Annotated in this window: 42 protein-coding genes, 1 pseudogene and 1 riboswitch (2 of these 44 running past the window's edge); of the genes and pseudogenes, 21 read left to right on the plus strand and 22 right to left on the minus strand. The window is 71.6% G+C overall.

The window, feature by feature from the left end; genetic code table 11:
* Together CFP65_RS27990 and CFP65_RS27995 are read left to right on the plus strand one after the other, a co-directional pair.
* Window positions 1-63, plus strand: partial view of an alpha/beta fold hydrolase gene (locus tag CFP65_RS27990; RefSeq protein ID WP_104818784.1) — the 3' end only. Its footprint begins 699 nt before the window's first position; 63 of the gene's 762 nt are visible here — the last part of the coding sequence; its start codon lies off the left edge, out of view; it ends in the stop codon at window positions 61-63.
* Window positions 50-514 (plus strand): MarR family winged helix-turn-helix transcriptional regulator, encoded by a 465-nt coding sequence (locus CFP65_RS27995; RefSeq protein ID WP_254552607.1) that lies wholly within the window; start codon window positions 50-52, stop codon window positions 512-514. The genes CFP65_RS27990 and CFP65_RS27995 overlap by 14 nt, the downstream gene beginning before the upstream one ends.
* Window positions 515-551: 37 nt before the next feature.
* Here the strand turns inward: CFP65_RS27995 and cobC are convergent, their stop codons facing one another.
* A complete protein-coding gene (gene cobC, locus CFP65_RS28000; protein WP_305778263.1) occupies window positions 552-2,147 on the minus strand; it encodes an Rv2231c family pyridoxal phosphate-dependent protein CobC in 1,596 nt (531 codons plus the stop codon).
* A gap of 352 nt (window positions 2,148-2,499) precedes the next feature.
* Here cobC and CFP65_RS28005 point away from each other — a divergent pair, with 352 nt between their 5' ends.
* The 8 genes from CFP65_RS28005 to CFP65_RS28040 all read left to right on the plus strand — a co-directional run bounded on the left by CFP65_RS28005 (window position 2,500) and on the right by CFP65_RS28040 (window position 11,035).
* Complete coding sequence (locus tag CFP65_RS28005) at window positions 2,500-3,378, plus strand: alkaline phosphatase family protein (protein WP_104818785.1); 879 nt, start codon at window positions 2,500-2,502, stop codon at window positions 3,376-3,378.
* 5 nt (window positions 3,379-3,383) lie between these two features.
* Entirely contained in the window at window positions 3,384-4,670 is a 1,287-nt protein-coding gene (locus tag CFP65_RS28010; RefSeq protein ID WP_104818786.1) for an MFS transporter, read from the plus strand.
* A complete protein-coding gene (locus CFP65_RS28015; RefSeq protein ID WP_104818787.1) occupies window positions 4,667-5,698 on the plus strand; it encodes a PD40 domain-containing protein in 1,032 nt (343 codons plus the stop codon). The genes CFP65_RS28010 and CFP65_RS28015 overlap by 4 nt, the downstream gene beginning before the upstream one ends.
* Window positions 5,699-5,893: 195 nt before the next feature.
* On the plus strand, window positions 5,894-7,063 hold the full coding sequence (locus tag CFP65_RS28020) for a branched-chain amino acid ABC transporter substrate-binding protein (protein ID WP_104818788.1): 1,170 nt from the start codon (window positions 5,894-5,896) through the stop codon (window positions 7,061-7,063).
* Window positions 7,064-7,088: 25 nt separating this feature from the next.
* Window positions 7,089-8,009 (plus strand): branched-chain amino acid ABC transporter permease, encoded by a 921-nt coding sequence (locus tag CFP65_RS28025; protein ID WP_104818789.1) that lies wholly within the window; start codon window positions 7,089-7,091, stop codon window positions 8,007-8,009.
* A 109-nt stretch (window positions 8,010-8,118) separates the two neighbouring features.
* Complete coding sequence (locus CFP65_RS28030) at window positions 8,119-9,432, plus strand: branched-chain amino acid ABC transporter permease (RefSeq protein ID WP_104818790.1); 1,314 nt, start codon at window positions 8,119-8,121, stop codon at window positions 9,430-9,432.
* On the plus strand, window positions 9,429-10,259 hold the full coding sequence (locus CFP65_RS28035) for an ABC transporter ATP-binding protein (protein ID WP_254552608.1): 831 nt from the start codon (window positions 9,429-9,431) through the stop codon (window positions 10,257-10,259). The genes CFP65_RS28030 and CFP65_RS28035 overlap by 4 nt, the downstream gene beginning before the upstream one ends.
* Before the next feature lie 32 nt (window positions 10,260-10,291).
* Entirely contained in the window at window positions 10,292-11,035 is a 744-nt protein-coding gene (locus tag CFP65_RS28040; RefSeq protein ID WP_104821182.1) for an ABC transporter ATP-binding protein, read from the plus strand.
* Window positions 11,036-11,236: 201 nt separating this feature from the next.
* Here CFP65_RS28040 and CFP65_RS39250 read toward each other — a convergent pair whose 3' ends face one another.
* Window positions 11,237-11,530 (minus strand): hypothetical protein, encoded by a 294-nt coding sequence (locus CFP65_RS39250; protein ID WP_158702382.1) that lies wholly within the window; start codon window positions 11,528-11,530, stop codon window positions 11,237-11,239.
* Between the two features lie 159 nt (window positions 11,531-11,689).
* Window positions 11,690-15,607: a LamG domain-containing protein gene (locus CFP65_RS41865; protein WP_104818792.1), complete on the minus strand. Its 3,918-nt coding sequence runs from the start codon at window positions 15,605-15,607 to the stop codon at window positions 11,690-11,692.
* 346 nt (window positions 15,608-15,953) lie between these two features.
* Here CFP65_RS41865 and CFP65_RS28050 point away from each other — a divergent pair, with 346 nt between their 5' ends.
* Window positions 15,954-23,099, plus strand: coding sequence for a polymorphic toxin-type HINT domain-containing protein (locus CFP65_RS28050; RefSeq protein ID WP_158702383.1), 7,146 nt, complete (start codon window positions 15,954-15,956; stop codon window positions 23,097-23,099).
* A gap of 4 nt (window positions 23,100-23,103) precedes the next feature.
* The gene (locus CFP65_RS39255) at window positions 23,104-23,421 is read left to right on the plus strand and encodes a hypothetical protein (RefSeq protein WP_158702384.1); all 318 of its coding nucleotides are present in this window, start codon (window positions 23,104-23,106) and stop codon (window positions 23,419-23,421) included.
* A 39-nt stretch (window positions 23,422-23,460) separates the two neighbouring features.
* Here CFP65_RS39255 and CFP65_RS41260 read toward each other — a convergent pair.
* The 6 genes and pseudogenes from CFP65_RS41260 to CFP65_RS28085 all read right to left on the minus strand — a co-directional run.
* A pseudogene (locus tag CFP65_RS41260) lies at window positions 23,461-24,061 on the minus strand (transposase); the annotation flags it as partial.
* A gap of 14 nt (window positions 24,062-24,075) precedes the next feature.
* Entirely contained in the window at window positions 24,076-25,431 is a 1,356-nt protein-coding gene (locus CFP65_RS28065; protein WP_104818795.1) for a cobyrinate a,c-diamide synthase, read from the minus strand.
* Window positions 25,432-25,461: 30 nt separating this feature from the next.
* Window positions 25,462-26,067, minus strand: a complete 606-nt coding sequence (cobO, locus tag CFP65_RS28070) for a cob(I)yrinic acid a,c-diamide adenosyltransferase (protein ID WP_104818796.1) — start codon at window positions 26,065-26,067, stop codon at window positions 25,462-25,464.
* Between the two features lie 3 nt (window positions 26,068-26,070).
* On the minus strand, window positions 26,071-28,209 hold the full coding sequence (locus tag CFP65_RS28075) for a putative cobaltochelatase (RefSeq protein WP_104818797.1): 2,139 nt from the start codon (window positions 28,207-28,209) through the stop codon (window positions 26,071-26,073).
* The gene (locus tag CFP65_RS28080) at window positions 28,206-29,735 is read right to left on the minus strand and encodes a cobyric acid synthase (protein WP_104818798.1); all 1,530 of its coding nucleotides are present in this window, start codon (window positions 29,733-29,735) and stop codon (window positions 28,206-28,208) included. The genes CFP65_RS28075 and CFP65_RS28080 overlap by 4 nt, the downstream gene beginning before the upstream one ends.
* On the minus strand, window positions 29,732-30,754 hold the full coding sequence (locus CFP65_RS28085; RefSeq protein WP_104818799.1) for a cobalamin biosynthesis protein: 1,023 nt from the start codon (window positions 30,752-30,754) through the stop codon (window positions 29,732-29,734). Before CFP65_RS28085 ends, CFP65_RS28080 begins: the two co-directional genes overlap by 4 nt.
* 79 nt (window positions 30,755-30,833) lie before the next feature.
* Window positions 30,834-30,980: riboswitch (cobalamin riboswitch) on the minus strand.
* 204 nt (window positions 30,981-31,184) lie between these two features.
* On the opposite strand from CFP65_RS28085, the gene CFP65_RS28090 reads away from it, so the two are divergent.
* The 3 genes from CFP65_RS28090 (at window position 31,185) to CFP65_RS28100 (ending at window position 34,899) form a co-directional block, all read left to right on the plus strand.
* The gene (locus CFP65_RS28090; RefSeq protein WP_158702386.1) at window positions 31,185-31,850 is read left to right on the plus strand and encodes a helix-turn-helix transcriptional regulator; all 666 of its coding nucleotides are present in this window, start codon (window positions 31,185-31,187) and stop codon (window positions 31,848-31,850) included.
* A 180-nt stretch (window positions 31,851-32,030) separates the two neighbouring features.
* Entirely contained in the window at window positions 32,031-33,152 is a 1,122-nt protein-coding gene (locus CFP65_RS28095; RefSeq protein WP_104818801.1) for a S9 family peptidase, read from the plus strand.
* A 241-nt stretch (window positions 33,153-33,393) separates the two neighbouring features.
* The gene (locus CFP65_RS28100) at window positions 33,394-34,899 is read left to right on the plus strand and encodes a hypothetical protein (protein ID WP_254552609.1); all 1,506 of its coding nucleotides are present in this window, start codon (window positions 33,394-33,396) and stop codon (window positions 34,897-34,899) included.
* Window positions 34,900-35,052: 153 nt separating this feature from the next.
* Here the strand turns inward: CFP65_RS28100 and CFP65_RS28105 are convergent, their stop codons facing one another.
* From CFP65_RS28105 to CFP65_RS28140, 8 genes are all read right to left on the minus strand, one after another.
* Window positions 35,053-35,934 carry a CDP-alcohol phosphatidyltransferase family protein gene (locus CFP65_RS28105; RefSeq protein ID WP_174805578.1) on the minus strand — a complete coding sequence of 294 codons (882 nt, stop codon included), beginning with the start codon at window positions 35,932-35,934 and terminating at the stop codon, window positions 35,053-35,055.
* On the minus strand, window positions 35,921-36,586 hold the full coding sequence (locus CFP65_RS28110; RefSeq protein ID WP_104818803.1) for a phosphatidylserine decarboxylase: 666 nt from the start codon (window positions 36,584-36,586) through the stop codon (window positions 35,921-35,923). Before CFP65_RS28110 ends, CFP65_RS28105 begins: the two co-directional genes overlap by 14 nt.
* 515 nt (window positions 36,587-37,101) lie before the next feature.
* Entirely contained in the window at window positions 37,102-38,304 is a 1,203-nt protein-coding gene (locus CFP65_RS28115) for an acyl-CoA dehydrogenase family protein (RefSeq protein WP_104818804.1), read from the minus strand.
* Between the two features lie 124 nt (window positions 38,305-38,428).
* Complete coding sequence (locus CFP65_RS28120) at window positions 38,429-38,926, minus strand: MaoC family dehydratase (RefSeq protein WP_104818805.1); 498 nt, start codon at window positions 38,924-38,926, stop codon at window positions 38,429-38,431.
* Window positions 38,927-38,929: 3 nt separating this feature from the next.
* Window positions 38,930-39,892 carry a CoA ester lyase gene (locus CFP65_RS28125; RefSeq protein ID WP_104818806.1) on the minus strand — a complete coding sequence of 321 codons (963 nt, stop codon included), beginning with the start codon at window positions 39,890-39,892 and terminating at the stop codon, window positions 38,930-38,932.
* A 24-nt stretch (window positions 39,893-39,916) separates the two neighbouring features.
* The gene (locus tag CFP65_RS28130) at window positions 39,917-41,944 is read right to left on the minus strand and encodes a protein meaA (protein ID WP_104818807.1); all 2,028 of its coding nucleotides are present in this window, start codon (window positions 41,942-41,944) and stop codon (window positions 39,917-39,919) included.
* Between the two features lies 1 nt (window position 41,945).
* The gene (ccrA, locus tag CFP65_RS28135) at window positions 41,946-43,283 is read right to left on the minus strand and encodes a crotonyl-CoA carboxylase/reductase (protein WP_104818808.1); all 1,338 of its coding nucleotides are present in this window, start codon (window positions 43,281-43,283) and stop codon (window positions 41,946-41,948) included.
* Window positions 43,284-43,622: 339 nt separating this feature from the next.
* Window positions 43,623-44,531 carry a TetR family transcriptional regulator gene (locus tag CFP65_RS28140; RefSeq protein WP_104821184.1) on the minus strand — a complete coding sequence of 303 codons (909 nt, stop codon included), beginning with the start codon at window positions 44,529-44,531 and terminating at the stop codon, window positions 43,623-43,625.
* Here CFP65_RS28140 and CFP65_RS41870 point away from each other — a divergent pair.
* On the plus strand, window positions 44,530-44,658 hold the full coding sequence (locus tag CFP65_RS41870; protein WP_256387285.1) for a hypothetical protein: 129 nt from the start codon (window positions 44,530-44,532) through the stop codon (window positions 44,656-44,658). The genes CFP65_RS28140 and CFP65_RS41870 overlap by 2 nt on opposite strands.
* Window positions 44,659-44,698: 40 nt before the next feature.
* On the opposite strand, the gene CFP65_RS28145 is transcribed toward CFP65_RS41870, so the two are convergent.
* Complete coding sequence (locus tag CFP65_RS28145; RefSeq protein WP_104818809.1) at window positions 44,699-46,474, minus strand: 3-hydroxyacyl-CoA dehydrogenase family protein; 1,776 nt, start codon at window positions 46,472-46,474, stop codon at window positions 44,699-44,701.
* A gap of 489 nt (window positions 46,475-46,963) precedes the next feature.
* Here CFP65_RS28145 and lanKC point away from each other — a divergent pair, with 489 nt between their 5' ends.
* The 5 genes from lanKC (at window position 46,964) to CFP65_RS28170 (ending at window position 53,918) form a co-directional block, all read left to right on the plus strand.
* A complete protein-coding gene (gene lanKC, locus CFP65_RS28150) occupies window positions 46,964-49,525 on the plus strand; it encodes a class III lanthionine synthetase LanKC (RefSeq protein WP_104818810.1) in 2,562 nt (853 codons plus the stop codon).
* Between the two features lie 93 nt (window positions 49,526-49,618).
* Entirely contained in the window at window positions 49,619-49,741 is a 123-nt protein-coding gene (locus CFP65_RS40260) for a class III lanthipeptide (protein ID WP_217368190.1), read from the plus strand.
* A gap of 263 nt (window positions 49,742-50,004) precedes the next feature.
* Window positions 50,005-51,819: an ABC transporter ATP-binding protein gene (locus CFP65_RS28160; RefSeq protein ID WP_104818812.1), complete on the plus strand. Its 1,815-nt coding sequence runs from the start codon at window positions 50,005-50,007 to the stop codon at window positions 51,817-51,819.
* A 96-nt stretch (window positions 51,820-51,915) separates the two neighbouring features.
* Window positions 51,916-53,004: a sensor histidine kinase gene (locus CFP65_RS28165; protein WP_104818813.1), complete on the plus strand. Its 1,089-nt coding sequence runs from the start codon at window positions 51,916-51,918 to the stop codon at window positions 53,002-53,004.
* A 287-nt stretch (window positions 53,005-53,291) separates the two neighbouring features.
* Window positions 53,292-53,918, plus strand: coding sequence for a response regulator transcription factor (locus tag CFP65_RS28170; RefSeq protein WP_254552610.1), 627 nt, complete (start codon window positions 53,292-53,294; stop codon window positions 53,916-53,918).
* A gap of 359 nt (window positions 53,919-54,277) precedes the next feature.
* On the opposite strand, the gene CFP65_RS39260 is transcribed toward CFP65_RS28170, so the two are convergent.
* The 4 genes from CFP65_RS39260 to CFP65_RS28185 form a co-directional block, all read right to left on the minus strand.
* Window positions 54,278-54,784, minus strand: a complete 507-nt coding sequence (locus CFP65_RS39260; protein WP_158702387.1) for a hypothetical protein — start codon at window positions 54,782-54,784, stop codon at window positions 54,278-54,280.
* Window positions 54,781-55,230 carry an IS3 family transposase gene (locus CFP65_RS28175; protein WP_158702388.1) on the minus strand — a complete coding sequence of 150 codons (450 nt, stop codon included), beginning with the start codon at window positions 55,228-55,230 and terminating at the stop codon, window positions 54,781-54,783. The genes CFP65_RS39260 and CFP65_RS28175 overlap by 4 nt, the downstream gene beginning before the upstream one ends.
* Window positions 55,231-55,390: 160 nt before the next feature.
* On the minus strand, window positions 55,391-57,181 hold the full coding sequence (locus tag CFP65_RS28180; RefSeq protein WP_104818815.1) for a methyltransferase: 1,791 nt from the start codon (window positions 57,179-57,181) through the stop codon (window positions 55,391-55,393).
* 60 nt (window positions 57,182-57,241) lie between these two features.
* A protein-coding gene (locus CFP65_RS28185; protein WP_254552611.1) for a 4-hydroxybenzoate 3-monooxygenase crosses the window boundary here: on the minus strand, window positions 57,242-57,671 show its final stretch. Its footprint extends 752 nt past the window's final position; 430 of the gene's 1,182 nt are visible here — the last part of the coding sequence; its start codon lies beyond the right edge, outside the window; it ends in the stop codon at window positions 57,242-57,244.

Here is a 57,671-nt window from a genome sequence, read left to right on the forward strand (position 1 = left end):
GCGGTCCAGGACTTCCTCGGCGCCCTGCCGGACACCCAGCCCCGGGCGGGTGCCGGTGCGTAAGGCGGAGCACCTGCGGTTCGCGATCCTGGCGGCCCAGCGCGAAGGGAACCGGCTGCTGATCCAGGCCCTCAAGCCCCATGGCATCACCCCGTCGCAGGCCGAGGTGCTGCGCCTGCTCCAGCAGCACGGCACCCTGAGCCTCAGCGGGCTCGGTCAGCTCCTGGCCTGCGAGAGCGGTACCAACCCCAGCCGGCTGGTCGAACGCGTCGTGGCGGCCGGGCTGGTCGAGCGCCGCACCGACGCCGAGGACCGCCGGTACCTTCAACTCCGGCTCACCCCCGAGGGCCGGCGCCTGGCCGCCGCGGTCGCCGAGATCGAGGAGGCGCTCTACTCGGCGATGGACGCCGCCGCCGAGGGCCTGGACACCGAGGCGATGCTCGCCTTCCTGCACCGCTTCATCGATCCCCTCCCCTCGGGCGAGGCCCTCAACAAGCGCCTCACCCTCGGCTGAGCCCACCAGGACGCCGGCCTCCGGTGGGCTCGGCGGCTCAGAGGGCGCGGGCAAGGGCGTCCAGGAACCGGTCCGTGGTGGCCGGGGCGCGGACGGCGATGCGCAGCCAGTCGGGGCCGAGGCCGGGGAAGGTGTCGCCCCGGCGGACGGCGAAGCCGAGTTCGCGCAGGCGGGCCCGGACGGCTGTCGCGTCCGGGAGTTCGACCAGGACGAAGGAGGCGGCCGGGGTGCCGTGCACCCGGACGGTCGGGAAGGCCGCCAGGCCCTTGAGCAGGTGGTCGCGGTGCTCGCCGGTCAGCACGGCGGCCTCCTCCGCCTCGGCGAGGGCGGCGGGGGCGCTGCAGGCGATCGCGGCGGTCAGGGCCGGGGTGGAGACCGGCCAGAGGGGTTGGGCGGCGGCGAGCCGGGCGATCAGTTCGGCCGGGCCGAGCACGTAGCCGATCCGCAGACCGGCCAGCCCCCAGGTCTTGGTGAGGCTGCGCAACACCACGACCTGGCCGGGGAGTTCGCGCAGTGCGGCGAGCGTCTCGGGCTCCCCGGGCAGGGTGTCCATGAAGGCCTCGTCGACCACCAGCGTGCGGCCGGGCCGGGCCAGGGCGGCTAGATCGGCGGCGGGGTGGGCGATCGAGGTCGGGTTGGTGGGGTTGCCGATCACCACCAGGTCGGCGGCCTCCGGCACGGCGCCCGGCGTCAGCCGGAAGCCGTCCGCGGCGGCGAGCAGGGCGCGGTGCACGGGGTGTCCGGCGTCACGCAGCGCCGCCTCCGGTTCGGTGAACTGCGGGTGCACCACGACGGCGTACCGGGGCGCGAGGGTACGGGCCAGCAGCACGAACGCCTCGGCAGCCCCGGAGGTGAGCAGCACCTCGGCCACCGGCCGCCCGTGCCGTGCCGCCACCGCCGCCCGGGCCTCGACCCCGTCCGGGTAGGCGGCCAGCTCGGTGAGCGTCTCCGCCAGCCGCGCCCGCAGCCACTCCGGCGGTGTGCCGGTCCGGACGTTGACCGCCAGGTCGACCAACTCCGCACCCTCGTACCGCACTTCGGCATCACCGTGGTGGCGCAGGTCCGGTTCGCCGACGAGGTCTGCCGACTGCGGTGCGGCCTCGGGTCGGTCGGGTCGGTCGGATCGGCCGGGGTGGGGGCTGGCGGCGGTCACGGTGGGGGCTCCTGCGGGGTGGGGGCGGTGGTCGGGGTGGGGGCGGGCGATCGCCACGGTGGCCCGGGCGGAGGCGCGTTTGGGGAGGAGCAGGGAGCCGCCGGTCAGCAGGGCGGCGGCCTCGGCCACGCCGGGGGTGCCGACGGCGGCGCGGACGGCGGGGGAGGGGTGCGGCACCGGTACGGCGGCGAGGGCCTCGGCGGAGTGCCCGAACAGCGGTACGCTCAGGGCGGTGGCGGCGGCCCGGACCCCGGGCTCAGTCAACTTTCCTACCAGAGTCGCCAGTTGCAGCACGTCTGCCCGCCCGAGACCCAGCTCGCTGAGTGCCGCGTCCACCAGCCCGAGCAGCTCGCCCGCCTCGACCCCGCGCCGCGCCCCGACCCCGACGACGACACCGCCACCACCCGCCCCGGTGGTCCCGCCGACACCGGCAGCACGATCGACACCGGCAGTAGCTCCCACCGCTTCGGGCGTGGCCACTGCGCCACCCCCTCGTACGATCCGGCCTGGTCATCGGCCCGGAAATACCACCACGCGCCCGGGTGGCCGGTCAATCGCGGGGTCGGTCCGGTATGTCCGTGTACCGCCAAACTGCCAGCAGGCGTTCGCCAGTTCTTCACCTCGGAGCGGCAGCCCGCGCCAGCGCCCGGCTCCTATCGTTACGGCCGCTCCGCAGCTCGACGCTCGACCCGCTCAGCCCGTCCGACCCGCCCAACCCGCTCGACGCTCAGCCCGCTCGACGCTCAGCCCGCTCGACCCGCTCAGCCCGTCCGACCCGCTCAACCTGCCGCACCTTCGCCGTCCCCGCCCTTCCCCGCCCCGGAGGAACGTCATGACGAAGCCCGCCCGCTCCCGCCGCAAGCTCACCGCGATCGCGGCCTCGGTCGGCCTGGCCGCCGCCTCGCTGGGCATCTGGGCCGCCACCAGCAGCACCGCCCAGGCCGCCACGCTGCCGACGCCCGACCACGTCGTGGTGGTCGTGATGGAGAACCACGCGTACTCGCAGGTGATCGGCAGCTCCAGCGCGCCGTACATCAACTCGCTCAAGGCCGGCGGTGCCAACCTCACCAACTCCTTCGGCATCACCCACCCGAGCGAGCCGAACTACTACGCGCTCTTCTCCGGCTCCACCCAGGGCCGCACCGACGACAGCTGTGTGAGCGTCGGCTCGATGACCGCCCCGAACCTGGCCTCCGAGCTGCTCGCGGCCGGCAAGACCTGGGCCAGCTACAACGAGTCGCTGCCGAGCCAGGGTTCGACCACCTGCAGCAGCGGCAAGTACGCCCAGAAGCACAACCCGTGGTTCGGCTTCGGCAACGTGCCCACCTCCTCGGCCTACACCTTCGCGCAGTTCCCGACCGACTACACCACGCTGCCCAAGGTCTCCTTCGTGGTGCCGAACCTGTGCAGCGACATGCACGACTGCTCGGTCTCCACCGGTGACACCTGGATCAAGAACAACCTGGGCGCGTACGCCACCTGGGCGCAGACCCACAACAGCATCCTGGTCGTCACCTTCGACGAGGACAACAGCCTCTCGGGCAACAAGATCCCGACCGTGTACTACGGTCAGCACGTGGCCGCCGGCAGCAGCAGTGCCACCACCTACAACCACTACAACACGCTGCGCACCCTCGAGGACCTGGCCGGCCTGACCAGCCACGCGGGCAACGCCGCCACCGCCTCCGACGTCTCCGGCATCTGGAACTGACGCCCGTGTACCTCGCGGAGTCTCGTGCCGCCAAGGCTCCCGCCGCCGCCCCGGGCAAGAGCCCGGGGCGGGGCGGGGCCGCCGTGCCCGGCACCGTGCTCGCCCTGGGCGCGGTCAGCCTGATCACCGACATCTCCTCCGAGATGGTCACCGCCGTGCTGCCGCTGTACGTGGTGACCGGGCTCGGGCTCTCCCCGCTCGGCTTCGGCGTGCTGGACGGCATCAACAACGGGGTCGGTTCGCTGGTGCGGCTGCTCGGCGGGCACTTCGCCGACCGGGGCGGCCGGGGTCACAAGACCGTGGCCGCGCTCGGCTACGGGCTCTCCGCGCTCTGCAAACCGCTGCTGCTGCTCGTGCACAGCATCACCCTGATCGGCGGCGTGCTCGCCGTCGACCGCACCGGCAAGGGCCTGCGCACGGCCCCCCGGGACGCGATGATCTCGCTGGCCACCGCGCCCGAGCACCGGGGCCGCGCCTTCGGCGTGCACCGCGCGATGGACACCACCGGCGCCCTGCTCGGCCCGCTGCTCGCCTTCGCCCTGCTGCGCCTGACCGTGGACGGTTACGACGCCGTGTTCACCGTCAGCGGCTGCATCGCGGTGATCGGTGTGCTGGTGCTGCTGCTCTTCGTCCCGACCCCCGCCGCTGCGCCGAGGAGCGAGGAACCCCGCACCGCCCCACCGAAGTTGACCGAGAGCCTGGCCCTGCTCAAGCTGCCCGCGCTGCGCCGGCTCACCCTGTGCGCGATGCTGCTCGGCCTGACCACCGTCAGCGACTCGTTCCTCTACCTGCTGCTACAGCGCCAACTCGACCTGCCCACAAGGATGTTCCCGCTGCTGCCGCTCGGCACCGCCGCCGCCTTCCTGCTGCTGGCCTACCCGCTGGGCGTGGTGGCCGACCGGATCGGCCGCCGCACCCTCTTCCTGCTCGGCCATGCGGTCCTGCTGCTCGCGTACACCGCGGTGCTGCTCTCCACCGGTTCGGGCGCGGCCGTCGCGGTCGGCGTGCTGCTGCTGCACGGGCTGTTCTACGCCGCCACCGACGGGGTGCTGGCCGCAGCCGCGGCGGACGTCACGCCCGCCGACCAGGTCGGCGCCGGGCTGGCCCTGGTCGGCACCGGGCAGGCGCTGGCCCGGTTCGCCTGCTCACTGCTGTTCGGCGCGGCCTGGAGCGTCTGGGGCGGCCACACCACCCTCGCGGTCACCGCCGCGGCGATGACCGCCGGCGCCGTGACGGCCGGCTTCGTCCTGCGCACCGCCACCCCCACCGGAACCGCTGGAGCCGCCAAGTGAACCGTGCCCACCGGCTGTTGATCCTGCTGGTCGCCGTGCTGCTGCTCGGCGGCGTCGGCACCGGCGCGGTGCTGTACGCGGCGGACCGCTCCGGCAAGAAGGACCAGGAGCAGCCCGGGGGGCCGGCCGTGCGGCCGGGCACGGTGACCCTGGAGGCATCCAGCGGGCGGGAGTTGGTCTTCCGCAACATGGCCTGGGGGCCGCACCGGGACGAGGTGGTGAGCGTCCCGGCCGGGCAGCCGGACGGGCCGCGGACGGCCTCCGGCGTCAAGTGCCTGCGGTTCCACGCGGCGGCGGGCTACGGGATCTGCCTGCAGGCGGTGCACCACGGTGCGCTGGAGGACAGCTACCGGGCGGTGGTGCTGGACTCGAAGCTGCACGAGCTGCACGGCTACCCGGCGGTCGGCATCCCGACCCGTGACCGGGTCTCGCCCTCGGGGCACCACGTGGCCTGGACGGTGTTCGTCAGCGGCGACTCCTACGGCGGCACCGACTTCTCGACCCGGACGGCCATCGCCGACACCCGCGACTGGCACGTGGACGACAACCTGGAGACGTACGCGATCGTCAAGGACGGCCGCCCGTACCGGGCGAGCGACGTCAACGTCTGGGGCGTGACCTTCTCCGCCGCCGACGACAACCTGTTCTACGCCACGGTGGCCACCGGTGGCCGCACCTACCTGGTGAGGGGCGACATCGCCGGCCGCACGCTGACCACCCTGCACGAGAACGTGGAGTGCCCCTCGCTCTCGCCCGACGGCACGAAGATCGCGTACAAGCGCCGGGTGCCTGGCCTGCCGAGCGACGCCCAGTGGCGGCTGTACGTGCTCGATCTGCGCACCATGACCGAGACCGCCACCGCCGAGCAGCGCCAGATCGACGACCAGACGGTCTGGGCCGACGGTTCGACGCTGGTCTACGCCCTGCCCGGCGACTTCGGCGCCGACCTGTGGACCGTGCCGGCCGACGGCAGTGGCAGTGCGCAGGTGCTCCTCAAGGCGGGCCTCGCCCCCGCGTACCTGGGCTGAGGCGAGTACGTGATCACGCTCCGCCATCGCACGAGGTGACAGTGTCCGCCGAGGTGACAAAGCGTGGTGATTGAGCTCTCCCGGGCGTTCCGGGGCTGACTAGAGTCGCGGCGACTGCCGAGTGCCGCAGCGTGCGACCGACGCTGCCGCACCGGATTCTGACGTCGACTCAACGATGCCCCAGGGGGAAATCCCGTGCTGCGCAAGCGACTTCTCCAGACCGCCGCCCCGCTCGTGGTGGGTGTGCTCGCCCTCGCCGGCTGCTCAAAGGGCGGGGACGAAGCCTCCGCCGACGGCAAGAAGGTCTTCAAGATCGCGTACGAGGGCCCGCTCACCGGTGAGAGCGCCGCGCTCGGCGCCCACATGGAGAACGGCGTCAAGCTGGCGATCCAGCAGGCCAACGCCAAGGGCGACCTGCCGTTCACCCTCCAGTACGTGCCCGGCGACGACACCGGCACCGCCGACCAGGCCCCGGCCGCCGCCCAGAAGATCATCGACGACGACCAGGTGATCGCCACCATCGGCCCTGCCTTCTCCGCGCCCACCAAGGCCGTCGGCCAGCTCTACTCGCAGGCCAACCTGCTCGCGCTGACCTCCTCGGCCAGCAGCCCCTCGCTCACCACCCTCGGCTTCACCTCCTTCCTGCGCGGCATCCCGAACGACAACGCGCAGGGCGGCGGCATGGCCGTCTACTACGCCAAGAAGGTCAAGGCCAAGAAGGTCTTCCTGGTCGACGACAAGACCGAGTACGGCGTGGGCCTGTCCGGCGTGGCCGAGGCCGACCTCAAGAAGGACGGCGTGCAGGTCGTCCGCGAGAGCGTGCCGCAGAAGACCCCGGACTACACCGCCGTGGCCACCGAGGCGAAGAACTCCGGCGCCGACGCGCTGATCTACGCCGGCTTCTACGCCGACGCCGCGCCCTTCGCCAAGAAGCTCAAGGAGGCCGGCTTCACCGGCCCGAAGATCGCCTCCGACGGCACCAACGACAAGAAGTTCGTCGAGCTGGCCGGCGACGCCTCCGAGGGCTGGCTGCTCACCTGCCCGTGCGTGGACCCGACCGTCGACCCGGACATCAAGAAGTTCACCGAGGACTACCGCGCCGCCTTCAAGGTCGACCCGGGCACCTACTCGGCCGAGTCCTTCGACGCCGCCAACCTGGTGATCGAGCAGCTCAAGGCGCTCGGCACCGGCGCCACCCGCGAGGCGTTGCTGGCCGCCGTCAAGAAGGCCGACTACAAGGGCCTGACCAAGCGCTACCACTTCGACGACAAGGGCGAGTTCCCCGACAAGGCCGCGTTCCTGTACCAGGTGAAGGACGGCAAGATCGTCTACCAGGGCGACGTCAACACCCTCGCCAACGGCTGACGGAGGGAAGGGAAGGAGTCGCACGATGTCGCTGAACCAATTCTGGGACTACCTCGTCCCCGGGGTGGCGCTCGGCGCCCTGTACGCGGTGATCGCGATCGGCTACACCCTGGTCTACGGGGTGCTCCAGCTGATCAACTTCGCCCACAGCGAGGTCTTCATGCTCGGCGGCTTCGGCAGCCTGATCGTGCTGACCTCGATCACCCCCGCCCACCCCTCCGCCCTGGTCTCGGTGCTGCTGGTGATCGTCGGCCTGGTGGTCTCCGCCCTGGTCGGCGGCGCCACCGCCTTCGGGCTGGAGAAGGTGGCCTACCGGCCGCTGCGGCGGCGCGGGGCGCCCAAGCTGATCTTCCTGATCAGCGCCATCGGCGCCTCCTTCTTCCTCTACAACCTGGCGGGCAAGCTCTTCGGCCGCGACCCGCTGCCGATGCCCCACCTGTACGACAACAACGTGGTGCTGCACCTCTTCGGCGCCCGGGTCACCATCACCCAACTCCTGCTGCTCGGCTGCGCGTTGGTGATGATGGTGGCGCTCGACCTGCTGGTCAACCGGACCCGCCTCGGGGCCGGCATCCGGGCCCTGGCCCAGGACGCCGAGACGGCCTCGCTGATGGGCGTGGACACCGACCGGGTGATCTCCCGCACCTTCCTGATCGGCGGGCTGATGGGCGGGGTGGCCGGCTTCCTGTTCGGCCTCAACACCCAGGTCTCCTTCACCATGGGCTTCAACCCCGGCATCACCGCCTTCGCCGCCGCCGTGCTCGGGGGGGTCGGCTCGATCCGCGGCGCGATGCTCGGCGGCCTGCTGCTCGGCCTGGTGGAGAGCTTCGACGTGCCGGTCTTCGGCGAGGAGTGGCGCTACGCCGCCGCCTTCGTGGTGCTGGTCGCCGTCCTGATGTTCCGCCCCACGGGCATCCTCGGCGTCAAGCTCGGGAGGGCCGCCTGATGCGGCAGGCACCCCCGCGCCACCCCGCCCCGACGCCCCGTCACCCGGAGCCGGCGCCGCGCCACCCCGCCCCGCTCCCGCGCAACCCCGCACCGGCCAGGAGGTCCCGATGAGCGCCGTCCTGCACGAGCGCCCCAAGGCGGTGGCCTCCGCGGCCTCCGTCGCCCGGCTGCGCCGCACCCGCTGGCACCAGCAGCCCCGCTGGCGCCGCTTGGGCGCCCTGCTCGCCCTCGGCGTGCTGCTCACCCTGATGACCGGCGAGCAGGGCAGCGGCAAGGACCTGCTCTACTCCGTCCGCACCAGCCTCACCGGCGGCCGGCTCTGGGCCTTCCTCGGCCTGGCCGTGGCCGCCTGGCTGCTGGCCGAACTCGGCGCCCCCGTCCGGGCCGCGCTGCGCCGGGCCGTCCGCCCGGTCGGCCAGGCCCGCGACTGGGTCGGCGAGCGCCGGGGCGTCCGGCTCGGCGGCGCCCTGGTGGCGCTTGCCCTGCTGATCTTCGTCCCGCTCACCCTCAGCAAGGCCACCAACCAGGTGCTGGTCGACTGGGTCGGCATCTACGTGCTGCTCGCCCTCGGCCTCAACGTGGTGATCGGCTGGGCCGGGCTGCTCGACCTCGGCTTCGTCGCCTTCTTCGCCATCGGCGGCTACAGCGCGGCTTTCTGGACCGGCCACCTGCCGATCCAGCCGCCCTTCCACCTCAACCCCTTCCTGGTCATCCCGGTCGCGATGGCCACCTGCCTGGTGGCCGGCGTGCTGCTCGGCGGCCCGACGCTGCGCCTGCGCGGCGACTACCTGGCCATCGTCACGCTCGGCTTCCACGAGGTGATCTACCTGGTCGCCAAGAACGCCGACGGCCTCACCCACGGCTCGATCGGCGTCTTCGGCATCCCGCACTTCTCGATCTCGCTCGGGCCGATCCAGTACCGCTGGAAGCTGGACCCGCTGGACTACTGGTGGCTGCTGCTCGGCCTGATCGTGCTGATCGTCCTGGTGCTGCGCCGGCTGGAGTACTCCAAGGTCGGCCGCACCTGGATCGCCATCCGTGAGGACGAGGTGGCCGCCGCCGCGCACGGGGTCAACACCGTCAAGTACAAGCTGATGGCCTTCGCGATCGGCGCCTCCACCTCCGGCGCGGCCGGAGTGGTCTACGCGAGCAAGGTCGGCTTCATCAACCCCGAGAACTTCCCGCTGCTCTACTCGGTGCTGGTGCTCGCCTACGTCATCTTCGGCGGCATGGGCTCCATCCCGGGCGTACTGATGGGCGCCGGGCTGCTGGCCTGGCTGCCGCACGCGCTCAAGGACGTGGTCGACCAGAAGGACCGCTTCATGTACCTGGGCGCGCTGCTCGTGGTCATGATGATCTACCGCCCGCAGGGCCTGCTGCCCGCCAAGCGGCGCAGCGCCGCATCCGGAGGTGCCAAGTGACCACCGCTGCACCGGCATCGGACGCTCCCGTCCTGGAGGCCGAGGCGCTGACCCTGCGGTTCGGCGGCCTCACCTCGCTCTCCGAGGTCTCGCTGGCCATGCGGGCCGGCGAGGTGCTGGCCGTGATCGGCCCGAACGGCGCCGGCAAGACCTCGCTGTTCAACTCGCTCACGGGCGTCTACCAGCCCCAGGAGGGCCGGGTCCGCTTCCGCGCGGAGGACGGCACCGAGCACCAACTACTCGGCCGCAAGCCCCACTTGGTCAACCGCTTGGGCGTCGCCCGGACCTTCCAGAACATCCGCCTGTTCGGCGCCCTCAGCGCACTGGAGAACGTCCAGGTGGCCGCCCAGTCCCGCCAGCGCACCGGCCCGGTCGGCATCGCCCTCGGCCTCCCGCACGCCCGCCGGGCCGAGCGGGTCAGCGCCCGACGCGCCCGCGAACTCCTGGAGTTCGTCGGCCTAGGGGCCCAGCTGAACGAGCCGGCCGGCTCGCTCTCCTACGGTGCCCAGCGCCGTCTGGAGATCGCCCGGGCGCTGGCCACCGACCCCCGGGTCGTCCTGCTGGACGAGCCGGCGGCCGGCACCAACCCGACCGAGAAGCTCGAACTCACCGACCTGATCCGGCAGATCAACCGGGAGCTGGGCGTCGGGGTGCTCCTGATCGAGCACGACATGCGGCTGGTGATGTCCGTCGCCGACCGCGTGGTGGTGCTCAACTTCGGCAAGGTGATCGCCGAAGGCACCCCCGCCGAGATCCAGCGCGATCCGGCCGTCATCGCGGCCTACCTCGGCGCCGAGGCGGCCCACACCGAGGGGAGCCAGCTGTGACCACCACCGTAGACACCCAAGCTGCCGGGGCCGTGGAAGCGCAGGCCGCCCCGGCCCAGGCCACCGCCGCCCCGGCCCTGCTCGAACTGGCCGACCTGCACGTCGGCTACGGCGCGATCGCCGCCCTCAAGGGCATCGACCTCGCCGTCCACCAGGGCGAGGTGGTCGCCCTGCTCGGCGCCAACGGCGCCGGCAAGTCCACCACCCTGCGCACGATCTCGGGCCTGCTGCGCCCGGTCTCCGGCGAGGTCCGCTTCGCCGGTGAGCGGATCGACGGCGTCCCCGCCCACCAGGTGGTCGGCCTCGGCATCGGCCACTCGCCCGAGGGCCGCCGGGTCTTCGCCGACATGACCGTCCTGGAGAACCTCCAGATGGGCGCCTACCGCTTCGGCAAGGCCGACCCGGCCGACCTCGACCGCGTCTTCGCCCTCTTCCCCCGCCTCAAGGAACGCCACCGCCAGGCCGCCGGCACCCTCTCCGGCGGCGAACAGCAGATGCTCGCCATCGCCCGAGCCCTGATGGGCCGCCCCGAGCTCCTCCTCCTGGACGAGCCCTCCATGGGCCTGGCCCCGATCATCGTGGCCCAACTCTTCGACATCATCCGCGAGATCAACACCCAGGGCACCACCGTCCTCCTGGTCGAACAGAACGCCGCCCAGGCCCTCGCCCTGGCCCACCGCGCCTACGTCCTGGAGACCGGCACCATCACGGTCGAAGGGCCGGCCGCGGACCTGTTGACGGACCCGCGCATCCGCGAGGCCTACTTGGGTGGGTAACCACCAGGGGCGCGGGGGACCACTGGTGGTCTTTGAAGGCCTGTGATCGCTCCTCGTCGAGGTTCTCATGGTTGGTGCTGCCGAACGGTCGATAGGCTGTTCGGCAGCACCAACATCGTTGGCTAGCCCTTCCTCGAGCGCGACGAATGGCTGCGCCCTGCAGGCGTTGGCACCTTAGCTCCGTTCATCGGCCGTAGTTCGTCACTTCGTCATGCCCGTGTACAGCCCGGCGATCACGAGGTAGACGAGCACTGTTGCCAGGGCGACCCCGACCATTACCAACGACTCGACCACCCGAGAGAGCGGGCGCTTGCGGCGGGCCACCTCGCGGTTGACCAGAAGTCCGATGACGCCGACTCCGCCTCCGATGGCACCACCGATTGCTCCGCATGCCAGCGGGAGAAGGATGAGCACCTTCTGTCGAGGCGTCAGTCCTGCAAGCCAGTTGGTCCGTGCGAGTGGAGGTTGCTGGGATGAGAAGGGCTTTCTGTTCACTTGACTCTCTCCACGTGCCGTTGTGGTTGGGGGCGGTTCTCGCGGATCCCGGAGGGACCCGGGCGGCCGTCGTCGGAAAGCGGAGGCTCCTGACTCGTCCACCTGGCACCGACAGGTTGTTGCGGGGAGGACCCGGCCGGGCCTTTGCCGCGCGCTCGGTCAGCTGTTGTAGAGGGCCTTCGCCTGCTCGGGTGTGAGGGCGTAGGGGTAGGTGCGGACGTTGCTGACGGCGCCGTTGACGTTGCCGTAGGAGCTGTTGTCCGGGTTGGCGGCGGCGCCGATGGACAGGCCGTACGGCGCGGCCCAGACGGTCTTGTTGTAGGCGGAGCCGGCGTACGCGCCGTTGACGTAGAGCGTCATGGCGTCGGTGTCGGCGTTGTAGGTGGCCGTCAGCTGCGTCCAGTTGCCGGAAGCGGGGGCGTCGACCGAGACCCATCGGGTGCCGGTGGCGTTGTCATCGGTGGTGGTGCTGAACTGCCAGCTCTTCGCGGAGGCCGCGTAGCTGAGGTAGTACGCCTGGTGGTTGGTGCCGCCTTGGGCGAGGAGGACCTGGTCCGTCGATGGGGTGCCGTTGTACTTGACCCAGGCGGAGACGGTGTAGCTCTGGCTGGAGTCGACGGCGCTGGATGTGGTGCGCAGGTATCCGTTTCCGCTGAAGGAGGCGGCGCTGTTGGCACCGTTGTTGTGGTCGGTGGTCCAGCCGACGGTGTTGTAGACGGTGGCGGGGTTGACGGTGCTGGCGTCGGCGGTGGTGCCGGCGAGCTGCCACTGGTCGGCGGCGATGGCGGTGGTACCGACGGTCAGGGGGCCCTTGAAGTCGTAGCCAGGGCCGTCGCTGGTGCTGATGGGTCCGCCGGTCCAGATCTGGATGGCGCCGGAGGCGGTGATGCCCCACAGGGCGGCGTGGCCGTTGCCGGAGAGGTCGCCGTCGGAGCCCATGGTGACCCAAGTGCCGTTGTTGCCGGAGCCGATCTTGTTGTTGGCATCCAGCGTGGTGATGGTGTCGTAGGTGACCGACTTGCCTGCCGGGTCGGTTGCGGTGTCCTTTCCGAGGACGAAGGTGTAGCCGCGCAGGTCACCTCCGCCGGGGTTGCGCGCCCACAGGCCGGGGCGGCCCTGGCCGGCCCAGTCGCCGGGGGAGATCAGCTCCCATCCCTTCCAGCCGGTGGCGGACAGGTTGTGCGGGGCTCCGAGGCTGCTTCCACCCAGGACGGGGTAGTACCAGAGGGCGCCGTCGCCGTCGGGAGACGTCTCGACAGTGAACAGGCCGGTCTTGTTCTTGAACTGCTTGGAGATGTCGTTGTCCGTGGTGGTGGGGTCCCCGACGGCGGCGATCTGCAGGGTGGTGGACCAGTCGGTGGCGTTGTACCCGGCGCAGGTGGAGGAGATGGCGGTGTCGCACGCGGGCTTGCGGACATCGTAGGACTTGCCGAATGCGCCGGTGCCGGGGTTCTGGTAGACCCAGAGCGTGGGTGCGTTGTCCTTGTGGACGATGAGGTCGTCGACGTTAAGGCCGCCGGTCAGGGTGCCGCGGTGGGTGATGTGGTAGTTGGCCCAGGAGTCGTGGTCGGGGGAGTTGGCGGCGGTGGCGGCCAGCGAGGTCGCGGGGGAGGTGGCGGCCGAGTTGCCGGGGACGGTGTAGGCGCGGAGGTTGCCGGCCTTGTCGGCGGCCACGATGTCGGGGACGGCGTCGCCGGTGACGTCACCGAACACCGGGGGCTTCCCGTTGGGGTTCCATGGTGCGTAGAAGGAGTACTGGGCGACGGGGGAGAGGTTCCCGGCGTTGTCCTTGGCCTGGACGAAGACGATGTTGGTGCCCCAGTGCGGCGGGGTCACGGTGATCTTGGTGGGCGGTGTGGCGCCGCAGGTGCTCTGGGCGCGCTGGAGCTCCGGGTCCCAGCTCCAGTAAACGCAGATCACGCCGGAGGAGGCCAGGCCCGAACTCGCCGGAGGGTCGGTGAGGATGAGCGGGATGTCGCCGGGGTTGCCGGCGTAGATCTGCGGGGTCTGGCCGCTGTCGGACGGGGGGAACTGCTTGGTGGGGTCGGCGACCGTCGGCGGGAAGTCGACCCGCGGCGGTGAGGTGTCGACCTTGAAGAAGCAGCTGGGAGTGGCGGCGGACCAGGGGGCGAGGCTGTCGGTGGCCGCCGCGGACCAGCCGTAGGTGTGGCCATCGGTGATCTTGCTGGAGCCGTCGGGGTTCGTCGCCCTCACGGTGAACGAGGCGGTGCCGTTGTTGGGGGTCAGCCCGGAGAGGCCGGAATCGATGTCCGTGACCCCGCCCTTGGCGTTGTAGTCCCAGATGTGGGTCCAGCTGTAGAGCTGGTCCTGGACGGGGCTGGAGACGGTGGTGCGCAGGCTGACGGCGCCCTGCTGCGTACTGCCGGCGCCGAGCCAGGCGGCGGTGGCGGGGCTTCCACCGCAGGCCTGGTTGGTCTGCTGCGGGATGAGCGTCTTCGGCGCGGGGTAGGCGTTCGGGTTGGTGGGGACGTTGGGGACGCGGTCGTACCAGACGGAGAGCGTGGGCTGGGGGGTGACGCGTTTGAAGGCGTTCTGGTTGGTCTCGCTGCCGTAGAGGCCGAAGGTCAGGTTGGGGTAGGTGGGGGCGTAGGTCTGGAAGGTGCCGGTGACGTCGTAGTCGAACGGCACGTTGCCGTAGCAGCCGTCTCGGCCGGAGCCGCCGATCACCTTGGTGCCGAGGCTGTTGCCGAGCTGGCCGGGTTGGTAGCCCCAGGTGGTCTGGGCGTTGATGCCGCCGGTGAGGTAGAGGTCGACGCCGTAGGTGTTCGTGCAGTTCCAGTCGGCGGAGACGTACTCCTGGAAGGTGATCGTCGCGGAGTGGATCACCGTGCCGTTGAGCGCGTGGGTGTCGAACTGGAAGAAGCTGCGGTAGGCGGAGGAGGGTTTGCAGCTGCCGCCGTTGTTGCCGTAGTCGCCGCAGACGCCGACGCCTGGGTAGTCGGAGTCGCTTGAGCCGGTGCGGTTGTAGTTGGACGTTCCGGGTTCACCGGACTGCACCCAGGTCCAGGCGTTGGCGCTGGTGGTGGGGGCGGGTTTCCAGGCCGGGTCGATGAAGTACGGGGCGGTGCCGTGGGTGAGCAGGTTCTGGTCGGGCGTCAGGTCGATGCCGTTGGAGTCGGCTCTGGCCGGCATGGCGGCGCTCAGGGCGACCGTGCCGGGACCGGCAGGCGTGCTGGCGGTACTGGCCTTGGCAGGTTGGTCGGCCGGGGTAGTGGTGGTGTCCCGGGGGGAGAGCGCGCGAGAGGTGCTGATGCCGACTGAAGAGGTGGTGGTGCTTGTGCTGTCCCACATCAGGGGGGTGGGAGCGAGGAAGCGGGGTTTGCCGTCGGCGGCGGTGGCGGTGAGGTTGCCGGCCTGGTCACCGGCCAGGGTGACGCCTTCGGTGGTGGCGCCGAAGTGCAGGTTCCTCAGCAGCGGATCGGTCGTGGCGGCCTGGGTCTTGACGACCAGGATGGTGGTCAGGCCACCGGCCTTGGTCGCGGTGACCTTGAGGTCGATATCGGGAGCGACGCCCGGGTAGGTGACGCTGTCACCGCTGACCGTGGGGGTGGTCAGCGGGAACGGGGCGGTGAGCGACAGCTTCTTGCCGTCGGCGCTGGCCATCGTGGCCAGCGGGCCCTCGCCGCCCTTGGAGAGCACGAGTTGACCGGCTGAGGACTTGGGGGAGAACGTCCCGTCCTGGTTGGCGGCGAGGTTGGCGTCCAGGGACTGCCAGGTTCCGCTGCGCTTGGTGCGCTGCTGGTCGGGGTGGGCCGTCATAGCGAAGTGGCCGTCAGGGGTGGCTGAAGTCTCGGTGTACTCGGTGGTCAGCGAGTCGACCGGGACGTTCTTGCCGGTGGCCTTGGCCTCGGCGAAGGCCCTGTCGCTCTCGGTGGCGGGAGGGCGCTCGGCGGCCATCCTGGCAGTGGCTGCGTCGAGTGCGGCCTCGGAGACCGGATCGGGGCCGGTGTCGGCGAGCGCGACCGGCGTGGCCAGGACGGTGGCGGCCAGGGCGAGGGCCAGGGTCGGTGTCAGGAAGCGGCGGGGTAAGCCGCCACCGGAGCGGTGTCTGTTCAAGAGAGGTCCCCCCGGACATATGAGCTTTGCTCATGCAACGGATGAATGGCCACCGGAACGGTCGTGGGTGAGAGGGCGGAGCGCAACTTCATCGCCAGGCGAACTGTCCATGTTGGTATGGACAGAGAGGGTTTGCCGAGCGAGTGATCTCCTTCACATCATCGAGTCTGCTCATCTTCCTTGACCTGATTGCAAGTGGAGGAAATAAGCTGTCCGGCTTCTGATTGATGACTCGTGGAGACGGCTTCAGCCTGATCCGAGTTGGGGGTTATGAGTGTTAGGTTTCCGAAATGGTCGCGCCGCATCGGGGGGTGGGCGATCAATGAGACGAAGGCTTGCTGGGGCCATGGCCGCAGCAGTGGTCGGCTCTCTTCTGATGCCGGTCACGGTCGCCGCGGCGGCCGGTCCGGACTATTCGCGGAAGTGGTCTCCGCCCAATACGGCCCTGCCGCAGACCGCCTCGGTCAAGGGCCACGACGTCGCCCCGGCGGCCCCGGCGAAGCCCGCGCACGAGGTCCCGCCGACCTGGCAGGCACCCAAGCCGGCCACCGCGCCGAAGCACGGCCGCGCCTCGGTGCGCCTTGGCGCCGCCCCGGCAGTGCACCCGCTCGCCAAGGGCCAGCAGGCCGAGGCCGGCACCGAACTCCCCGCCTCCGGACTCCCGGTGACGCTCGCCCCGCTCGCCGGATCACCGGCCGGCGGACAGCAGGTCGAGGTCGAGGTCGCCGACCAGAAGACCGCGACGGCGGCCGGCGTCCCAGGCGTCCTGGTCTCGCTCACCCCCGCCGTCGGCTCGGCCACCGGACCGGTCCGGCTCGGAGTCGACCTCGGCCGCGACGGCGCCGGCTTCGGCGCCGACTGGGCTTCCCGCGCCCAACTGGTCACGCTCCCGGGCTGCGCCCTGACGACACCTCAGGCCAAGGGCTGCCTCAAGCAGACCCCGCTCGCCTCGCACTACGACCGCGTCAACCAGCAGCTCGTCGCCGACGTGACGATCGCGCCGAACACCGCCGTCGCGAAGTCCGCGCCAGCGGCCGGTGCGCTTGCGTCCGCTGCTGTGGCGGCGGCTCCGGCGACCGTGGTCGCCGCCGTGTCCGGAACCTCCAGCGGCGCGGGCACGTACTCGGCGACCCCGATGAACCCCTCGCAGGCGTGGACGGCCGGCGGTTCCTCCGGCGCGTTCACGTACTCGTACCCGATCCAGTTACCCCCGGCGCTTGGCGGCGGCGCTCCGTCGGTCGCGCTCTCGTACGACTCCTCATCGGTGGACGGCAAGACCTCCTCCACCAACTCCCAGGCCTCCTGGATCGGTGACGGCTGGGACTACAATCCTGGCTTCGTCGAACGCTCCTACAAACCCTGCTCCGACAGTGGCATCACCAACTCCGGCGACAGTTGCTGGGCCGGCGCGAACCTCTCGCTCTCCCTGGCCGGCCACTCTGGTGAACTCGTCCCCAACGACGACCCGTCCTGCCAGGCCAACGCCCCTGGCACCACCGAGCAGTCCAACTGCACCTGGCGGCTCAAGGACGACGACGCCACCAAGGTCCAGTTCCTGACCGGCGCCACCAACGGCACCTGGAACGGCTCGTACATCAAGGTCACCGACACCACCGGCACGGCGTACTACTTCGGCCTCGACCACCTGCCCGACGCGTCCGGCAACCCCACTGCCAAGGGTCCGGACAGCGGCTCGGCGTGGACGGTGCCGGTCTACTCGCCTAACCCGGGCGACCCCTGCTACGACAGCAGCAAGGGCCAGGGCTCCTGGTGCCAGAGCGCCTGGCGCTGGAACCTCGACTACGTGGTCGACCCGCACGGCAACCTGACCACTTACACCTACACCCCCGAGACCAACTACTACGCCCGGGGCGGTGCCCAGAACAACGGCACAGGCACCAACACCCAGTACACCCGGGCCGGCGTCCTCGCCACCATCGGCTACGGCCAGTTCTTGAGCGACCAGCTCGCCGCCAACGGCGCGTACAACCCGGCGGCGAAGATCGTCTTCGCCTCTGTGGAACGATGCGTCACCTCGGACGCGGCGTGCGACCCGGCCAACCGCACCGCGGCGAACGCGGCCAACTGGCCGGACGTCCCGATAGACCAGCAGTGCGCTGCCACCGGCACCTGCACCGTCTACGGGCCGACCTTCTGGACCAGTAAGTGGCTCAAGTCCGTAACCACCCAGGTCCGGGTCAACAGCACCTACCAGGACGTCGACTCGTACGCCCTGAACCACTCGTTCGTCGATGTGCAGAACGCCACCGAGAACACCAAGGTGCCGTGGCTTGACTCCGTCCAGCGCACGGCCATCGACACCCAGGCCTCGTCTACCCAAGTTCCCCTCCCTCCTGTGCAGTTCACCTCGATGCTGCTGCGCAACCGCGTCGACGGCACCAACCTGGTCCCTGCCCGCCCGGCCTTCAGTAGGCCGCGCATCCAGCTGATCACCACTGAGACTGGTGGCACCATCGGCGTGGACTACTGGCCGGCGGACTGCTCCCGGGTCAACAACTCGATGCCGGCCTCCGCCGACACCGACACCCGGTCCTGCTTCAACGTCAAATGGCACCCGCCGACGGAGCAGAAGGGCGACGCCCCGATCGACGACTGGTTCCTGCGCTACCCCGTCCGAACCGTCACCACTGACGCCGCCACCATCGGCTCGGTCTCCGTCACCAAGGCATACACGTACGGCAAGGCCGCCTGGCACCGCAACGACTCCCCACTGACCAAGGACGCGGACCGCACCTGGGACCAGTTCCGCGGCTACGCCAGCGTCACCACCGTCACCGGCAGCGGCCAGGACGGCGACCGGTCGCAGACCAGCACCAGCTACTACCAAGGCATGAACGGTGACGTCACCTCGTCCGGCACCCGAAGCGTGAAGGCCGCAGGCCCGATGAGCGGCCAGGTGACGGACTCCGACTGGCTCGCCGGCCAGACCCTGGAGTCGGACACCTACACCCAGGAGAACGGCGGCATAATCTCCTACACCGTCAACACCTCCTCTGGTGAGACCACCACGGCGACCCACAACCGAGGCTCGCTGCCGGCGCTGGTCGCCCGCTACAGCGCCAGCACCTTCACCACGGTCGCCAAGGAACACAAGGCCGACGGCACCTGGCGCTCCACCGCCAAGACCACGACCACCGACCCCGCCCACGGCAATACCGTCACCAGTGTGCTGGACACGGCCGACGGCCTACCCGACATCTGCACCCGCACCAGCTACGCCGCCGGAAGCGACCCGCAGGTCCTCGCCCTGCCCTCCCAGGTGCTCAAGGTCTCCGGAACCAGCGCGTGCACCGCGGCAGCTACCGCCGGCAACACGGTGAGCTGGACCAACAGCTACTACGACAACTTGAGTTACGGAAAGCTTGGCGCCGCCCACGACGTCACTGCCACGGTGTCCGCCGACCACTTCGACGCCGGCGGCAACCCGCAGTTCACCACCGTGCTCGCCGGATACGACGGCTACGGCCGCCAGACCAGCAGCACCAACCAGAACACCACCGACAGTGCACACCCCGGTGGCGCGACCGTCACCACCGCCTTCACCGGCAAGACCGGCGAACTGCCCACCGGCACGTCCGTCACCACCCCGGCCCCGGCCGGCGCGAGCGACACCGCGACCGGCCGCACCACCACCACGGTCCTGGACAGCGCCCGGGCGCTCCCGCTCTCGGTGACCGACCCCAACGGCCGGACCACCACCACCGCCTACGACGCGATGGGACGCCTGACGAGCGTCTGGCTCCCGGGCCGGGCGACCACCGCCAGCGCCAGCAGGACCTTCCAGTACTCCGTCCCCGGCAAGGTCAACGGCACCGTTGTCCCCCCGACCACCACGTCCCAGACCCTGCGCGCCAATGGGACGTACGCCACCAGCGTCCAGATCATGGACGGCCTCGGCCGCACGGTGCAGACCCAGTCCGACCCGGCGACCTCGTTCTACACCGGCCGTCTGATCACCGACACGGTGCTCGACTCCCAGGGCCGGACCATCCGCTCCAACGCGGCCTGGTACAACAAGGACGCCCGACCCGGCACGACGCTGTACCAGACCACGACCCAGCAGGTCCCCGCCCAGACCCACACCGTCTACGACGGCCTCGGGCGCCCGGTGACCACGGAGTTCGTCGCCTACGGCGTGGCGCAGAACAGCACCACCACCGCCTACCCCGGCGCGGACCGCACCGACGTCACCCCGCCCAGCGGCGCCACGGCGACCTCGACGGTCACCGACGCCCGGGGCCGGACCAGCCAGCTGTGGCAGTACAAGACCGCCACCGTCACCGGCAACGCCTCCGACGCGGACGTCACCACGTACACCTACACCCCGGACGGCAAGCCGGCCACGCAGAAGGACGCCGCGGGCAACACCTGGACCCATGGCTACGACTTGTTCGGTCGTGAGCTCACCTCGACCGACCCGGACACCGGTACGTCCACCAAGACGTACGACACGGCGGGCCGGCTGGCCACGACCACGGATGCGCGCAAGCAGACTCTGGCCTACACCTACGACCTGCTCGGCCGGATGACCGGCAGCTACGTGGGTTCGGTCAGCGCGGCCAACCAGCGCACCGGCTTCACCTACGACACCGTCGTCAAGGGCCAGCCTGGCGCGTCGATCCGGTACGACAGCGGCAACGCGTACACCAGCGAGGTGACGGCCTACAACACGGCCTACCAGCCCACGACCACCAAGCTGACCATCCCCGGCTCTGAAGTCGGCCAGAGCGGCACGCCGTTCACCTACACCCGCATCTCCGTCTACGACCCAATCACCGGCGCCCTGACCGCCGAGAACCGCGACGCCATCGGCGACATCCCGTCCGAGACGCTCACGTACACGTACGAGAAATACGGGCTCCTCCTGTCCTACGGCGCGTACAACGGCGCCACCTACGACCTGTCCGACGACTACGACGCCTACGGGCGCAGCACGCGTACCACGGTCAACCCGTGGGGCACCCAGATCGTCCTGACCAACACCTACGACGAGTCGACGGGCCGCCCGTTGACGCAGTTCGTCGACAAGCAGACCGCTGCCACCGGCGCGGTCCAGCAGGTCACCTACGCCTACAACCAGGCCGGCAAGCTCACGGGCGTCCGCAGCATTCCGGATGCTGTGCCGTCCAACGCCGACCTCCAGTGCTACGGCTACGACTACCTCGGTCGTCTGACGACCGCCTGGACGGACACCGGCACCCTGACGATGGCCCCACAGCCGTCCGTCGGCGGCCAAGGCGCCTGCACCGACTCCACGCCCACCAGCGGAGCCCAGGCCCCGAAGAAGACCACCGTCGGAGGCCCCGCCCCGTACTGGCAGACTTACGGCTACGACCTGACCGGCAACCGCAAGAGCCTGGTCCAGCACGACCCCTCAGGTGACACCACCAAGGACACCACCGTCACCCAGACCTTCAACACGAGCGCGAACGCCCCGATCACCACCCCCAACCCCGACAGCGGCACGGGTGGCCCGCACGCCCTCATGTCCACCTCGACCCAGACCGGCACCGGCTCGGCCGCGGTCAGCACCACCCAGTACGACGCGTCCGGCAACACGACCCTGATCACCGACCCGGCCGAGCTCACCACGCTCACCTGGGACCCGGAGAACCGGCTCGCGGTGGTCGACAAGCGGACCCAGGTGAGCAACACCCACTACCTCTACGACGCAGCGGGCAACCAGCTGATCCGCCGCTACCACGGCAAGAACACCGTCTTCCTCGGCGGAGACGAGCTCGTCTACGACCCCAACGCCACCACCAAGCTCACCGGCACCCGCTACTACCAGATGCCCGGCGGCCTCACCCTGGTCCGCCAGGGAAGTCAGTCCACCTTCCAGATCAGCGACGCCCGGGGCACCGGTACCCTCTCCCTGGACGGCACGACCCTGACGGAGTCCCGCCGCCCGGTCGACCCGTTCGGCAACCCCCGCGGCACCCAGCCTGGTGCCTGGGCAGGCGACCGCGGCTACGTCGGCGGCACCAAGGACGACATCGGCGGCTACACCAACCTCGGAGCCCGCGAGTACGACACCGCCCACGGACGATTCATCACCCCCGACCCGCTGCTGAACTCCGGGGACCCGCAGCAGTGGAACGGCTACGCCTACAGCAACAACGACCCCGTCAACCAGTCGGATCCCAGCGGTCTGATGAGCAACGCCAACTCGGCGGGAGGCGACGGCACTCCCGGTCCTGAGACCGACCCGGGACCCGACATCTGGTCCCACCCCGACACCGGGCCTGCGCCGCAGCACCACTCCTGCGGCTTCGGCTGCAACATCAGCAAGGGGCTGAAGACGGTCCAGCACGTTGCGACCAAGTACCCGATCATCAAGCAGGTCGCTTCGGCGGCGACTTCCGGTGTCACTTACGCCGGATGCTGGGGCGCGGCAACCTTTGCGACTCCGGAAACCGGCGGAGCGAGTCTGGTGGCCGCTGGCATGGCCTGCGGCGGCCTGGCCGGAGCAGCGGGCGCGGCCGTGGACAACTCCCTCACAGAGGGAGCCGACCATTCACTCAGCGGTCAGATCGACGCAGCAGCCGACGGCGTGATCACGGGAGCAGCAGTCGGCGGGACCGGAGCAGCAGCAGGTGTGGCTGCCCAGGGCGTAAGCAACCTCAACATGAAGGCCGCCCTGGCGACCGTCAGTGACTTCCTCGGTGGCGGAAGCTGCAAGACGGCCCCGAACAGCTTTGTGGCCGGGACCCTGGTCGTACTGGCTGACGGTTCCACTGTCCCGATTGACCAGGTGCATGTTGGTAACGTCGTCATGGCTACCGATCCGGAGACCGGCACGACTCTGGCAGAGCCTGTCACGGCCACGATCTCGCACAACGATGACGTGGACTTCACCGAGCTGACCGTCAGCGTTGACGATCCAAACGGTCATAGCTACAGCTCGTCCATCACGTCCACGGCCAACCATCCTTACTGGGACGCCACCACGGGGGAGTGGACTGAAGCGCAAGCCCTGCGCGTCGGTGACGAACTCCGCCGGCTCGACGGCACCCCCGTTACCATCACAGCCGAGCGGTCATATACCACCGCCCCGCGCACGGCATACAACCTCACCGTGGAAACCCTCCACACGTACTACGTGCTGGCGGGGAACGCGCCAGTGCTCGTACATAATTCAATGTGCACATCGCTCCCCTCGGCAAGTTCGGACAAATTCGTCGTCCTGGGGAGGAGATTGGACACAAAAATTGCACACGATTGGCCAGATCATGAGGTTCTCGTGATGAAAGGATGGGATCTCGATAAGAATGACGAGTTTATTCGGGGGGTAATCAAGAAGAGGCAGACGGTGTATCTCGCTACGCCGATAACTGACAGGAGTTTGAGTAATGCGACTGGAGAGTCGGTCTACGCTCGGGAGATAAATCAGCTTCTGAGTGCTGGCTACACGTTCTCCAGTAAGGGATCCGAAGCATATGACTATATGACTCCTCCGGCATTGAGATGACAGAATGGAAGGCTATTCGATGATTCCATCGGAATGGATCAAGGAAATAATTGAACGCGAGCTCGACGCGAGTTCATCCAGCAGGCTCACTGAAGCGATTTCAGGTATCGATGCATCGGTCTTTGAGTCTCAGGACTTGGATCGAATTGTGGCGGCAATGGTGATTCTCCTCCGGGAGGGGGTGGATCTTGAGGTGATTATTGATGAGGCGGTGAGCGACTGGAGAGATTTGCTGGTAGATGCTGGCCTCGGGGGTGGTGACTGGCCGACCGTAATTGCCGACAGATTTGGCCCGCACCCTGGGTCGCAAATCCATGGATAGCACAAAGGGCGTGAGATTTTAGCTCGATTAGCGCGCCTCGTCGAACCCTGGTGGCCGTCCGCCTCGCGATCCTCTGCGTAGGCGGTCGGCCTGGCTGTCGGCTTTCTCCGGGATCGTGTGTCGGATGCCGCGCCGCCGCAGGTACTGACGGCAAGGACCGTTGCTGTAGGCCTTGTCGGCCGCGACGCTGTCGGGCTTCTTGCGGGGCCGGCCCGACCCGAGCCGGGGGACCCGAGCCTTCTCCGGCACGCGCACGAACTGGGTGCAGTCGGCCCGCTGTCCCGGCGTGACGATCAGGGACAACGGACGGCAGAAGCCATCCGCGCTCAGGTGGATTTGCTGGTGAAGCCGCCGCGCGAGCGGCCCAGGCCCTCACCTCCCGCACCACCTCCACCAGCCGGCCGACGAGGCTCTGCCACGGAGTCTCGTCCTGGTGTTCCAACGGCTCGTCCCCCTTTGAGTCGGCAAGGACCGGCGGCGGGTCGGTTCGGGCGCCGACCGCGTGCTGGTGGGCGCGTACGATGGTGGAGTCCACCGAGATGTCCCAGTCGATCTCGCCCGCCGCGTCGGCTGCGGCCTGGACCTGCTGCAGCAGTCGTTCCCAGGTGCCGTCCACCGACCACAGTCGGTGGCGCTCATAATCAGCGCTTCGGGTCAATGATGAATCCGCCCCACGAAATGTGCCGCCAGCTCCGGGGCGCCGGCCCAGTGCAGGTGCAGGTAGGAGGCGTGGACCGAACCCTGCACGAAGCCCTCCGTTCGCGCAGCGCCGTCCGGGCCGCGCCAACCCCAGGCGGGGTGCTCCCCGGCGCCGGGCTCGACCACTGTCCGGTGGAATTCATGCCCTCGCACCCGCGTACCGGCCGGAGCCAGGACGGAATCGCCGAGTGCCACCGCCTCGCGGTAGCCGAGCGTCAGCCGACTCGTCATCCGGGCGGAGCCGCCGAGCACGCCGCACATCGGCGCCCCGTCCAACTCCCGCCCCAGATACAGCAACCCGGCGCACTCGGCGCTGATCGGGGCACCGGAAGCCGCCAGCGCCGCGATCTCCGCCCGCAGCGCGGCATTCCCACTCAACTCCGCCACGTACATCTCGGGGAACCCGCCCCCGATCACCAACCCTCGCGTCCCGGCAGGCAGTTGTTCGTCGTGCAGCGGATCGAACGGCACCACCTCCGCCCCCGCCGCCGCCAACAGCTCGGCATTCTCCGCGTACGAGAACGAGAACGCCGCCCCTGCGGCGAGCGCCACCCGGGGCCGACCGGAGACCGGCGAGACCTCCTCCGCCGCCGACCACACCGGACCGCCCAAAGAAGGCGCGCTCCGCGCCAGCGCCATCACCGCGTCCAAGTCCACCGAGGCGGCGACGAGTTCGCCCATGTCCCGGACGGCGGAGACCGCCTCCGCCGACCGCTCCACGGCCGGCACCAACCCCAGGTGCCGAGAAGGCGTCGCAACGGACGAAGCCCGCCGCACGGCGCCGAGCACCGGCACGCCCGACCCCTCCTCCAACGCCTCGCGCAGCAGTTGCTCGTGGCGGTCCGAGGCGACGCGGTTCAGGATCACGCCGGCCAGCCGCACCTCCGGATCCCAGGAGGCGAAACCGTGCACCAGGGCGGCCACCGACCGCGACTGTGACGAAGCGTCGACGACCAGCACCACCGGTGCCTTCAGCAGCTTCGCCACATGCGCCGTCGAGGCCAACTCGCCCCGCCCGGCGGCCCCGTCGAAGAGGCCCATCACGCCCTCGACGATCGCCACGTCGGCGCCCGCCGCGCCGTGCCGGAAGAGCGGGGCGACCCGGTCGGGCCCGCACATGAAGGCGTCCAGGTTGCGGCCGGGGCGGCCGGCGGCCAGGCCGTGGTAGCCGGGGTCGATGTAGTCGGGGCCGACCTTGTGCGGGGAGACCCGCAGGCCGCGCGCGGTGAGCGCGGCCATCAGGCCGGTGGCGATGGTGGTCTTGCCGGCGCCCGAGGAGGGCGCGGCGATGACGAGGCGGGGGATGTTCAACGGGGCTTCCGTGTCCTCAGGTGGTCCGGTCTACCACTCGATGCCGCGCTGGCCCTTGCGGCCGGCGTCCATGGGGTGCTTGACCTTGGTCATCTCGGTGACCAGGTCGGCCACTTCGAGCAGCGGCTCCTTGGCGTAGCGGCCGGTGATCACCACGTGCTGGCTGCCGGGGCGGTCCCGCAGCACGGAGACCACCTCCTCGACGTCCACCCAGCCCCAGTGCATCGGGTAGGTGAACTCGTCCAGCACGTAGAAGCGGTAGGTCTCGGCGGCCAGGTCGCGCTTGACCTGCTCCCAGCCCTCCTTGGCGGCCTCCTCGCTGGAGATCTCCGCCTCGGTGGAGCGCTGCACCCAGGACCAGCCCTCGCCCATCTTGTGCCAGGCCACGCTGCCGCCCTCGCCGGAGGCGCCGAGCACCTTGAGCGCGTTCTCCTCGCCGACCTTCCACTTGGCCGACTTCACGAACTGGAACACCCCGACCGACCAGCCCTGGTTCCAGGCCCGCAGGGCCATGCCGAAGGCGGCGGTGGACTTGCCCTTGCCGGGGCCGGTGTGCACGGCGGTGATCGGCAGGGTGCGGCGCTGACGGGTGGTCAGGCCGTCGTCGGGTACGGACTCGGGTACGCCCTTGGGCATGGCTCAGGCAGCCTTTCGATCGAAGCGGTCGGAACGGTTCACAGCTCGGTGCGCGTGCACCAGCGCTGCCACGCCCTCGGCGCGCAGCTCGTCCAAGGTGACTGCGGTGCCGCCGAGTTGACCGGCCAGCACCCGGGCCAGGCCGAGCCGCACCGGACCGGCCTCGCAGTCCAGCACCACACTGGCCACGCCCTGGGCGCCCAGCAGCCCGGCGGCCTGCCCGGCCCGGGCCAGCGCGTCCCGCCCGCCGGTGGCCCGGCCGTCGGTGACCACCACCAGCAGCGGACGGCGATGCGGATCCCGCATCCGCTCGACCCGCAGCACCTCGTGGGCCCGTAGCAGGCCGGCGGCCAGCGGGGTGCGGCCACCGGTGGGCAGCTGCTCCAGCCGGGCGGCGCCCACCTCCACCGAGGAGGTCGGCGGCAGCGCCAGCTCGGCGGCGGCACCCCGGAAGGTGATCATGCCGATCTTGTCCCGGCGCTGGTACGCGTCCATCAGCAGCGAGAGCACGGCTCCCTTGACGGCCGTCATCCGCTGCCGGGCCGCCATCGAACCGGAGGCGTCCACCACGAACAGCACCAGATTGGACTCCCGCCCCTGGCGCACCTGCTCGCGGAAGTCGTCCTTGCGCAGCACCAGGGCGCGCGAGGCCCGCCCGCGCGCCACCTGGTGCGGGGCGGCGGCGCGCAGCGTCGCGCTCAGGTGCAGCCGGGCCAGCAGGCCCTGCGGCCGCCGGGCCCGGATGGTGTGCCCGCCGTCGGTCTCGGCGGGGGAGCGGCGCCCCTGGGCGCCCTTCCCCGTCCCGGGCACCTTGAACAGCCGGGTCCGGTACGGCTCCCCGGCCGCCGCCACCGGCCCCCCGGCCGGAGCGGACCCCGGTGCCGGGGCCTCGGACGCACCAGGAGCACCGCCGGAAGCGGCATCCGACGGAGCCTCGGGCGCAGCCGGCGGAGTCTCGGGCGCGGGAGCCCCGCCGCCCCCGCCGTCCCCGCCGCCCGAGGGGCCGTCAGGCCCGTCCGACGGTCCCTCGGGACCGGGGTCGTCATCCCCCGGCCCCGTACCGTCAAAAGGGTCGCTGCCCTCCGGAGCCGAGTCCTCCGCAGAGTCCGCCTCGGCCTGCTCGGCCTGCTCGGCCTGCTCGGCCAGCGTCCGGTCCAGCTGCTCCTCGTCGAGCCCCGGCGCGTCGAAGGGGTTCCGCCGCCGCCGGTGCGGCAGGGCCAGCTGCGCGGCCTTGCGGACATCCTCCTCCAGCACCTCCACCCGGCCCTCCCAGGCGGCCAGCGCGACGGCCGTGCGGGCCATCACGATGTCGGCCCGCAGGCCGTCCACCTCGAAGGCGGCGCAGACGGCGGTGATCTGCCGCAGCGCCCGGTCGGTCAGCTCCACCTGCGGCAGCAGCGCCCGCGCGGTGGTGATCCGCTCGGCCAGCGCCTCCTCCTCGGCCGCGTACGCAGCCGCGAACGAAGCGGGGTCGGCGTCGTACGCGAGCCGGCGCCGGACCACCTCGGCGCGCTCGCCGGGCTCCCGGGTGGCGGCGATCTCGACGGTGAGGCCGAAGCGGTCGAGCAGCTGCGGGCGCAGCTCGCCCTCCTCGGGGTTCATGGTGCCGACCAGCAGGAAGCGGGCGGCGTGCCGCACCGAGACGCCCTCGCGTTCCACGTAGGAGCGGCCCATCGCGGCGGCGTCGAGCAGCAGGTCCACCACGTGGTCCTGGAGCAGGTTGACCTCGTCGATGTAGAGCACGCCCCGGTGCGCCTTGGCCAGCAGGCCGGGCTCGTAGGCCTTGACGCCCTCGGCCAGCGCCCGCTCCAGGTCGAGCGAGCCGACGATCCGGTCCTCGGTGACACCGACCGGCAGCTCCACCAGGTGGGCGGGGCGGTCCACGCCGGTGGCCGAGGCGTGCGGGCCGTCCGGGCACTGCGGGTCGGCGCCGGCCGGGTCGCAGGCGAACCGGCAGCCGGCCACGGTCGCTATCGACGGGAGCAGGCCGGCCAGGGCCCGCACCATGGTCGACTTGGCGGTGCCCTTCTCGCCGCGCACCAGCACCCCGCCGACGGCGGGGGAGACCGCGTTGAGCAGCAGCCCGAGCCGCAGGTCGGCCATGCCGACGATCGCGGTGAACGGGTATCGGACGTCAGTCATTCGGCACTCCTGAGGCTCTCCTGGGGCCGGGGCGCGCCCGGCGGTACGAACGGCAGACCCTCGGCGGGCACCCCGCCCTCGATCAGCTTCCACAGCGCGTCGGTGTCGGCGTGCTCCTCGATCAGGTCGCCGAGGCGGTCCAGGCGCTCCTCCCGGGCGGCGGCGAAGCAGGTGTCCGGCGCGGGCACGAAGGCCCGGCCGGCCAACTCGGCCACCTCGCGCAGGAAGGCGCGGCGGAAGCCGTCGTTCTCCAGCGCGCCGTGCCAGGTGGTGCCCCAGACCGCCCCCTCCCGGCAGCCGTCGAGGAACGCCTCCCCGCCGAGAACCGCCACCACCCCGTGGTGGATCTCGTAGCCCTCCACCCGCTCGCCGTACGCCTCGCCGACCGGCCGGGCCAGCACCTTTTCCCGGCCGAACTCGACCCGGGTCGGCAGCAGCCCGAGCCCGGGCACCCGGCCGGCCCTGGACTCGACCTCGTCCACGATCTCCCGGCCCAGCATCTGGTACCCGCCGCAGACCCCGAGCACCGGCCGCCCCTCGGCGGCCCGGGCCAGGATCGGGGCCTCCAGCCCGCGCTCGCGCAGCCAGGCCAGGTCGGCCACGGTGGCCCGTGAGCCCGGCAGGATCACCAGGTCGGCGTCGGCCAGCTCCTCGGGCCGGGTGGCCCAGCGCAGCAGCACGCCCGGCTCCTGGGCCAGGGCGTCCAGGTCGGTGAAGTTGGAGAGCCGCGGCAGCCGCACCACGGCCACCCGCAGCACGTCGGCGCCGTACGGGCCCTGGACGGACCCCCGGTCGACCACGGTGGTCAGGTCGAGCGAGTCCTCGGCGTCCAGCCAGAGCCCCGAGAGCATCGGCAGGGTGCCCAGCACCGGACGGCCGGTCAGCTGGTGCAGCATGTCGAGCCCGGGGGCGAGCAGCCGCGCGTCGCCGCGGAACTTGTTCACGAACCAGCCGGCCACGTGCCGCTGGTCCTGGGGGGAGAGCAGCGCCAGTGTGCCGTACATCGCGGCGAAGACCCCGCCCCGGTCGATGTCGCCGACCACCACCACCGGCAGGTCGGCGGCCACCGCCAGGCCCATGTTGGCGATGTCCCGGTCCCGCAGGTTGATCTCGGCGGGGGAGCCGGCGCCCTCGCAGACCACCACCTCGTACCGGGAGCGCAGATCGGCCAGGCACTCCAGCGCGCGCTCCAGCAGCACCGGCTTGCGCTCGCGGTAGTCCAGCGCGCCGACCTCGGCAACCGGCTTGCCGAGCAGCACCACCTGGCTGCGCCCGTCGGCCCCGGGCTTGAGCAGCACCGGGTTCATCGCCGCCTCGGGCTCGATCCGGGCGGCCGCCGCCTGCATCGCCTGGGCGCGGCCGATCTCGGCACCGTCGGCCGTGACGAAGGAGTTGAGCGACATGTTCTGCGCCTTGAACGGCGCGACCCGCACCCCCTGCCGGGCCAGCCAGCGGCAGATGCCCGCCGTCACCACGCTCTTCCCGGCGTCGGAGGTCGTCCCCGCCACCAGCAGTGCCCCGCTCACGCCGCTCCCTTTCGTCGTACATCAGCCACCTTCAGGGGCGCGGGGAACTGCGCGAGTCGGAAGACACCCTTCCGGCGACCGCTTCTCCCGGAATGACTTGCACCCCGAAACGCCCCAACGAGACCGGTCACACCCAGCGCAAGCAGCCCGACCCGCCGCGAAAGCCGACAGGCCCGCTCCACGTCATCCACCGTCACCGCCCGCAGCTCCGCGCCGAGCACCGGCCGGTGTTCCACTCGCTCGCCGTACTGCAGCGTCCCGCCCAGCCGGACACCCAGCGCGCCCGCGAAGGCCGACTCCGCCTGCCCGGCGTTGGGGCTCGGGTGCGCGGAGCCGTCGCGCCGCCAGACCTTCCACGCCGTACGCGGCTCCGGCGCCGCCGCCACGGTGAGCAGCGCGGTGAGCCGGGCGCCGGGCCAGCCGGCCACGTCGTCCAGGCGGGCGGCGGCCCAGCCGAAGCGCAGGTAGCGGGGGGAGCGGTGGCCGACCATCGCGTCCAGCGTGTTGACGGCGCGGAAGGCCAGCAGGCCGGGGGTGCCGGCCAGCGCGCCCCAGACCAGGGCGTTGACCACGGCGTCGGCGGTGTTCTCGGCCACCGACTCGACCACGGCCCGGGCCAGCTGCGCCTCGTCCAGCCCGCTCGGGTCCCGCCCGCACAGGTGCGGCAGCCGCTGGCGGGCGGCGGTCAGGTCGCCGGCCCGCAGGTGGCCGCCGATGGTCCGGGCCTCCCGGGTCAGCGAGGTGCCGCCGAGCACCGTGAAGGTCGCGGCGGCGGCCAGCCCGGCCCGGCGGCGCCCGAGCGCCCGGTCGGCGAGCACGGCCCCGGCCGCCACACCGCCCACGCAGAGGGCGGTGTGCAGCGCCCCCACGCCCCGGTGGTCGCGCCAGAGCGCCCGCTCCAGGCGGTGCGCGGCGGAGCCGAACAGGGCCACGGGGTGCCCGCGCCGGGGGTCGGCGAACAGGGCGTCGGCCAGATAGCCCGCCGCACTGCCGAGGGCGAAGGCGGTGCCCCGCCTCAACGCGCGCACTGCGCAGCGGGCATGGGCAGCGGTACGTACGCCACGGTGACGGGTGTCCTCACTCAGGGTCCGCGCCCTGGCTCGACGAACCGGAGGTGAGAGTCTCCTGGCTCCCGGGGCCCTGAACGGGCTGCCCGGTGACAGTGGCGGGACCGCGCCGGACTCGCACCGGCTTCCTCTGCTTGCCTCCGTTTGGCTGAAAGATCCCACCACGCGCCCCGACCGGGAGTCAACAAACCACCCCGGTGGGCTTGGTCACCAGCGGCCCCCGCCGGATGCCCCCGACGGTCCGTCAGTACCTCCGAAGCAGGTGCCCTGCTCACCGGGGCCGGGCTGTGCGATCCGCCAGGGCCCGTCCGGGCCCGGCGGTCGGGCTTCGTGCGTTCAGCGGCTGGGGGACGACCGAAATGCCCCCGTACGGTCAGGGGGCATGCGACGCAGACCGCTTCCTCCTGCCCCCACCCCCGTGCCCTTCTCCCCGTCCGCAGCCCGCGCCCACCGCGCCGGCCTGGGCCTCACCCCGGACCAGGTGGCCGAGGGCCTGGCCGCCCACGGCGTCCGGCTGCTCCCGGGGCACGTGCTCGCCTGGGAGACCGGCCAGCTGCACCCCACCGAGGAGGAGTTCGTCGCCCTGGCCCGCGCCCTCTGGTGCCCGCCCGCCCAGCTGATGGGCACCCCGCCCGCCACCCTGCGCGACTTCCGACTCGCCCGCGAGCTCACCCAGGAGCAGGCCGCCGCCCGCATCGGCCTCACTCTCCCCGCCTACCAGAAGGCCGAGGCCACCGGCCGCTGGACCGGCGACGAGGACCAGACCCACGCCCTCGCCCTCACCTTCGACCTCCCCCTCCGCACCCTGGTCACCGTGACCGGCCGTCAGTCCGAACTCGACCAGCGCCTCCGCAGCTGCGTGGACGGCCGCTGGCAGGCCCAACTCAAGCCCGTCGCCCGCCTGGTCCCCGCCCCGCCCGAAGCCCTCTCCGCCGCCCTGGCCACCCTCCAGTCCGAGTACCAGATCCCCCTCCACTGGGGCACCCCGGCCGCCGCTCCGACCACGCCGCTGGCCGAACGCTTCTGGCACCTTCTGGGAGAGCGCTAGTTGCACCATCAGGGGAGCAGCCTGGGCATCCATGTAGGACAGCAGCAGAGTGCACGGTCGGCCGCGCCGTTCCCCGCGCCCCTGGAAACCCCAGCTGGCGTACCAACGGTGGCAACAATCCGGCCTCCGTAGTGAACTGGGCGACGGACCACCCGTCACCCCATCCCCCGGGAGAGTGCCATGCGCCGGCAGACCGCCGCCTTCACCGCCGCAGCCGCCGTCGGGGCCGGAGCGGCGGTGCTGCTGCTCGGCCGCAAGGTGTCCGAGCAGGCAGTGCGGCCCGGTGCGCTGCCGGCCCCCGGCGGGCCGCCGCCGGTGTTGAAGGTGGTGCAGCTGGCGGCCGGCCGGATCACGCTGACCCGTACGCCGGAGGCCCTGCGCCCGGGCAGGTACGCGCTGGAGTGGGGCGAGGACGGGCACGCGGTGGTGGGCGAGGTGGTCGGCCAGGACGCCCGTACCGTGACCCGCCGGCTGGAACGCGCCGACACCGGCACCCTCACCCCCGGTACCCAGCTGCGCCTGACCCCGCGCGTCCTGCGGGGCGACCCGACCTCCGCTCTGGCCCTGCCGTTCACCGAGACGACCGCCGCCGGGGAGCTCGGCCCGCTGCCGGCCTGGCTCACGCCGGGGGTGCGCGGCACCTGGGTGGTCCTGGTGCACGGCCCCGGCGCGGACCGCGAGCAGGCGCTGCCGGTGCTGCCCACCCTGAGTTCGCTCCGTCTGCCGACCCTCACCGTCACCTACCGGGGTGACGCGGGTGCGCCGGCCTCCCCGGACGGGATGGGCCACTTCGGGGAGACGGAGTGGCGGGACGTGGAGTCGGCCGTCCGCCTGGCGCTCGACTCGGGCGCGGGCCGGGTGGTCCTATACGGCTGGTCGCTGGGCGCGACCATCGCGCTGCAGACCGCCGCCCGCTCGGACTGGCGGGACCGGATCGCCGGGCTGGTGCTGGATTCGCCGGTGCTCGACTGGTCGGAGACGGTCCGCCGGGGCGCGGTGCTGGCCGGTGCCCCGGCCGAGCTCGCCGGGCTGGGGGTGCTGGCGGCCGAGGGCCGGACCGGGGTGGATCTGGCCGGCTTCGCCCGGCTGGCCTCCGGCGCGGACCTGGAGGTGCCCGTGCTGCTGCTCCAGAGCCCCGAGGACGCCGTCGCACCGGCCCTGGCGGCCACCGCCCTGGCCGAGCGCCGCCCCGAGCTGGTGAGCCTGCACAGCGTCCCGGGCGCCGCCCACGCGGCCCTGTGGAACGCCGACCCGGACGGCTACGCGGAGGCGCTGCGCCGCTTCCTCACTCCCCTGCTCTGAACCCTGCTCCGACCCCCTGCCCCGGACCCCGCCGCGGAACGCCCCCGGTGCGCCCCCACCGTGCTTCCGGAACACCCCGGAAACCTGACCTGACCATGGCGTGTCCATGGCACGAACCTGTCGCCGGGCGCCCCGGTTTGCGGCGGCTTGCCCGATCTTCGGCGGCTCCCGGCCCCGGAACCCGAAAGAACCGGGCGACCGGATGTGACAGAAGGCCCGTGCACGGGGAAGACTGCACGGCGTGACGTCTCGGAATCCGCGCGACCGTGATGCCCCGCTCCAGCCGACGATCGGTACCGGTGCGACGGTGACCCGTCTCCCGGGAGCGGCCCGCCGTCCTGATGGCCCCCGCTCGGCCGACGCCCTCGGCCCGGGCCGCCGCCGCACGCCCGCGAAGCCCGGCCGGGGCCGGGTGCCGGTGCCGGACGGCTTCCCCGCCCCCGCCGAGCTCGCCCCGTTGGCCCGGCGGATGCTCGCCGACGCCGTGCGGATCGCCCGCTGGGCCGGCGAGCTCGACCAGGTCGACAAGCGCGGCGAACTGCTCCCCGAGGACGCCCGCGCCGCCGGCCGCGCCCTCGCCATGACCGTCGGCGCCGCCGCCAAGGCCTGGGGCCAGGCCCTGCTGATCGGCCTGGTGGAGGCCCGCGACGGCGGCGCCGCCCCCGGTTGGCGCCTGCACGCCTGGGAGCACGACGACGAGGCCGTGGTCCGCGGCTGGTCCGCCCTGTTCGACGCCTGGACGCTGCTCGCCCCCGTCCCGCCCGCCCCGCTGCGCGGCGTCTTCGCGCTGCTCGCCGGTCAGGCCGTGGACCAGGCCCCGCAGCTGCTCTCCTTCCTCCACCTGGTGGACGGCCCGGTGGCCGACAGCGAGCTTCTGGAGCTGCTCCGCCGGGGCCTGGACGAGCGCCGCCACGGCGCGGGCACCGGCACCGCCGTGCTCTCGCCCGTCCCGCACGCGGCCTCCGCCGTCTCCGCCGTCCGCGGCACCTGCCGCGAGCCGCAGTTCGACACCCCGCCGGCCCTGGCCGACGTGGCGGCCGTCCTGGACTGGATGCTGGACGGCCTGGCCGCCGTCGGCGCCGTGGTCCGCCGGGACGAGGCCGCCGAACTCTCCCCGCTCGGCCACTGGGCCGTCCGGGCCAAGCTGGAGGAGATCTGCACCGTCGCGCAGACCGCCGCCGGCCACATCGAGCAGAGCGCCCTCGAACTCCTCGACGCCTGCGCCCGCTACTCCCCGGGCCCGGCCCGGGCCGAGTACCGCGCCTGGGTCGCCGCCCGCCCGGCCGACCGCGCCGTGGCCGAGCTGCTCGACGCCGCCCAGGGCGAGGACGCCCTCCGCCGCGGCCTCGCCTTCGAGGCCCTCCGGGTGGCCGGCGGCACCGCCGAACAGGCCGTCCGCGCCGCCGTCGACCTCCCGGTCCTGCGCCCCTACGCCCTGCTCTGGCTCGCCGAGCAGTCCGAGGAGGAGGGCATCGCCCCCTCCGACGTGCTGACCGCCGAGGACGCCGCCTGGCTCTGGGTCGACACCGCCGCCGCCGTCCTCGACCACGGCGAAACGGAACTCCTGGTGGGCCACGTCGAGGGAGCCTCCGCCGGCGAGCCCGTCCGCCTCTTCAACCGCGCCCGCCAGTCCGGCCACCCCCGCGCCGCCTCGGTCCTGACGGCCGTCAGCTCCGTCCACCCCGACCCGGCGGTAGCCAGAGCAGCCAGGCGGAGTGCTTTCAGCGTCCATAGAGGCGGGGCGTAAGTTGCACTACCAGAGGCGCGGGGAACGGCGCGGCCAGCCACCCACTCCGAGCCACTGAGGTCACAGCAGCCCGTTGCACTATCGGCGGTGCACATACGGAAGGGCCCCACTCCGGTTCCCCCGGAATGGGGCCCTTCACCGTTCAAAGACCGCTCAGCAGCCGCGCGACTCCGCGCGGCGTGCCCGCACGTCCCCGACCTTCTGCCCCACCTTGCGGCGGATCACCAGCAGCGGGGCCATCGCGGCCAGCGTGATCTGCGCGATCGCGCCGATGTGCATCAGCGTGTCGCCGCCCGGCAGGCCGGCGGCCCAGGCCGCCAGGCAGCCGATCGAGACCACGATCCAGCAGAGGGTGGCGGTGGCCAGCAGGCCCTGCGGCTTCGGGTACTCGATCCGCGAGACCATCAGGTACGCGACGCCGAAGATCATCGCCAGCCCGATCAGCATCGGCGGGTCGAGCAGCACGATCGCGATGACCGTCATGGCCCCCATCGGGCAGGGCATGCCCTGGAAGACCCCCGGCCGCATCTTGACGGCCGAGAACCGGGCGAGCCGCAGGACGACCGCGAGCAGCACCGTCAGCGCGATGAACGCCGAGAGCTGCTGGTTGCTGTCCGGGGAGACGATGCCCCAGACGGCCACGAAGTACGCCGGCGCGATCCCGAAGGAGATCAGGTCGGCCAGGTTGTCCAGCTCCGCGCCCAGGGCGGAGGAGCGGAGCTTGCGCGCCACCAGCCCGTCGAAGAGGTCACACATCGAGCCGATCAGCAGCAGCGTCACCGCGGTGGCGGCGCTGTTGCGGTTCGGCGAGGAGGTCTCCCCGGTGAGGTGCGGCATCAGGACCCCGGTGGTGATCGAGTAGATCGCCAGGAAGCCGCAGACGGCGTTGCCCAGGGTCAGGAAGTCGGCGGTGGACAGGTGCTGGGGCGAACGGGGAGCACGGAGCTCGCGGTCGCGCGCCCAGCGGCGGCGGCGCAGGTCCGTCTCCTCGTCCTCACCCAGGCCGACGAGGGTCTCAGGATCAGTCACGGTCAAGGCGCGTCACCCCGGCAGTGGTCTTCTGGCCCACCTCGACGCCGACCTCGACGCCGGGCGGGAGGTAGGTGTCGACGCGGGAGCCGAAGCGGATCAGGCCGACCCGCTCGCCCTGCTCGACCTTGGTCCCGGCGGCCATGTACGGCACGATGCGGCGGGCCACGGCCCCCGCGATCTGCACCATCTCGATGTCGCCGAGCTCGGTGTCGAAGTGCCAGACGACCCGCTCGTTGCGGTCGCTGTCCTTGTTGAACGCCGGCACGAAGCCGCCGGCGATGTGCTCCACGGAGGTCACGGTGCCGGGCAGCGGCGCGCGGTTGACGTGCACGTTGAGCGGGCTCATGAAGATCGCGACGCGGGTGCGGCCGTCCGGCCACGCGTCGATGCTCTGCACCACACCGTCGGCGGGGGAGATGACTCTCCCGGCGGTGATCTCACGCTCGGGGTCACGGAAGAACCACAGCATGCCCGCGCTCAGCGCACAGGCCGGAACGGCCGCGATGGCCCACTTGCCGCTGCGCCGGGTGAGGGCGGTGGTGATCGCGGCGGTGGCCAGGGTCGGCACGAACCAAGGGGTGGCTCCGCGGGCGATCGTCACGCGAGGGCGCCGACCGGCCGGAACGGAGGTGTGAGGGGACGGGCTGATGGGCATCGAAGACCTTAGTCGCGGGGGATCATGGCCGCTGGACGGGGGCCACCGCGGGGATCGAGTGAAAAGGGGACGGCTGCTGTCCCGGTGGATGCTATCGGGACCAGGCGGTAGGTGGGCAAGCCGCCTGCATGTTCAGGTGTCCTTAGCGGTGCCGATCTATACCTGCTATGTGTACGACCGTAGCTCGGGGGGTGGCGGTTCCCCAAGGGGTCGCACGTCCCGCGTGAGCCATGTCTCAATACGAACAGCACCCTTGGTCGGGCACCGTCGGTCGGTTACGGGAGCGCGGGGGCGGCCGTAGGGCGCGCACCGCGAGATGCGCGCCCTACGGCCCTTTCCCCGGGGCCGCCCGGCCGCTCCCCCCGACTGACCAGGTCGGGGATCGAGGCGGCCGGAGCGGCTGGCGGAGGCCGGGCCCGCACGCCCGGCACTCCTGGTTCGGTGGCCGGGGCGCAGCGGCCACCGGCGGATTCGAAATCCGGGCGGCCGGGCTGTTCTGCCCCGGAGCGGCCGTACTACTCGGCGATGCGGTACTCCTCGAGCAGGCGGCGGCCGACGATCATCTTCTGAATCTCCGCAGTTCCTTCACCGATCAGCAGCATCGGGGCCTCGCGGTAGAGCCGCTCGATCTCGTACTCCTTGGAGAAGCCGTAGCCGCCGTGGATGCGGAAGGCGTCCTCCACGACCTCCTTGCAGTACTCGGAGGCCAGGTACTTGGCCATGCCCGCCTCGAGGTCGTTGCGCTCGCCGCTGTCCTTCTTGCGGGCGGCCATCACCATCATCTGGTGCGCGGCCTCGACCTTGGTGGCCATCTCGGCCAGCTTGAACTGGATGGCCTGGTGCTCGGCGATCTTCTTGCCGAAGGTGGAGCGCTGCTGGGCGTAGGAGATGCCCAGCTCGAAGGCGCGGCGGGCCACTCCGCAGCCGCGGGCGGCCACGTTGACCCGGCCGACCTCGACGCCGTCCATCATCTGGTAGAAGCCCTTGCCGGGCTCCCCGCCGAGGACGCGGTTCGCCGGGATCCGGACGTCCTGGAGCACCAGCTCGGTGGTGTCGACGCCCTTGTAGCCCATCTTCTCGATCTTGCCGGGCACGGTGAGGCCGGGCACCGACTCGTTCGGGCCGAAGCCCGGGGTCTTCTCGATCAGGAAGGTGGTCATGTTCTTGTACGGGCTGGAGCCGCCCTCGTCGGTCTTGCAGAGCACCGCCACGACGCTGGAGGTGCCGCCGTTGGTCAGCCACATCTTCTGGCCGTTGATGACGTAGTGGTCGCCGTCCTTGACGCCCTTGGTGGAGATCGCCGACACGTCGGAGCCGAGGGCCGGCTCGGACATCGAGAAGGCCCCGCGCAGCTCTCCGGCGGCCATCTTGGGCAGGAAGTACTCCTTCTGCTCCTGGGTGCCGTGCGCGTTGATCATGTGGGCCACGATGAAGTGGGTGTTCACGATGCCGGAGACGGACATCCAGCCGCGGGCGATCTCCTCCACCACCAGGGCGTAGGTGAGCAGCGACTCGCCGAGCCCGCCGAACTCCTCGGGGATGGTCAGGCCGAACAGGCCGAGCTGCTTCATCCCCTCGACGATCGCGGTCGGGTACTCGTCCTTGTGCTCCAGCTCGGTGGCGACCGGGATGATCTCCTTCTCGACGAAGTCCCGCACGGTGGCGAGGATGTCCCGCTGGATCTCGGTGAGGCCGTCGGTCTGTGCGAGGCGTGCCATCGTGGGGCTCCTGGTCAGGAAGTTAAGAGAGGGTGAGTTGCGGGGGCTCCGCGAAGCGTGACTTCCGCGGAGCCCCCTGGCCGGTGGAGCGAGCGATGACGGCGCGCGCCCCGGACCGGGGTCCTTAGGAGAGGGGAGTCGGGCGGCCCGGCTGGTCGCCGCCGCGCTCCTCCAGGTACTTCTCGGTCGGCACCATCACCTTGCGGCGGAAGATGCAGACGACCGTGCCGTCCTGCTTGTAGCCCTTGGTCTCGACGTGGACGATGCCGCGGTCCGGCTTCGAGGTCATGTTCTTGTCGAGGACCGTGGTCTCGCCGTAGATGGTGTCGCCGTGGAAGGTCGGCGCGATGTGGCGCAGCGACTCGATCTCCAGGTTGGCGAGCGCCTTGCCGGAGACGTCCTCGACGCTCATGCCGAGCAGGATCGAGTAGATGTAGTTGCCGACCACGACGTTCTGGCCCTGCACGGTGGTGGTCGCGTAGTTGGCGTCCAGGTGCAGCGGGTGGTGGTTCATGGTGAGCAGGCAGAAGAGGTGGTCGTCGTACTCGGTGACCGTCTTCCCGGGCCAGTGCTTGTAGACCGCCCCGACCTCGAACTCCTCGTAGGTGCGTCCGAACTGCATGGCTCAGGCCTCCGGGGCTTCGAACTTGGACGTGCGCTGCATGCCGGCGGCCCGGCCCTTGCCGGAGACGACCAGGGCCATCTTGCGGCTGGCCTCGTCGATCATCTCGTCGCCGAGCATCGCGGAGCCCTTGAAGCCGCCGGCCTCGGAGGTGCACCAGTCGTAGGCGTCGAGGATCAGCTCGGCGTGGTCGTAGTCCTCCTGCGAGGGCGAGTAGATCTCGTTCGCGGCGGCGACCTGGTCCGGGTGGAGCACCCACTTGCCGTCGAAGCCCAGGGCGGCGGAGCGGCCGGCCACCGCGCGGTAGCCCTCCGCGTTGCGGATCTGCAGGTAGGGGCCGTCGATGGCCTGCAGGTCGTTGGCGCGGGCGGCCATCAGGATGCGCATCAGGATGTAGTGGTAGGCGTCGGCGTCGTAGCCGGGGGGCTGCTCGCCGACCACCAGGGACTTCATGTTGATCGAGGCCATGAAGTCGGCCGGGCCGAAGATGATGGTCTCCACGCGGGGGGAGGCCTCGGCGATCGCGTCGACGTTGATCAGGCCCTTGGCGTTCTCGATCTGCGCCTCGATGCCGATCTTGCCGACCTCGAAGCCCATGGTCTTCTCGATCTGGGTGAGCAGCAGGTCGAGCGCCTTGACCTGCTCGGCCGTCTGCACCTTGGGCAGCATGATGCAGTCCAGGTTCTGGCCCGCGCCCTCGACGACGGTGATGACGTCCCGATAGGTCCAGTGGGTGGTCCAGTCGTTGACCCGGACGACCTTGGTCTTCTTGCCCCAGTCGCCATTGTTGAGCGCGTCCACGATGTTGTGGCGGGCGCTCTCCTTGACCAGGGGGGCGCAGGCGTCCTCCAGGTCGAGGAAGACCTGGTCGGCCGGAAGGCCCTGGGCCTTCTCCAGGAAGCGCGGGTTGCTGCCGGGCACGGCCAGGCAGGAGCGGCGCGGCCGGAGGCGGTTCACGTTGGTCATGAGGGTGGTCGGTCCTTCCGGGGGTCAGGCAGTCGGGGCCGTGGTCGCGGCCCAGGGCTGAAGCCTGTTGGCCAGCCGGATCTCGTCGACGATCCGGCCGATGATGGTGGTGATGCCGAAGTCCTTCGGGGTGAAGACCGCGGCGACGCCGGCGGCCTTGAGGGCCTCGCCGTCCGCTGCGGGGATGATGCCACCGACGATCACCGGCACATCCTCCACCCCCGCGCGCCGCAGCCGGTAGAGCACGTCCGGCACCAGCTCCGGGTGGGCACCCGACAGGATGGACAGGCCCACGCAGTGCACGTCCTCCGCCACGGCGGCGGCGACGATCTGCTCGGGGGTCAGCCGGATGCCCTGGTAGACCACCTCGAAGCCGGCGTCGCGGGCCCGGACGGCGATCTGCTCGGCGCCGTTGGAGTGGCCGTCCAGGCCCGGCTTGCCGACCAGCAGGCGCAGCTTGCCCGCGCCCAGCTCGGCGGCGGTCGCGGCCACCGCCTCGCGGACGGCGGCCAGCTCGCCGCCGGGCTCGGCCGCCACGGCGACGGGGGCGCCGCCCACGCCGGTGGGGGCCCGGTACTCGCCGAAGACCTCGCGCAGCGCGAAGGACCACTCGCCGGTGGTGACCCCGGCCCGGGCACAGGCCAGGGTGGCGGCCATCAGGTTGGCCTCGGTCGCGGCCACGGCCTTGAGCTCGGCCAGTGCGGCCTGGGCCGCGGCCTCGTCGCGCTGCCCGCGCCAGGTCTCCAGCTGGGCCAGCACGGACTGCTCGGAGGCCGGGTCGACCACCATGATCGCGGTGTCCAGGTCGGCCGTCAGCGGGCTCTCCTCGGTGGTGTCGAAGCAGTTCACCCCGACGATCTTGTCCTCCCCGGCCTCGATCCGGGCCCGGCGCGCCGCGTGCGCGGCCACCAGGTTGGACTTCAGGTAGCCGGACTCGACGGCCGGGATCACCCCGCCCATCTCCAGCACCTTGGCGATCTCCGCCTCGGCCCCGGCGAGCAGCTCGGCCGTCTTGGCCTCGATGACCGCCGAGCCGTTGAAGATGTCGCCGTACTCGAGCAGGTCGGACTCGTAGGCCAGCACCTGCTGGATCCGCAGCGACCACTGCTGGTCCCAGGGCCGGGGCAGGCCCAGCGCCTCGTTCCAGGCCGGCAGCTGGACGGCCCGCGCACGGGCGTCCTTGGAGAGGGTGACGGCCAGCATCTCCAGCACGATCCGCTGGACGTTGTTCTCCGGCTGCGCCTCGGTCAGGCCGAGCGAGTTGACCTGCACGCCGTAGCGGAACCGGCGCTGCTTGGGGTCGGTGATCCCGTAGCGCTCGCTGGTGACCTTCTCCCAGAGCTGGGTGAAGGCCCGCATCTTGCACATCTCCTCGACGAAGCGGACGCCCGCGTTCACGAAGAAGCTGATCCGCGAGACCACCTCGCCCATCCGCTCCGGGGCGACCTGCCCCGAGTCGCGGACGGCGTCCAGCACGCTGATCGCGGTGCACATCGCGTACGCGATCTCCTGGACGGGGGTCGCCCCGGCCTCCTGCAGGTGGTAGCTGCAGATGTTGATCGGGTTCCACTTGGGGATGTTCGCGACGGTGTACGCGATCATGTCGGTGATCAGGCGCACCGAGGGGCCGGGCGGGAAGACGTGCGTCCCGCGCGACAGGTACTCCTTGACGATGTCGTTCTGGGTGGTGCCGGTGAGCTTGGCGATGTCCGCGCCCTGCTCCTCGGCGACCACCTGGTACATGGCGAGCAGCCACATGGCCGTCGCGTTGATCGTCATGGAGGTGTTGGTCTGCTCCAGCGGGATGCCCTCGAAGAGCGTCCGCATGTCGCCGACGTGGCCCACCGGCACCCCGACCCGGCCGACCTCGCCGCGGGCCAGGATGTGGTCCGAGTCGTAGCCGGTCTGGGTGGGCAGGTCGAAGGCGACCGAGAGACCGGTCTGGCCCTTCGCCAGGTTGCGCCGGTAGAGCGCGTTGGAGTCCTTCGCCGTGGAGTGACCGGCGTAGGTACGCATCAGCCACGGGCGGTCGCGCTTCAAGGGCTCGCTCATGTCAGATGTTCCGGAAGCGGTTGATGGCCGGCAGGTGCTTCTCACGCAGCTCGTGGTCGCGCACGCCCAGGCCCTCCTCGGGGGCGAGGCAGAGCACGCCGACCTTGCCCTGGTGCTTGTTCTGGTGCACGTCCAGGGCGGCCTGGCCGGTCTCCTCCAGGGAGTAGACCTTGGACACGGTCGGGTGGATCTTGCCCTTGGCGACCAGGCGGTTGGCCTCGAAGGCCTCGCGGTAGTTGGCGAAGTGCGAGCCGACGATCCGCTTGAGCGACATCCACAGGTAGCGGTTGTCGTACTGGTGCATGAAGCCGGAGGTGGAGGCGCAGGTGACGATGGTGCCGCCCTTGCGGGTGACGTAGACCGAGGCGCCGAAGGTCTCGCGGCCCGGGTGCTCGAAGACGATGTCCACGTCCTCGCCGCCGGTGAACTCGCGGATCTTGCCGCCCAGGCGCTTCCACTCGCGCGGGTCCTGGTTCTGCTCGTCCTTCCAGAACTTGTAGCCCTCGGCGGAGCGGTCGATGATCGCCTCGGCGCCCATGGCGCGGCAGATCTCGGCCTTCTGCGGCGAGGAGACCACGCAGATCGGGGTGGCGCCGCCGGCCAGCGCGTACTGGGTGGCGTACGAGCCGAGGCCGCCGCTGGCGCCCCAGATCAGCACGTTGTCGCCCTGCTTCATGCCGGCGCCGTTGCGCGAGACCAGCTGGCGGTAGGCGGTGGAGTTGACCAGGCCGGGGGAGGCGGCCTCCTCCCAGCTGAGGTGCTTGGGCTTGGGCAGCAGCTGGTTGGTCTTGACCAGGGCGATCTGGGCCAGGCCGCCGAAGTTGGTCTCGAAGCCCCAGATGCGCTGCTCCGGGTCCATCATCGTGTCGTTGTGGCCGTCCGGGCTCTCCAGCTCGACGGAGAGGCAGTGCGCGACGACCTCGTCGCCCGGCTTCCAGGCGTTGACGCCCGCGCCGGTGCGCAGCACCACGCCCGCGAGGTCGGAACCGAGCACGTGGTACGGCAGGTCGTGGCGCTTGGTCAGCGGGGAGAGGCGGCCGTAGCGCTCCAGGAAGCCGAAGGTGGAGACCGGCTCGAAGATCGAGGACCAGACGGTGTTGTAGTTCACCGAGCTGGCCATCACGGCGACCAGGGCCTCGCCCGGGCCGAGCTCCGGGAGGGCGACCTCGTCGAGGTGGAGGGACTTACGGGGGTCCTTGTCGCGGCTGTCGAGGCCCGCGAACATCTGCTCCTCGTCCTTGTGGAGCGTCACGGCGCGGTAGTGCTCCGGAAGCGCCAGGTTGGCGAAGTCCGCCGAGGTGCTGTCGGTGGAGAGGATTGCGTCGAGGATTTCCTGCATGGCTGCCTCCGAAGGCGTACCTGTGTTGAGGGCGCACAGGGCGTCTGGGGGAGCCGGGAGCGGACACCGGCTTCGCTGTCGGTCTGGGGTGGGTTGGGGTGCTGCGGCGACGACTGGTGGAGTCGCACAGACCCGGCGCGCCAAGGTGGGGAGCCGCGGCGCCGCGACTGATGGGTAACAAGCTAGTGGCACCCTGTGCCACTCGTAAAGACACGGGGTGCCACTATTTCCCAGTGTCACCGAACGGTGATCAGGGGCTGGTCGGGGGTAGCCGAAAGGCCCGCCCCACGGCACTGGGACGGGCCTTTCCTGCCTTGCTGACCTGCGCAAACGCATCGATCAGCCAGCTTGTGCGCCACCCAGGGCGGCGCGGATGGAGTCGACCACCAGCTCCAGCGGAGCGTCGGTCCGGGCGACTGTGATGAGTACCTCACCGCCGGGGGTGGCACTGAGTGCGCTGATGGCACTCGCCTCTCCGCCGGCCACCGTGTCACCGTTGGCACCGGGTGCCACACCGAAACCGCGGCGTCTGGCCCCCCGGGGCGCGGTGGCCCAGAAGGTGTTGCGGATGACCTCGAAGGAGTGGTCGAGCTGCGCCTCCACGTCGCCCAGACCGCCGGCCCGCAGCCAGCGCCGCAGCACGTGGTTGTGGGCCGCGACCACCGCCGCCGCCGAGACCTCGGCCAGCATCGAGTCGTCGTCCCCGCCGCGCTGCCAGCCCGGCGGGATCTCCTCGGCCGCGTCGAACCGGCCCAGCAGGTACCGGGTGAAGAGCCGCTCGTACCGGGAGACCACCGCGATCTCCCGCTCGCGCAGGGCCGGCACCTGACGGATCAGCTGGTACCGCGCGACGGACACACCCGGGGTGGAGGCGTACATCCGCAGCACCTCCTTGATGCCCCGGCAGACCACGTCGAGCGGGTGCTCCTCGTAGTCCGCGCTGGCCAGCAGGTCGGCCACCCGCACCAGGGTGTCGTCGTGGTCCGGGAAGATCGCCTCCTCCTTCGACCGGAAGTACCGGAAGAAGGTGCGCCGGGCCACCCCGGCGGCGGCCGCGATCTGGTCGACCGTGGTCTCCTCGTACCCCTGGGTGGCGAACAGCTCCATCGCCGCCGCCGCCAGGTCCTGCCGCATCTGCAGCCGCTGCGCCGCCGCCCGCCGGGTGCCCGCACCCGGCTCGGGGCGGGCCGCCTCCGGCTGCTCGGCGGGCTGCAGGGGCGTGGCGGGGGTTGACTGTGGCCGGTCCATGCCCGGAACGCTACACGGCTGGGCCGGGCCGCCGCCGGGCCTGGGCCTGCGCACCGGGGCGGCCGGGTGGGCGGCGACCGGCACCGGCCGGCCCGCCGCGGCCGGGTTCCAGGCCGCCCGGACCTGACCGCCGCCGCCCGCGCCGGGCGGCGGCGTCGACAGCGTGCTCATCGGCGGGCGTGGTCGCGGAAGCCGCGCCCGGTCTTGCGGCCCAGGCACCCGGCCGCCACCAGGTGCTCCAGCAGCGGCGCCGCGGCCAGGCCCGGCTCGCGGAACTCCTGGTGCAGCACCTGCTCGATGGTCAGCGAGACGTCCAGGCCGACCACGTCCAGCAGCTCGAACGGGCCCATCGGGTAGCCGCAGCCCAGCTTCATCGCGGTGTCGATGTCGTCCACCGTCGCGTAGTGCTCCTGCAGCATCCGCACCGCGTCGTTCAGGTACGGGAAGAGCAGCGCGTTCACGATGAAGCCGGCCCGGTCGCCGCACTCCACCGCGTGCTTCTTCACCTTGGCGCAGATCTCCAGCACGGTGGCCGTCACATCGGACGCGGTCAGCACAGTGGAGACCACCTCGACCAGCTTCATCGCCGGGGCCGGGTTGAAGAAGTGCATCCCGATCACGTCCTGCGGGCGGCTGGTCGCCGTCGCGCAGCTGATCACCGGGAGGCTGGAGGTGGTGGTGGCCAGCACCGCGCCCGGCTTGCAGATCTTGTCCAGGGTGGCGAACAGCTCGCGCTTGACCGTGAGGTCCTCCGCGACCGCCTCGACCACCAGGTCGGCGCTGGCCAGGTCCTCGTACCGGCCGGTGGGGGTCACGTTGGCCAGCGCCGCGTCCCGCTGCTCGGCGCTGAGCCGGCCCTTGGCCACCGAACGTTCCAGCGACTTCGTCAGCTGCGCCTTGGCGTTCTCCGCCTTCTCCTGGCTGCGGGCCGCGAGCAGCACCCGGTACCCGGCCTTGGCGAAGACCTCCACGATGCCGGTGGCCATGGTGCCCGAGCCGCAGACCGCGATCTCGTTCACCTCGCGGCCGGCGGTGCGGGCCGCGGCGCCCTTGGCGGCCTCGGTGACCACCTTGGAGGAGCCCGGCGCCTCGTAGGTGTAGAAGCCGCGCCCGCTCTTGCGGCCGAGCAGCCCGGCCGAGACCAGCTGGCCCAGGATCGGCGCCGGGGCGTGCAGCCGGTCGCGGGACTGCTCGTACATCGCCTCGAGCACGGTGCGGGCGGTGTCCACGCCGATCAGGTCCAGCAGCGCCAGCGGGCCCATCGGCAGGCCGCAGCCCAGCCGCATCGCGGCGTCGATGTCCTCCCGGGTGGCGTACTTGGACTCGTACATCGCGGCGGCCTGGTTGAGGTACGCGAAGAGCAGGCCGTTGACGATGAAGCCGGCCCGGTCGCCCGCGGCCACCGGCTCCTTGCCCAGGCTGCGGGCGAACTCGGCCACGTCCTCGGCGGCCTGCGGGCCGGTCAGCACGGTGCGGACCACCTCGACCAGCTTCATGCTGTGCACCGGGTTGAAGAAGTGCACCCCGAGCACCCGCTCGGGCCGGGCGGTGGCGGCGGCGATCCGGGTCACGCTGAGCGCGGTGGTACCGGTCGCCAGCACCGTCTCCGGCGGGCAGATCCGGTCCAGCTCGGCGAAGATCTCCCGCTTCAGCTCCAGCTGCTCGGGCACCTCCTCGATCACCAGCTGGGCGGCAGCGGCGGCGGCCAGCTCGTCGCCGACCGAGATCAGCGCCAGCAGCTCGCCCCGCTCTTCGGCGGTCAGCCGCCCGCGCTCCACGGCGTGCGCGGTCGACTCCTGGATCCGGGCCAGCGCCCGCCCGGCGGCGTGGGCGTCGGCCTCGATGCCGATCACCCGCCGCCCGCTCCGGGCGATCGCGACGGCGATGCCGGCACCCATGGTGCCGAGGCCGACCACGGCGACGGTGGGGAAGGGACGCTCCATGTGTACCTGACTCCTTGTCATGGTCCCCGTGCGGCGGCCCTGCGGGCAGGCCTGGGCGGCCCTGACTCGCAGGGGAGGGTACGGTCGCACGGGGAGACGGGAATGACGGTTGCGGCACGCGCGGGCACCGGCCGGTCCGCTCCGGCCGTGCTGCGGGTGTGTGCCGTGGTGCTCAGGCGCTGAAGTGTGGCTGCGCTGCACAGGAAACAACGCACGTTCGCCCCGCCCGACTCCGTGCGATGGCACGACGGACGGCAGCCCCGCTGGTGCGGCTCCCGAAGCCCAGCGGTGGTGCGTGCCGGTCACTGTAGCGAAGCTACTGCCGAGTAGGAAGGGGTCAGGTTGTAAGGGAAACCGGGCCGAGCCCGGAACGCCGGGCCGTCCACCCCCCGAAACAGGGGGGTGCAGGCGGCCCGCACCCCCCGCATAACGTCATCTCCGTCGCCGGGGAATGAGCCCCGGAGGGCAGGACTTCCGGGGGAGGCAGCGGTGTTCGACTTCTGGCTGACGCTGGCGGACGAGGAGTTCTACGTCCCGCTGGAGCGGGCCGCCGGGGTCGGCGAGCAGTACCGACCCGGCGCCGTGCCGACGGGCTGGCGGGAGACCGCCGAGGGTGTCTGGCGGCACTGGCAGCCGGCCGAGCTGGTGATCGCCGAGCAGGGGTGGAAGGTGCACGTCTCCACCACCCTCGCCCGGCTGCAGTTCACCCTCGACACCGTGGCGCGGATCTGCTTCGAGGAAGGCCTGGCCTTCAAGCACCTGGCCAACCAGCTCTTCTTCGAGACGGTGCACCACAAGCACGCCGCCCGCTCGCAGGCCGGCAAGTTCTGCGCCGTCTACCCGCCGGACGCCGACCGCGCACGGCAGCTGATGGACCGGCTGGCCGTCGAGCTCAAGGAGGAGGTCGGGCCGTACGTGCTCTCCGACCGCCGGTACGGCGAGACCGGAGTGGTCTACTACCGCTACGGCGCCTTCCTGAGCCGCAGCCGGCTGCAACCGGACGGCACCGAGCTGCACCTGGTCCGGGACGCCGAGGGCAACGAGGTGCCGGACGTGCGCAGCGCGCAGTTCACCCTGCCCGCCGGGGTGACGGACCCGTTCGCCCCGCCGCCCGCCCCGCACACCGGCCCGATCCTGCTCGGTGGTCGGTACGAGATCACCGAGGTGATCCGGCACAGCAACGGCGGCGGCACCTACCGGGCCACCGACACCACCACCGGCCGGAAGGTCTTCGTCAAGGAGGCCCGCGCCCACAACGGCCTGATCGGCGACGGCACCGACTCCCGGGACCGGCTGCGCGCGGAGTACGAGATCCTGTGCCTCGTCCACGACCGGGCCCCGAGCCTCTGCCCCGAGCCGATCGACCACTTCACCGAGTGGGAGCACGACTTCCTGGTCGCCGAGCACGTCGAGGGCACCGGCTTCCTCCAGTGGGTCGCCAGCCACAGCGTGATGGGCCGGCTCGGGGTGCGGGCCGAGCGCCACACGGCCTACCTCGGCGAGGTCGAACGGATCCTGGCGGACCTGCGGGGCCAGGTCGACCGGCTGCACGCGATCGGGCTGCGCTTCGGCGACCTCAGCCCCGGCAACGTGGTCGTCCAGGAGGACCTGACGGTCCGCCTGATCGACTTCGAGACCGCCACCCCCCTCGCCGAACCGCCCTCCCCGCTCGGCACCCCGGGCTACCGGCCGCCCGAGGCGCTGCGGGAGGCGGGGGTCGAGCACGACGAGTACGGCCTCTCGGGGCTCGCCCTGTGCGCGCTCTTCCCGTTGAACCGGACCTTCGAGCGCGACGGCCGAGGCCGCGCCGAGCTGCTCCGGCGGGACCTCGAACAGGAGGTGCCCGTCCCGGCCGCGCTCTGGCAGACGGCGACCAGGTACCACGGCAGCACCACCCCCGAGATCACCACCGACCACGACCTCCCCACCGCCGCCGAGCTGGACGAACACCCCGAGTGGGCGCTCACCGCCCTGCGCGAGGGCCTCACCGCAGGCCTGCTCGCGATGGCCCGGCCGGACGGCGCGGACTGGGTCTTCCCGCCCCCGCCCGGCGGGTACCTGGTGAACACCCACTGCCTGGAGCACGGCACCGCCGGTGTGCTGCACGCCCTGCACCGGGCGGGCGTGCCGATCCCGGCGGAGCTGCTGGACCGCTTCCGCCGCGACGCGCTCGGCAGCGCCGAGACCCTGGCGCCCGGTCTGCAGGTCGGCACCGCCGGCCTGGCCTGGGTGCTGGCCGAACTCGGCCTGGCCGAGGAGGCCGACCGACTGCTGGGGCTCTCGCTCGGGCACCCGCTCGCCCTCGGCAGCGCCCACCTCGGCAACGGTGCGGCCGGGATCGGCCTGGTGCACCTGGACTTCCACGCCCGGTACGGCGACGAGCAGCGGCTGCGCACCGCCACCAAACTCGGCGACGCCTTCGCCGGCCCGCACCGCGCGGCCGTCCTGGCCGGCGCGGGGGTGTCGGGGCTGGAGGCCGGCCTCGCGGGCACCGCACTCTTCCTGACCGCACTCGGCGAGCACACCGGCGAGCAGCGGTACCTGGCGGGCGCCGTCCGGCTGATGCACGCCGAGCTGGACCGGGCGGTGGAGGACCCCGAGGACGGACTGCTCTTCCCGGGAGACTCCGGCACCCGCAACCTCCCCTACCTCTCGCGCGGCTCGGCCGGGGTGGCCCTGGCGCTCTCTCGGCTGGCCGCCGCGACCGGTGACGAGCGCTGCGCGGCCGCCCTGCCCCGGGTGCTGACCATGTGCCGGCTCACCTGCGCGGCCGAACCCGGCCTCCACCAGGGCGTCGCGGGCTGGGCGTACACCCTCGCCGAGCACGCCCACCACGGCGGCGGGCCGGCCGAGCGGCAGGCGGCCGTCCGGATCGCCACCGGCCTGGCCAAGTACGCGATCCGGCACCCCAGCGGCCTGCGGGTGCTCGGCGGCGGCCAGGAGCGCTACTCCGCCGACCTGGGCTCCGGCAGCGCGGGCGTGCTGCTCGCGCTGGCCCGGGTACTCGACGGCCCCGGGGCGACCCTGCTCCCCGACCCGGCCGCCCACTGACTCCGGTGCCCGGCCGTGCCGGGCACCGGCCACCGTCCCTCGCACCTCCGCGAGCCGACGGACCACCGCACCACGATCCGGAAGGACACCACCATGAACGCCGTCATCGCACTGCAGTCCCTCGAGGAGAGCGCCCAGGGCACCGAGCTGCTCCCGATCACCGGTCTGGGCAGCGCGTTCAGCTACTACAGCCGCTGCTCCACCACCTGCGGCTGAGCCAACCGAGGGCACTGACCGGCCACCGTGCCCGCCCGGTGCCCAGCGGGCCGCCGGCTCCCCTGACCGGCGCCCCGACCACCCCGGGCGGCAGTCGGCAGACCACGTCTGCCGACTGCCGCCCGGCTCCGCTGCTCACCGCGCTTCATCTCGCACCGCGCTTCACCTCGCACCCCGCTCCACCTCGCACCGCGCTTCACCCCTCGCCCTGCTCCACCCCTCACCCCGCTCCACCTCAGACCCGCAGGAAGGGACACCTCCGAATGGTCGACACCGTGCCGGCTCCGGCCGCCGAGGCCGCCGCCGAGCTGCGGCTCGGCGAGGTCCTGGCCGATCTGCGCCGCTACCTGGCCCCCGAGCGTGGGCGCTTGCTGGCGGCGGGCCTGCTCCTGCTGCTCTCCGGCGCCGTCGGGTTGGCGCAGCCGCTGGTCGTGCGGCAGCTGCTTGGGGGTGCCACCCCGCTGCGGCACGCCGCCGGGCCGGTCGCGGCCCTGATCGTCCTGGTCGTGGTCGGCGCCGTCGGCTCCGCGTACGGCAACTACCAGCTGACCACCGCCGCCGAGGGCACCGTGCTGACGGCCCGTCGGCTGCTCACCGCCCATGTGCTGCGCCTGCCGATGGCGGCCTTCCGCCGCGCCACCCCCGGCGACCTGATGGCCCGGGTCACCGGCGACACGACCTTGTTGCGCCAGGTGGTGCAGCTGACGCTGGTGCAGGCGGCCACCGGCCTGGTCACGGCGGCCGGCGCGCTGGTGCTGATGGCCACACTGGATCCGGTACTGCTGGGCGTCAGCCTGCTGGCCATCCTGTTGCTGCTGGGCACCGTGGGCCTGATCCTGCCTCGGATCCGCGCGGCCTCGATCGGCGCCCAGAACTCGATCGGCGACCTGGGCACCGTGCTGGACCGCTCGCTCACCGCCTTCACCACGGTCAAGGCCAGCGGCACCGAGGAGGCGGAGGCCGCGCGGATCCGGGCCGCGGCCGAGCAGGCGTACCGGCACGGCGTGGTCCGGGCCCGCTGGGACTCCACCGCCAACGCCGTGGCCATGCTGGCCGTGCAGCTCGTCTTCCTGGTGGTGCTCGGCGTCGGCGCGCTGCGGATCTCGGCCGGCGCGATCCAGGTCGCCACCCTGGTGGCCTTCCTGCTCTACGTGCTCTTCCTGGCCGGGCCGGTGATGTCCCTGGTCGCGGTCTTCGCCTTCGCCCAGACCGGCCGCGCGGTGCTGCAACGGATCGGCGAGATCACCCGCCTGCCGCCGGAGCCCGCACGCTCGCCCCTGCCGCTCCCGGAGCCCGTGGCGTCTGCCGCTGCCGGGGCGACTGTGGTCTTCGACCGGGTCTCCTTCCGCTACCCGCGCAGCGCCGAGCCGGTGCTGCGCGAGTTCTCCCTCACCGTGCCGGCCGTCGGCCTGACCGCGCTGGTCGGCCCCTCCGGCGGCGGCAAGAGCACCGCGCTCAACCTGATCGAGCGCTTCTGGGACCCGGAGGCCGGCTCGATCCTGGTGGACGGCACGGAGGTGCGCGACTGGGACCTGCACCGGCTGCGCGGGGCCATCGGCTACGTGGAGCAGGACGCTCCGGTGCTGGCCGGCACCCTGCGCGAGAACCTCGCCTACGCCGTCGACCACGCCACCGAGGCCGAGCTGCGCGAGGTGGTCGCCCTCGCCCGGCTCGACGGTCTGCTGGAGCGGCTCGGCGGCGACCTGGACGCGCCCGTCCAGTACCGCGGCGTCTCGCTCTCCGGCGGTGAGCGCCAGCGGATCGCCATCGCCCGGGCCCTGCTGCGCCGCCCCCGCCTGCTGCTGCTCGACGAGGCGACCTCGCAACTGGACGCCGCCAACGAGGCGGCGCTGCGCGCGGTGGTGCAGGAGCTCGCGGCCCGGATGCCGGTGCTCGCCGTCGCCCACCGACTCTCCACGGTGCTCGGTGCCACCACCATCGCCGTGGTGGAGTCCGGCACCGTCCGGGCGGTCGGCTCCCACCACGAGCTGCTCTGCACCGACCCGGTCTACGCCCACCTCGCCGCCCACCAGCTGCTCGCCGATGATCCCAACTCCCGTGAATTCGCCACTCCTTGAGGTTAGAATGCTGCCGGTGTCGATCTTGTGCGAGATCGACCCCGTGCAGCCAGGGAGTCTCAGGTGGAGTCAGGTTTACAACGGGCCCGGCGGTTCATGATCCTGGCCACTGGCCTGTTCCGGGCCACCCACCTGGTCGGCGGAGCGGTCGCGGCGATCGGCGACCGCACCGGTCTGCTGCTGTTCGGGCTCTCGCTGACGACCAGCACCGCGCTCTACCTCCCGGGCTACCGGCGGGACCGGCTCGGCCGCTACCGGCTCTGGGCCGACGCGTTGGTCACCGGCTGCCTGGTCCCCGTCCTCGCGCTGCCGGCCGTCAACGGGCCGATCACCCCGGCGGTCTCCTGGGTGGCGCTGCTCGGCAGCTCCTCGGCCGCCGCCGTGGCGGCCGGGCTCGACGGCAGGTCGGCACTGAGTGCGATCGGGCTGGTCTCCGCCGTACACGCGGCCTGCTACCTGCAGTCCGGGCAGGCCGCCGCGTTGGGCGGGCACCTGCTCTCGCTGGTCTCGGCCGGCGTGATGGCGCACATCTTCTGGCGCTACCTCCACCGCCAGGGCGCCATGCTGGACGAGGCCCGGGAGCGGGCCCTGGTCGCCGAGGCCGCCCGGGCCCGCCGGACCGAACGGGCCGCCCAGCACCGGGCCTTGCACGACACCGTGCTGGCCACCCTGACCGCCATCGTCCACGAGCGGGTCGACCCCACGGCGGAGACCTTCCGGGAGCGCTGTGCCCGGGAGGCCTCCTACCTGCGCCGGCTGATCCAGCGTTCGGACGAGGAGGAGGGCCAAGGCGGTGACCTCGCGGCGGGCGCGGCCCTGGAACAGGCGGTCGCCGCGGCCGAGGGCATCGGCCTCACCGTCCACACCCGCTACCACGCCCTGCCCGTCCTACCCGCCCAGGTGGCCCGGGCCCTGGCCGCCGCGGTGACCGAGGCCCTGAACAACGTCCGCCACCACGCCGGGACTTCGACCGCGCACTTGACCGCCACCGGCAGCGGCCGGGGCATCGTCGTCACCGTGGCGGACGAGGGCTGCGGCTTCGACAGCAGCGCCACGACGGGCACTGGCACCGGCACCGGCCTGCGCCGGTCGGTGCACGGCCGGATGACGGAGATAGGCGGCAGCGCAGCGGTGGACAGCGCCCCCGGCGAGGGCACCCTGGTGGAGCTCACGTGGCCGGCCTGACCCCGGAGCCCGGCGGCCCGATCACGTCTCCCGCCTGCCCGCCCCCGGAGCCCGCCGACCCGACTCCCGAGCCCGGCGGCCCGCCCACGAAGCCCGGGGGTGCGGCTGAGGCGTCTGCCGGCCCGCCCCCGGCTCCCGGCGGCCCGATCGCGTCTCCCGCCGACCCGACCCCCGGGCCCGGCGGCCCGTCCCCGAGGCTCGGGGACACAGCAGAGGCGTCTGCCGACCAGCCCCCGGACTCCGCCGATCCGAACCCTCATCCCGCCGGCACGGTCACTGTCGCCGCCGTGGACGACGACCGGATGCTGCTGGAGGGCCTGGCCTCCTGGCTGACGCGGGCGCCGCATCTGCGGCTGCTGGACTGCGCCGTCACCGTGGACGAGCTGCTGGCCGGCCCGGGGCGGCACGCCGATGTGGTGCTGCTCGACCTACTGCTGCGGGACGGCTCGGCGCCCGAGGCGAACGTCACCCGGCTCCGACTGGCCGGGCCCCGGGTGCTGATGATCAGTACGCAGGGCGAACCGGCCGCCATGGTTGCCACCGTCGAGGCGGGCGCGGCCGGCTACCTGACCAAGGACCACGCCCTGGACCGCCTGGTGGCGGCGATCGACGAGGTGGCCGCCGGCCGGCCCGTGCACTCGCCCGAGCTGGCCTTCGCCCTGGCCAACGACGAGCGGCCCGTCCGGCCCAAGCTCAGCCCGCGTGAGCTCCAGGTGCTCCGCGACTACGCCTCCGGCCTGACCCTCAAGGCAGCCGCCCGCCGGGCCGGCATCAGCCCGCAGACGGCCAAGTGGTACCTCGACCAGGTCAAGGCCAAGTACCAACAGGCTGGCCGCCCCACCTTCACCAAACTCGACCTGGCCGCCCGCGCCCGCGAGGACACCCTCCTCACCGGGCTCACACCCCCGGACTGACCGGTCCTGGGGCCTGGCTCCGTGCGATGGCACGACGGACGGCAGCCAGCAGAGCAGGTTCGAGAGGTAGTCCCGCCCCGGCGTATGACGTCCGCCTCGCCCATTCCTGGCCGGGGGGTCGTCCTTGAGCTGCCTCCGCGTTCCCCGTTCCTGCCGCATCCACGGCACCGGCGCATCCGGGCATGTGGCGGGAATCGTTCGCTCGCGCTCCCTTCAGCTCAAGTTAATACGAAACGGACCGGTCAAACCGCAGTCCTGTGCATGCCTCATCGCACACATGACTACCAGGGCCGCCCCCTGTAGGGCGAACGCCACTGCTCCACCGGCCCGAGCTACATCACGAATTCAGCTCTGGCGACTCATTTATGATTCAATTTATTCCAATTGCCGACCCACTCCGGGGGATCTTCGAGTCGGCTGATGAAATATTCGAGGCGTGCGCGCTCGCCGCCAATTATGTTGACAATGAGAGCTGCCACTCCAAAACCTTCTGCGGCATCCTTGTAGAGTTGCCAAAGTCCCGCGCGTGCGGCACTTGCGCAAGCGCCGACTGGAGTCCCGTTGACCATCTCCTCGCCCTCGCCGCTAATGCTCCGGAGAATCGTGGTGTGAAGCTTGTGGCGAGCCTCGGGGTGGAGCTCTTCGCTCAATGCGGCCACCATTACGGTGATGGCAACGGGCGTGACCTCGAAAATGATGGTTCCATGCTCGACGTGCCCCTCGAAATCAACCCGTCGAATTTTCTCTTCCGTGTTCGCGGAAATCAGATTGCGCAAGTCGGTGGCAAGATGGCCGGCCGGGCGCCCGCAGCCACATTCATACGAATCCCAATCGATTCGATCAATCTCAAGCGTCGACAGCCTCAAGTTGGCCCCTGGAGGTTCGGGAAAATTGGAGGTCCATCATACCTGGGCAGGTCAAAGTACGGGCCATGCTCGAATCGATGATCCGGAAAGTGCATCTGACACGTCGAGCGGACCTCTATCTCTCCAGAAGAAATGCGAAGGGAAGGGGGAATGGCATTCCCAGAGGCTCGACTGAAGAAGACTTCATCCAACGCCCACCCGGTACCGTTCCGGTCCGCGACCGTCGTGCGGACCGTGCGCCGCAGGCGACGCCCGGCCAGCCCGCGTCCCCACAGCAGCCGGGCAACGCGCTTGCGGGGGACTGCACCGTGCCGTTCCCACAGCTCGCGGGTGCTCCTGGGGATGCCGTAGGCGCCGTTCGACTCGCTGTGGATCTCCTCGATCAGCCCGGCCAGTTCCTCATCCGCCGCCCTGCGGGCCATGCGGACGGGGGCGCGCGTATCCATCGGTAGAAACCCGGACGCCGAGACCCTCAGCCCGAATATCCGCTTCTCAGAAGTGTCCACACCACGGGGTAAAGCCCACTGAGCCGGTTCGTCCGGCTGTGCATCGCTGTGCCGGGCCTCAGTGGCGTCGGGGCGCCCGCCGAGGCCCGGGGTAGCGAGGTCAGCTCTTGCGGGCGTGTAGGACGCTGCCGCCGAGGGGGAGGGGGGAGAGGCCGGTGAGGGTGAGGCCGGCGGTGGTGAGGAGGGTGGCGTAGTGGGGGGCCGTGCGTTCGCGGCCGCCGACGTTGCACATCATGTGGAGGTCCCAGGCGGTGGCGAGGGAGGGGGAGCCGTCGGTGGGGAGAACGCGTTCGACGATGAGGAGCGAGGCGTCGGTGGGCATCGCCCGGGCGCAGTGGCGGAGGATCTCGCGGCAGCGGTCGTCGTCCCAGTCGTGCAGGATCCGGGAGAGCACGTAGACGTCTCCGCCCGGCGGCACGTCGGCGAAGTCGCCGCCGTGGAAGGCGACTCGGGCGGGGTCGAGGCGGCGGCGGGCCGCGTCGATCACGTGCGGGCGTTCGAGGAGGGCGCCGCGCAGCCGGGGGTGGGCCTCCAGCAGCCCGGCCAGCAACTCGCCGGTGCCGCCCGCGACGTCCACCACCGTGCCGCCGGCCGAAGCGGCGGCGGTGATGGCGGGGTGGGCGGCCAGCGGCTCGAACATCCGGGCGCTTGCCGCCATCGAGCGGTCGAAGAGTTCGGCCAGCTGCGGGTCCCGGGCGAAGTGCTCGAAGTGGTTCTCGCCGTGCAGGTGGTCGAAGGCGGTCTCGCCGGTACGCACGGTGTGGGTCAGGTGGGCGAAGGACTGGTAGAACGGCCCGCCGTACATCAGGGCCAGCGGGCGCAGCGAGCCGGTGGCCTCGCTGCGCAGCAGCGCCCCGAGCGGGGTGAGCCGGTGGCCGTCCGCGTCCTGGGTGAGCACTCCGTGCATGGTGAGGTAGCGCAGCAGGGTGGCCAGGGCGACCGGATCGGCCCCGACCGAGCGGGCCAGCGCCTCGGTGCCGGTCGCGGTGTCGGTGGCCAGCACGTCGGCCAGCCGGAGCCGGGCGAAAACGGCGAGCGCCTGGGTGGTCCAGGCGCCGGTCATCAGCCGCAGAAGCGTTTCGGCCGACGAGGCGTCAGAGGCCTCGGAGGCGTCATCGGCGTCAGAAGAGTCAGAGGCGTCGGAGGCGTCAGAGGTTTCGGTCGGGGTGGCGGAGAGGTGGGCGGCCAGGGCCTGGCGGTGGTCGCCGGGGGCATAGAGCTCGATCCGGCGGTATTCGGTGCCGGTGGCCGGCGGGAGGGTGAAGTAGAGGACGGTGCCGTTCTCGTGCGGGTTGTGGCCTCCGCCGTCGGGCGTGGCGCCGTGCTGGGTGAGCAGGGTGGTGAGCCCGCGCAGTGCCAGCGGGTCGGGCCGGGTGACCTCGAAGGCCAGGTGGGCCTCGTGCTGGGCGGCCCGCTCGTGGTCGGCCACCGCGGTGAGCGCGGAGCCGGGCGGGACGGTCAGGGCGAAGACCTCCACCATCCGGGGCGAGCCGTCCGGGCCGGTCACGGTGGGGCGCAGGATCCGCACGTCCAGCTCGGCCGGGTCGAGCTGGTGGCGACGGGCGAGTCGGTCGCGGACCACCACGCTGGGCTGGGTGCCGGTGCCGGTGGGCAGCCCGGCGGCGGTGAGGGCGGCTCGTAAGGCCTGACGGTCGGCCGGGAAGACCGAGACCGCGGCGTGGGCGAACCGGCAGCGTCCGGCCAGCGCCCGCAGATCGGGCCCGGTCAGGCCCGGCAGCAGCCGGGGGAGCAGCGTGGCGGCGTCCTGCTCGCGGACGAACTCGGCGGCGGCCCGCAGCCGGGCCTCGTCGGTCGGCACCGGCCCGGGCGGTGGCGCAGGGGCCGGGGAGGGCGAGGGCAGGGTCGGTGGGTACTGCGCGATCGTGGTCATGCCGGATCGCTCCTCGTCGGTAGGAGTACAGGGAGGGGAGGGGAAGGAGATGAGGGGAGGTCAGAGGCCCACGTAGTGCTGGGCGAACCAGTCCTGGTCGGCGCGCGAGGTGCGCAGGGAGTCGAGCCGGGCCCGGCGCAGGCGCTCCTGGAAGGGGTCGCGCTCGGGGTGGAGCAGGCGGATCATCCACCGGGAGAACTCCTGGGCCCGCCAGATGTGGGCCAGGCAGCGTTCGGAGTAGTGGTCCAGGCCGCTGGGGTCGCCCCGGAGCAGGTCGTCGGCGAGGGCGGCGGCCAGGAGTTCGGCGGCCAGTACGGCGAGGTTGGCGCCCTTGGCGGCGGATGGGCTGATCAGACTGGCGGCGTCGCCGGCCAGCAGCAGGGAGCCCTGGCGCAGCGGCTCGACCACGTCGGATTCGAGGGCGACCACCCCGCGCTGGGTGATCGGGCCCTGGTGCAGTGGGCCGTAGCGGTCGGCCTGGAGTCGGAGG

Origin of the sequence: Kitasatospora sp. MMS16-BH015, from assembly GCF_002943525.1 — a bacterium.
In the GTDB taxonomy this organism is placed as follows: domain Bacteria; phylum Actinomycetota; class Actinomycetes; order Streptomycetales; family Streptomycetaceae; genus Kitasatospora.

Excerpts from the sequence above, each read along its gene's own strand:
- CFP65_RS28005 (WP_104818785.1), top strand. The coding sequence starts at position 2,500 with ATGACGAAGCCCGCCCGCTCCCGCCGCAAGCTCACCGCGATCGCGGCC.
- CFP65_RS28025 (WP_104818789.1), top strand. The coding sequence starts at position 7,089 with ATGTCGCTGAACCAATTCTGGGACTACCTCGTCCCCGGGGTGGCGCTC.
- CFP65_RS28030 (WP_104818790.1), top strand. The coding sequence starts at position 8,119 with ATGAGCGCCGTCCTGCACGAGCGCCCCAAGGCGGTGGCCTCCGCGGCC.
- CFP65_RS28050 (WP_158702383.1), top strand. The coding sequence starts at position 15,954 with ATGGCCGCAGCAGTGGTCGGCTCTCTTCTGATGCCGGTCACGGTCGCC.
- CFP65_RS39255 (WP_158702384.1), top strand. The coding sequence starts at position 23,104 with ATGGAAGGCTATTCGATGATTCCATCGGAATGGATCAAGGAAATAATT.
- cobO (WP_104818796.1), bottom strand. The coding sequence starts at position 26,067 with ATGCCCAAGGGCGTACCCGAGTCCGTACCCGACGACGGCCTGACCACC.
- CFP65_RS28075 (WP_104818797.1), bottom strand. The coding sequence starts at position 28,209 with ATGACTGACGTCCGATACCCGTTCACCGCGATCGTCGGCATGGCCGAC.
- CFP65_RS28090 (WP_158702386.1), top strand. The coding sequence starts at position 31,185 with ATGCGACGCAGACCGCTTCCTCCTGCCCCCACCCCCGTGCCCTTCTCC.
- CFP65_RS28095 (WP_104818801.1), top strand. The coding sequence starts at position 32,031 with ATGCGCCGGCAGACCGCCGCCTTCACCGCCGCAGCCGCCGTCGGGGCC.
- CFP65_RS28110 (WP_104818803.1), bottom strand. The coding sequence starts at position 36,586 with ATGCCCATCAGCCCGTCCCCTCACACCTCCGTTCCGGCCGGTCGGCGC.
- CFP65_RS28115 (WP_104818804.1), bottom strand. The coding sequence starts at position 38,304 with ATGGCACGCCTCGCACAGACCGACGGCCTCACCGAGATCCAGCGGGAC.
- CFP65_RS28120 (WP_104818805.1), bottom strand. The coding sequence starts at position 38,926 with ATGCAGTTCGGACGCACCTACGAGGAGTTCGAGGTCGGGGCGGTCTAC.
- CFP65_RS28125 (WP_104818806.1), bottom strand. The coding sequence starts at position 39,892 with ATGACCAACGTGAACCGCCTCCGGCCGCGCCGCTCCTGCCTGGCCGTG.
- CFP65_RS28130 (WP_104818807.1), bottom strand. The coding sequence starts at position 41,944 with ATGAGCGAGCCCTTGAAGCGCGACCGCCCGTGGCTGATGCGTACCTAC.
- ccrA (WP_104818808.1), bottom strand. The coding sequence starts at position 43,283 with ATGCAGGAAATCCTCGACGCAATCCTCTCCACCGACAGCACCTCGGCG.
- CFP65_RS41870 (WP_256387285.1), top strand. The coding sequence starts at position 44,530 with ATGCCCGGAACGCTACACGGCTGGGCCGGGCCGCCGCCGGGCCTGGGC.
- CFP65_RS28140 (WP_104821184.1), bottom strand. The coding sequence starts at position 44,531 with ATGGACCGGCCACAGTCAACCCCCGCCACGCCCCTGCAGCCCGCCGAG.
- CFP65_RS28145 (WP_104818809.1), bottom strand. The coding sequence starts at position 46,474 with ATGGAGCGTCCCTTCCCCACCGTCGCCGTGGTCGGCCTCGGCACCATG.
- CFP65_RS40260 (WP_217368190.1), top strand. The coding sequence starts at position 49,619 with ATGAACGCCGTCATCGCACTGCAGTCCCTCGAGGAGAGCGCCCAGGGC.
- CFP65_RS28160 (WP_104818812.1), top strand. The coding sequence starts at position 50,005 with ATGGTCGACACCGTGCCGGCTCCGGCCGCCGAGGCCGCCGCCGAGCTG.
- CFP65_RS28165 (WP_104818813.1), top strand. The coding sequence starts at position 51,916 with ATGATCCTGGCCACTGGCCTGTTCCGGGCCACCCACCTGGTCGGCGGA.
- CFP65_RS28175 (WP_158702388.1), bottom strand. The coding sequence starts at position 55,230 with ATGGATACGCGCGCCCCCGTCCGCATGGCCCGCAGGGCGGCGGATGAG.
- CFP65_RS28180 (WP_104818815.1), bottom strand. The coding sequence starts at position 57,181 with ATGACCACGATCGCGCAGTACCCACCGACCCTGCCCTCGCCCTCCCCG.